Origin of the sequence: Kitasatospora sp. NPDC059747 (assembly GCF_042732955.1) — a bacterium.
Taxonomy (GTDB): Bacteria; Actinomycetota; Actinomycetes; order Streptomycetales; family Streptomycetaceae; genus Kitasatospora.
Window position 1 is genome coordinate 1 of sequence record NZ_JBHWGV010000004.1, and the last position, 50,157, is coordinate 50,157.

Here is a 50,157-nt window from a genome sequence, read left to right on the forward strand (position 1 = left end):
CTCGCGGACGCTCGGGGTGCCGCCCGCGCCGCAGGGCCCCCGCGCCGCCGAGTGGGGGGGGTAGTTCTCGCCCTCCCCGCCGCTGCCCCCCCCGGCGGCGTTTCGGGCCCGGGGCCCGGGCGTCAGATCTGGACGCCGAAGTCCTGGGCGATGCCGGCCAGGCCGGAGGCGTAGCCCTGGCCGACGGCGCGGAACTTCCACTCGCCGTTGTTGCGGTAGAGCTCGCCGAAGATCATCGCGGTCTCGGTCGCGGCGTCTTCGGAGAGGTCGTACCGGGCCAGCTCGGCGCCGCCGGCGGCGTTCACCACGCGGATGTAGGCGTTGCGGACCTGGCCGAAGTTCTGGCTGCGGGCGACGCCGTCGTAGATGGTGACCGGGAAGGTGATCCGGGCGGCCTCGGCGGGCAGGGCGGCCAGGTCGACGTTGATCGACTCGTCGTCGCCCACGCCCTCGCCGGTGCGGTTGTCACCGGTGTGCACGACGGAGCCGTCCGGCGTGCTGGTGTTGTTGAAGAACACGAAATGGCCGTTGGACAGCACCTTGCCGTCCGCGTTCAGGACGATGGCGCTGGCGTCGAGGTCGAATTCGGCGCCGGTCGTGGTGCGGACGTCCCAGCCCAGGCCGACCGAGACCGCGGACAGGCCCGGGGCCTCCTTGGTCAGCGAGACGTTTCCGCCCTTGGAGAGGCTCACTGGCATGGTGATCGCTGTCCCTTCATTCGCTTTTCCCGGGACAACGCAATCGTCCGGTGGATTGGTTCCACCGGGGATCCTCCCTTTCGCGCGGGCGCCAAGTTCTGGCAAAGCGCGGGCAATGTACGGGTCAGATCCGGCGGAACCTGCCCTGGAGCGACCAGATGTTGGGGTTGTCGGCCAGGTCGGGGTGCATGTCGAACAGGTCGGCGAGGGTGTCCTGGAGGAAGTCCCGTGCTTCGCGGCGCAGATCGGCGTGGCGCACCACCGCGGGCGGCTCGTCGGGCAGCCAGGTGGCGCTGACCTCGACCCAGTTGAAGCGGCGGGCGAAGCGCAGCAGCTCGGTGTTCTGGGTGAAGTCGAGGTCGGCGGTCTGGACACGGGCGGCCCGGCCGCCGGCCGGGTCGCGGTCCAGCTCCTCGGCGATGTCGCACAGCGCCCACGCGAAGTCGAGCACCGGGACCCAGCCCCAGGCGGTGGAGAGCTCCGCGCCCTCGGCGTCCAGGTACACGTCGCCGCAGAAGAGGTCGTACCGCAGGGCGTGCACGGAGGCGGTGCGGTAGTCGGTCTGCGGGGGGTCGGGGAAGCGGTTGGAGAGGGAGTAGCCGAGCTCGATCACACCGCCATTGTCGGGGCTCGGGGTGCGTGCCGGATAACCGGGTGACCGGGCGGGCCGGGCGCGGGATGATGGGCGCATGCCCGAGCCCATCCGCGTACGGGGGTCGGTGGTCGTCCCCGACGCCGAGCTCGTCTGGCGCTTCTCCCGTTCCTCCGGCCCCGGTGGCCAGCACGTCAACACTTCCGACAGCAAGGTCGAGCTGCGCTACGACCTGGCCGCCTCGAAGGCGCTGCCCGAGGTGTGGCGCGAGCGCGCCCTGGAGCGGCTGGCGGGCCGGCTGGTGGACGGCCGGGTGCTGGTGGTCCAGGCCTCGGAGTTCCGCTCGCAGTGGCGCAACCGCGAGGCGGCCGCGGTCCGGCTGGCCGCGGTGCTGACCGAGGCCTGCGCGCCGCCGCCGAAGACCCGCCGGGCGACGAGGCCGAGCCGTGGGATGGTCGAGCGGCGGCTGGACAACAAGCGGCACCGCTCCGAGCTGAAGGAGGGGCGGCGCTCGCCGCGCTCCGAGTAGTCGCCCGCCGAGTAGTCGCCCGCCGGTCCGTCGGTGCGGTGGCCCGGTCGAGCGCGCCGTGTGCCGGCGGGGTGGCTCAGCCGAGCGTGCGGTAGCCGCCGCGGAAGTAGAGCAGGGGCCGGCCGCCGGGGTCCGGGACGACGGCCTCCAGGACGCGCCCGAGCAGCAGCGTGTGGTCGCCCGCGGGTATCCGCTGCTCGGTGCGGCACTCGACGGTGGCCAGCGCGCCCTCGATCAGCGGGGCGCCGGTGGCCGGGCCGCGGTGGTGCGGGGTGTCGGCGAACAGCAGCCGGTCGCTGAGCCGGCCCTTCATGGCGAAGCGGGAGCCGGTCGTCTTCTGGGCCTCGGTGAGCACCGAGACCGCCCAGGTGTCCACGCGGGCGAGCACCTCGTCCATCCGGGAGTCCTCGCGGACCGAGATCAGCACCAGCGGCGGCTCCAGCGACACGGAGAGGAAGGACGTGGCGGTCATGCCGATGTCCTCGCCGTCCTCGGGGTCGTGGACGGTCACCAGGCTCACGCCGGCGGCGAGCTGGGAGAGTGCGGCCCGGAACTCGTCGGGCGTGGCGTGGGCGGCAGCTTCGGGCTGCGGGGACGGGTACACGTACCGCACGGTAGCTGGCGGTCGCGGGTCGCGACATCGGGCCGTGGTCGTAGGACCAGCGGCGCAGGGGTGAGGGCCGGGACCGGTGCCCTCACTCACCCCCAGGGGTGAAGCATGGGTGAAGCAGGGGGCCTGCCGGGCGACAGGTGGCTTCAGCGCGCGGGCAATGCGGTCGACCACGAGAAATGTTCCGATAGCGCTTTATGTCCCGCTATGGGACGGATGAGCTGATTAAGGGCGCATTAGTGTCGTGTGATTTAAGTCACAAGTGGTGGCCTATTGCTGACCGAGCGTGCCGAACGCTGTGCTCCCTGTGATTCAGTTCTTCTGGCAATCGGACGATAACCAATCAAGAACTATCCGAAGCAGCCGGGGAGCCCCCGCATGGAAGCCGAGTCGGAGCCGTACGTCCGTCTCGCGACCCTCCGCACCTTGCACCGGGTCGTGGCGGACCTCAACGCTGCCCGCAGCCTGGCGGGCACGCTGCAGGCCGTCGTCGAGGGTGCGGTCCACGGGCTCGGATTCGACGCCGCCGCGGTGAGCCTGGTGCGGCCCGACGGCGACCTCGTCGTGGCGGCCGTCTGGGAGCTGGAGGAGAGCGCCATGGGCGGCCCCTCCGTGCTGCTCGGCCAGGTCGGCTCCCGCGAGTCCTGGGACCGGCTGCTCGGCGTCAGCGACCACTGGGGCACCCTGCGCTTCCTGCCCTACGACCGGGGCTGGGCCGTCGCCAGCGACATCCCGCGCTGGATCGGGGACGGCCCGATGCCCGTCTACGCCAACGACTGGCACCCCGCCGACGGGCTGCTCGCCCCCATGTACAGCGCCGGCGGCGACCTGCTCGGCGTCCTGTCGGTGGACCGTCCGCGCAGCGGCAAGCGGCCCGGCGCCTGGACCCGCGAGGCGCTGGAGATGTTCTCGCTCCAGGCCTCCATCGCGATCGGCAACGCCCGCCTGCGGGCCGAGATGCAGCGCGCCCTGGCCCGCCTGGAGAAGGAGCAGCAGGCGCTGCGGGCGAGCGAGGAGAGCTTCCGCCAGGCCTTCGAGTACGCGCCCAGCGGCATGGCCATCACGGAGCTGTGCGGCCCCGGGCGCGGCCAGCTGACCAGGGTCAACGACGCGCTCTGCCGCCTGCTCGGCCGACCACGCGCGGTGCTGCGCCAGCAGAGCTTCGTCGACCTCGTCCACCCCGACGACCGCGCCCTGCTGGAACGCACCAGCGCGGAGAGCGGGCGGGCCGAGCTCCGGCTCTCCCGGCGGGACGGCGGCTACCAGTGGGTGTGCCTGCGCAACTCCGTCGTGGCGGACGCCGCCGAGGGCCCCAGCTTCCTGCTCACCCACGTCGAGGACATCGAGGACCGCAAGCGCCACGAGCTCCAGCTCGCCCACCGGGCCAGCCACGACGCGCTCACCGGCCTGCCCAACGGCGCCGAGCTGAAGGCCCGGCTGGCCCGCCGGCTCTGCCCCGAGCCGCAGACCGTCGGCGCGGTCGCGGGCCCCGCGGAGGCGGCCTTCCCACAGCCGTACGGCGGCTACCCGGCCGACTCGTACAGCGCGCACGCCGCGTACGACGGCCTGGAGGGCGCCGAACCGTACGCCGGGGCGGTGCACACGTACGGCGCGCCGGACGGGAGCCTGCCGGCGGGGCTCGGGGCGGCGGACGGCGGTCTCCCGGCCGGGTACGAGGTCATGGGCTACGAGGTCACGGGCTACGAGGTGGCGGGCTACGGGGCCGCCGGGTTCGGTCCCGGCTACCCGGAACACGTGCACGCGGTGGTCCCGGCCGAGTACGGCCCGGGCGGCGAGGCGTGGTCCGGAGCGTTCCGCCCCGGCGCGGGCGGCGGCGCGATCGTCGACAAGGGGCTCGCGGTGCTCTTCTGCGACCTCGACGGCTTCAAGTCCATCAACGACCGGTTCGGCCACAACGCGGGCGACGCCGTCCTGGTCGAGGTCGCCCGCCGGCTCAGCCAGGCCGTCCGGGACGGCGACACGGTGGCCCGGCTCGGCGGTGACGAGTTCGTGGTGCTGGCCGACGGCATCGGCCGCGAGGAGGCCAAGGACCTCGCCCACCGGCTGCGCAACGCCATCATCCCGCCGATGCGGATCGACGGACGGGCGATGCGGGTGGGCGTGAGCCTCGGGATCGGCTGGGCCGGCTGCGGGATGAGCATCGAGGAAGTCCTGCACACGGCGGACGAGCGGATGTACGACGAGAAGCGGGCCAGGGGCGGCGCCGTGCGCGGGGCCAGGGGCGAGCGCTCGCACCGCCGGGCGGGCTGAACCCGGGCCCTGGCGGCCCAGGTTACCGGCGGGTTGTCAAGCCCTCGTTCCGGGCGGCCGGGTCGGGCAGGTAGGGTTCCCCGGTAACGAGAGCGTCCATGACCTGCGCCTGGGGCCGCCGGCCCGGCGGCGCGAACGATGGGGGAGTTGACCACCGTGACGACCGCCGGCAACAACGGAGCGCCCGAGGGCCCGGGGGGCGGTGCCCCTCAGGAAGACGACCCCTTCGGTTACCTCTACCGCCCGGCCGACGGGTCCTCCGGGCAGTCGGCCGAGCCGCAGCAGGGTGTGCCGCGTACGCCGTACAGCCGCCCGATGGAGGTCGGCCGTGCCCAGTACGGCCAGCAGCAGTCCTACCCTCCGCGCGCGCAGCAGCAGCCGCAGTACTTCCAGCAAGGGTCCCCGCAGCAGGGCCCCGGCCAGCCGTACCCGCAGCAGTACGGCCAGCAGCAGCCCGACTACGGCAGCGTCCCCACGCAGCAGACCCGCTACGCCGAGCACTCCCGCCCGCAGCCGGGTGACGACCGCCAGGGCAGCAGCGGCCGGAGCAAGGGTGCGGTGATCGGCGCGGTGGCGGTGATCGCGGCGATCGCGATCGGCGCCGGGATCGCGCTGTCCACCGGGGACTCGGGCGACGACAAGAAGGCCGCCAAGGGCGGCCAGCAGACCGCCGCCTCGGTGGCTCCCAGCACGACCGGCTCCGGCACCCCGTCGGGGACCTCCTCCGCCTCGGCCTCGCCGAGCGCCTCCGCCTCCGGCGGGCCGGTGACGGTGGACGCGGGACAGCTCCAGGGCCAGAACGCACCCTCCGGAAACACCGTCAAGGGCGCCAAGTCCGCGGACGGCAGCTACCTGACGCTCCAGCCGGGCGGTTCGCTGAGCTGGACCGGTGAGGTGGCCGCGGCCGGCACCTACAAGCTGACCGTGCACTTCAACAACGCCGGCGGCGACGTGCGGGGTGCGGCGTCGGTCAACGGCAAGGACTGGCCGAGCGGACTGGCCTTCAAGAACTACTCGCCCGGCAAGGACCCGGCGTCCTCGTGGTACTCCACCTGGATACTGCCGCAGCTCCAGGCCGGTTCGAACACCATCACGATGACCGCGCCGTCCGGCGGGCCGATCCTGGTCGACCAGATCACGGTGGAGCCGAGCAGCTGACGGGCTGACGACGGCCCGGTCGGGCCCGGACGCGCCGACGGCCGCCCGTCCCCGGTAAGCGGGGAGGGCGGCCGTCGGCGTTCCGTCAGGCGGCTCCGGTCAGGCCGGCTTGACGGTGGTGAAGCGGTCGCCGCCGACGACCCACTCGCCGCGGCGCATGACGGCGACGAGGTCGTGGGTGGCGGAGTCGAGCACGACCAGGTCGGCGTACTTGCCGGTTTCCAGGGTGCCGACGGAGTCGCCCAGGCCGAGCAGCCGGGCCGGGGTCGTGCAGAGCGACTGGACGGCCTGGTCGAGCGTCAGGCCGTTGACGGTGACCGAGCGCTTGAACGCGACGTCCAGGGTGAGCGTCGAGCCGGCGATCGAGCCGCCCTCGACCAGCCGGGCCACGCCGTCCTTGACCTCGACCTGGAGCGGGCCGAGCGGGTAGAGGCCGTCGCCCATGCCCGCGGCGCCCATGGCGTCGGTGATCAGGGCGACGCGTTCGGCGCCCGCGGTGCCGTAGGCGAGGTCGAGGACGGACGGGTGCAGGTGCACACCGTCGTTGATCAGCTCGACGGTGACCCGCTCGTCCTCCAGCAGCGCCACGATCGGGCCCGGGGCCCGGTGGGCGATCGCCGGCATCGCGTTGAACAGGTGGGTCGCCACGGTCGCGCCCGCGTCGACGGCCTCCAGCGTCGTCGCGTAGTCGGAGTCGGTGTGACCGACGGCCGCGATGACGCCGAGGTCGGCGAGCATCCGGACGGAGTCGAGGCCGCCGGGGAGCTCGGGGGCGAGGGTGACCATCTTCGCGTGGCCGCGGGCCGCGTCGACGAGCTTGCGCACCAGCGCCGGGTCCGGGTCGCGCAGCAGGTCGGGGCGGTGGGCGCCGCAGCGGTTGCGGGAGATGAACGGGCCCTCGAAGTGGATGCCGGCCAGCACGCCGTCCTCGACCAGTTCGGACAGCACGGCGGCCTGGCGGGCGACCTCGTCGATCTCGCCGGTGACGGTCGAGGCGATGGTGGTCGTGGTGCCGTGTTCGAGGTGGGTCCGGGCGGCCCGCAGCGCCTCCTCGGCGATGCCGGAGGCGTAGGACGCGCCGCCGCCGCCGTGGACGTGCAGGTCGACGAAGCCCGGGACGACGGTGTGGCCGGTCAGGTCGAGGTCGCCAGGCTCGGCCCCGCCACCACGCGCCCCACTCGTGATGGCCGCGATCCGGTCGCCCTCGACGGCGATCCGCTCGCCCTCGACGACCCCGCCGGGCAGGACCAGCCGGGCGCCGGCCAGTGCGGTACGGTCACGCTCCGCGGCAGTCACGCGGTCACCTCCATCTGTCGGGACGGGCGTCCCGGGTTCTCGAATGCGCTGGGCGCCGGCAGGCCGCTGTGGTCGGTGACCCGGCTCCGGACGGCGGTCGGCGTCCGGATGCCACGGGGGTGCGGGGGCCGGGCCGGCCGGTGGTGTCGGGTCGGCTCCGGGGGTCGGGACGGCCGGTCGTGTTGGGTCGGCTCCGGATGTCGGGCCGGCTCCGGGGGTCGGGACGGCCGGTGCGTCCGGGTGGGCCCGTGCGGTCCCGGATGCCGAGCATGAGGCCTCGGAGGCCGGGTGGGGAGCCCCCTCACGGGCGCGGGGGGTGGGTTTCGGCGAGCAGGTCCCAGGCGAGGAGACCGGCCCCCAGCGACGCCGCGGTGTCCTTCAGCATCGCCGGTACGACCTTCGGGGGCATCTGGAAGGTCAGACGCTCGGTGATGGCCGCCCGCAGCGGGGTGAAGAGCGTGTCGCCGGCCTCGGCCAGCCCGCCGCCGACGATCACCGTGGACGGGTCGAGCAGGCTCTGGGCGAGCACGATGCCGTCCGCCAGGGCGTCGACGGCGCCCTGCCAGACCGCGAGTGCGCGGTCGTCCCCGGCGTCCACCGCGGCGGCGCAGGATGCCGCGTCGGCGTCGGGGTCGCCGCTGGCCGCGGCCCAGGCCCGGGAGACGGCGGAGGCCGAGGCCAGCGTCTCCAGGCAGCCGCGGGCGCCGCAGCCGCACTGCGGGCCGCCCGGGCGCACCACGACGTGGCCGATCTCGCCGCCGTAGCCGTGGGCCCCGGCCTCGATCCGCCCGTCGATGCCGATGGCGCCGGCGATGCCGGTGCCGAGCGCGATGAACAGGAAGCGGCCGACGCCCCGGCCGGCGCCGATCCGGCCCTCGGCGAGGCCGCCGGAGCGCACGTCGTGGCCGAGGGCGACGGGGATCGGGGCGCTGCTGCTGCCCCCCTTCGCGGGGGCGGGGGTCGCGAGGCGCTCGCCGAGGAGCTTGCGCAGCGGCAGGTCGCGCCAGCCGAGGTTGGCGGAGTAGACCGCGATGCCGTTCCTCTCGTCGATCGTGCCGGGCACGGCCACGCCGGCCGCGAGCGGAGCGACGCCGAAGCGGTCGCGGCCCTCGGCCGCCAGGTCGGCGGCGAAGTCGAGGATGGCGGCGACGACGGCGTCCGTGCCGTGCTCCCGCCCGGTCGGTCGGCGTGCCTCGAACAGCACGGAGCCGTCCTGGGCGAGCAGCGCGGCCTTCATGCCGGTGCCGCCTACATCGAGTGCGATGACGTGCTTCACGGGGGACAGTTTCCCTTGGCCGGGTCGAAGAGGTCTAGTCCAGTTGTCGGATTGGTCTGGTCCATACTGGGTGAGCTTTGTCGCAGAAGCGGGCGGTGTGCGGGGCTTTGGGGTGTGGGGTTTCGGAGGGTTGGGAGGGGTTGGGGCGGTGGTTCGGGCGGTGGTTCGGGCGGGCGTCGACGGTGTTTCGTTGCGCATCGTGCAATGACGTCCGCACTTCGATAACTACTTGCCGGACACGGGGCAGAGGTATGGACCACTGTGGGGTCGGTTTGGCAGTGTTGCGCCTCCCCCCTGCCGGAATCACCCCTCCGGTCGCATTTCTCCCCCCGAAGGCGGTACCCGCGTTGAACAGGCGCGCCCACGTCCCCACCCGTGTGCTCGGCACCGCGCTGGCCGGAGCGCTGGTGCTCTCCGCGGTCAGCGCCTGCAGCGGACAGGGCGACGGGCCCGTCACCATCAGGCTGGTCGCCGCGGACTACGGCGAGAACGCCGACACCAGCTCCAAGCTGTACTGGGACGAGGTCGTGCGCGGCTTCGAGGCGCAGAACCCCGGCATCAAGGTCGACGTCGACGTCGAGAGCTGGACCGACATCGGCAAGAAGGTCGACGACCTGATCGCGGCCGGCAAGTCGCCCGACCTCCTGCAGACCGGCGGCTTCGCCGACCAGGTCGCCGCGGACCGGCTGTACCCGGCGGCGGACGTGCTCTCGCTGGACACCCAGGCCAAGTTCATGGACTCCTTCGCCCACGCCGGGCAGGTGCTCGGCACGCAGTACGGGATTCCCTTCGTCTCTTCCTCCCGCGTGCTCTTCTACAACAAGACGCTCTTCAAGCAGGCGGGAATCAGCCAGCCGCCGGTCACCTGGAGCGAACTGCGGCAGGACGCCGAGAAGATCAAGGCCAAGGCGCCGGGCGTCACCCCGTACGGCCTCCCGCTGGGGCCCGAGGAGGCACCGGCCGAGTCCATGCTGTGGACGCTGAGCGGCGGCGGCCTGCTCTCCGACGACGTCGGCAACTACACGATCGACAGCGCCCAGAACCAGGCCACCTTCACCTGGCTCAAGAGCAACCTGGTGAGCACCGGGCTGACCTATCCCGAGCCGGGCAAGATGAACCGCACCCCGGTGTTCCAGGACTTCGCGTCCGGGAAGGTCGCGATGCTGAACGGGCACCCGACGCTGCTGCGGATGGCCACCGCCGGGAACGTCGACTTCGGGACGGCCCCGATCCCCAGGAAGGACGGCCTCAACAAGACCGGCAGCCTCGGCGTCGCGGACTGGATGATGGCCTTCAAGGCCAACGGGCACAAGGACCAGATCAAGAAGTTCCTGTCCTTCGTCTTCATGCGGGAGAACCAGCTCAAGTTCGACGAGCGGTACAACCTCCTGCCGGTGACCCAGGACGCCTTCGGCCAGATGTCCTCGGACCCCAAGCACGTCGACCTCAAGCAGTTCGCCACCGGTCTGACCAACGCCAGCTTCTACCCGTTCGGCGACCCGGCCTGGGCGGACGTGAGCAACCGGATCAAGGCCGGGATCGGCGAGGCCGTCACCGGGGACCCGAAGCAGGTCCTCACCGGGCTGCAGGACGCCGCCGTCAAGGAGGCGGCCCGGCTTCGGAAGTGAGGCCGGGCCTGGGCGGGGGTGGGGCGGGGCCTGGGCGGGGGTGCGGCCGGGCCTGGGCGGAGGTGGGGCGGGGTGCCTCCTTCCTTCAGGGGAGGGTGATGGCGTAGGCCTTCCTGAGGGTCTCGTGGACGGTCCACGTCGTCCGGTCGCCCTCCCGCAGGACGGCGCAGTCGCCCGGGCCCACGTGCAGCGTCGGGCCGCCGTCGACCTCGATGGTGGCCCGGCCGCTCAGCACCACGAACATCTCGTCGGCCTCGGTGTCGGTGACCACGCCCGGGGTGATCTGCCAGATGCCGCGCAGCTGCCGGCCGTCGGCGGACTCGTGCAGGACCTTCCCGGTGACCTCCGGGGTGCCCTCGACGATCTGCGCGGGATCCAGGGGCTCGGGGGTCAGGTCGGCGTCGGGGACGTGGACGGTGAAGCTCGATTCGATCATGACCGTGACGTTAGCCGGGGCGCTCGGCCGGGGGAGGACGCAGAGTGTGTCCTGGGGGCGTCCGAGAATGACACTTCGTAGGTCGTGGGAGGTGTTCTCGGCAGGAGGTCTTCAGGAGGTGTTCTCGTGGGCGAGCTGAGTGAGCGGGACCGGGCGGTGCTGGAGCTCGAAGGGCGCCAGTGGCGTACGGCGGGGGCCAAGGAGCGGGCCGTCCGGGAGGAGCTGGGGATCTCCAGCACCCGGTACTACCAGGTGTTGAACGCGCTGCTGGACCGGCCGGAGGCGCTGGCGCACGCGCCGGTGCTGGTGAATCGGTTGCGCCGGGTGAGGGATGCGCGGCGCGCGGCTCGGTGACGTGGGGGCCGCTGCGCGGGGCTTGGGTGCGGGGTGGGCTTTCGGGTGGGTGGGTGACGCCGGGGGGGGGTGTGGGGGTGGGGGGGGGGGCGCGGGGGGGGGGGGGGGGGGGGGGGGGGGGGTGGGGGGGGGGGGGGTTTCGCGGGGGGTGGCTGCGGGGGTGGCCGCTCCGGGGGCTGGATGATTTTCCGACTGCCGACTCTGTGGGTGGGGTGTTCTCGCCGTTGGCAGTCTGAAAATCACCCGTCACGCCCCTCTCCGCGGCCACCCCCTCCGCCACCCCCTCCCGCAGCGCTCCCTCTCGCTGGGGAGGGATGAGGGGTGGGTGGGAGGTTGAGGTGAGTGGGTCGGGTGGGTGGGTTTGGGGGTGGGGGGTGGTTTGGGTGGGTGCGTTGGTGCGGGGGGCTATGAGGCCAGGGATTCGTACGCCCTCCTCAGGCGGTGGATGCCCTCGGTCGCTTGTGTGGCGCTCTCGGCTGCCGCGTAGCTGAGGCGGAGGTGCGCTGCTGGGGGTTCTGCCGGGTGGTACGGGCGGCCGGGGGTGACGAGGACGCCGGTTCGCAGGGCCGCTGCGGTGAGGACGGCGTCGTCGGTGCCGTCCGGCAGGCGTAGCCACAGGTGGTAGCCGCCCGGGCGGTAGTCGTCGAGGAAGCCCGGCAGTTCGCGGTGCAGGGCGGCGACGGCGGCGGTGCGGCGGTCCTGGAGTTCGGCCCCCAGGGTGCGCAGGTGGCGGGGCCAGCCGGGGTCGGAGACGAGTTCCAGGGTGGCCTCCTGGAGCGGGCGGGGCACGAAGAAGCTGTCCACGACCTGGGTGGCCCGCAGTCGTGCGAGGGCCGGGCCGTGGGCGGTCAGGGCTCCGACCCGCAGGTTGGGCGAGGCCGCCTTGGTCAGGGAGCGCAGGTGGACCACGACGCCGTCCTGGTCGTCGGCGGCCAGTGGGCGGGGCAGCGCGGGGGCGTCGGTGTGGACGAGCAGCCGGGCGAAGTCGTCTTCGAGGACGAACGCCCCGGCGGCGCGGGCGATCCGCAGGACCTCGGTGCGCCGTTCGGGGGAGAGCACCGCGCCGGTCGGGTTCTGGAACAGCGGCTGGCAGACGAAGAGCCGGGCCCGGCTGGCCGCGAAGGCGTCGGCCAGCAGGTCGGTGCGGACGCCGTCGGCGTCGACCGGGACGGGGACGGGCCGCAGCCCGGCCGCGTGCAGGACCGCGAGGATCCCCGGGTACGTCGGGGACTCCACCAGGACGGGTGTGCCGGGCGCGGCGAGCGCCCGCACCGCGACGGTGAGGCCGCCCTGTCCGCCGGCGGTGATCAGGACGTCTCCGGCGCCGATCGGGCCGCCGGTGCCGCCGATGTCCCGGGCGAACCAGCCGCGCAGTTCGGTGAGGCCGTCGGCGGGCGGGCGGTCCCAGGCGCCGGGGCGGCGTCCGGCCCGGGCGAGGGCGCCGGCCAGCAGGCGTTCGGGGAGCAGGCCGGCGTGCGGGTAGCCGCTGTTGAGGTCGATGACGTCGGGCGGCGGCACGTTGAGGGTGGCCATCACCGGTGCGGCGAGCAGGTCGCGCGGGCCGGAGCCGGCGCTGAGCGCGACCTCCTGCCAGGAGAGGTCGCCCGTGCGGGCGCTCGGCGCGGCGGCGAAGTGGGCGGCCCGGAACACCCCGGCTCCCGGCCGGGAGACGACCAGCCCCTCGGCCGCGAGGACGGCGATCGCCCGGGAGACCGTCACCGGGCTGACCTGGTGGCGCTCGACGAGGGCGCGGCTGGACGACAGCTTTCGTCCTTCGGGGTAGCACTCCACCTCGCGGCGCAGGCTTTCGGCGAGTTCGGCCACACTGCTACGCTCGTTCATGAAGGCACAAGATAGCGCTATTCGAATGTCGGCGATAGCACCGCGGATCGTCGGCCCTGGTTCGGCAGCGGCCGCCGGCACCCTGCCCGCCGCCCTCGGGGTGCTCCTCTTCTCGTTCAGCTTCCCGGCCACCTCCTGGGCCCTCACCGGCTTCGGCCCCTGGACGGCCACCGGGCTGCGCGGGGCCGGGGCGGGCCTGCTCGCCGCCCTCTATCTGGCGGCCGTCCGCGCCCCGCTGCCGACCCGGCGGCAGTGGCCCGGCCTGCTCGTCGTCGCGGTGGGCTGCGTCCTCGGCTTCCCGCTGCTCACCACGCTCGCCCTGCGGATGTCCTCGACGGCGCACTCGGCGGTGGTCATCGGCCTGCTGCCGCTGGCGACGGCGGTGTTCGCGGCGTGGCGCACCGGCCGCCGGCCGTCCCGGGCGTTCTGGGGCGCCGCGCTGGTGGGGGCGGCGGCCGTGATCGCGTTCACCCTGCTGCAGAGCCACGGCCGGCCGAGCGCCGCGGACTGCCTGCTGTTCGCGGCGCTGCTCGTCTGCGCCGCCGGGTACGCGGAGGGCGGGCGCCTGTCGCGGGACCTGCCGGGTGCTCAGGTGATCGCGTGGGCGGTGGTGGCCGCACTGCCCGCGACCGTGCTGACCACCGTGCTCGCGTTGCCCGCCGAGCCCGTCCACCCGGGCGCGAAGGCGCTGGTCGGGCTGGCGTACACGGCGGCGGTGTCGCAGTTCGGCGGGTTCGTGCTCTGGTACCGGGGGATGGCGGCGATCGGCGTGCCGAGGGCGAGCCAACTCCAGCTCGCACAGCCGCTGTTGACGCTCGTGTGGGCGGTTCTGCTGCTGGCCGAGGACCTGCCGGCGGCGGCTCCGGTGACGGCCGTGGTGGTGCTCGTCTGCATCGCCGTCACCCAGCGCGCCCGTGCGTGAGGGCCTGTTCGGGTGATGCGCCGCGCGCGCCCCGGGCTTCGGTGGGCGGCCGCTGGTAGTGGTGGGTCCGACCACCGCCAGCCCGAGCCCGGAAGGCGCGCCGCGTGACTCTCCTGCCGAAGGACGTCGTGGACCGGGCCCGTCTGCGCCGACGCCGGCGCGGGCGGGCCCTGGTGGGCTGGCTGAGCACGACCGACCACAAGCGGATCGGCACCCTCTACATCACGACGTCGTTCCTGTTCTTCCTCGCCGGCGGCGTCATGGCGCTGCTGATGCGGGCCGAACTGGCGCGCCCGGGGCTGCAGTTGATCGACAACGAGCGGTTCAACCAGCTGTTCACCATGCACGGCACGATCATGCTGCTGATGTTCGCGACCCCGCTCTTCGCGGGCTTCGCCAACTGGATCATGCCGCTGCAGATCGGCGCACCGGACGTCGTCTTCCCCCGGTTGAACGCGCTCGCCTACTGGCTCTACCTGTTCGGCTCGCTGATCGTCATGTTCGGCTTCCTGACCCCGGGCGGCGCGGCCGACTTCGGCTGGTTCGCCTACGCGCCGCTCAACAGCCGGATGCACAGCCCGGGCCACGGCGCGGACCTGTGGATCATGGGACTGGCGCTCTCCGGGTTCGGGACCATCCTCGGCTCGGTCAACTTCGTCACGACGATCGTCTGCTTCCGGGCGCCGGGCATGACGCTGTTCCGGATGCCGATCTTCGTCTGGAACGTCCTGCTCACCGCGGTCCTGGTGCTGTTCGCCTTCCCGGTGCTGGCGGCGGCGCTGCTCTGCCTGGAGTCGGACCGGCGGTTCGGCTCGCACGTCTTCGACCCGGCCAACGGCGGGGCGATGCTGTGGCAGCACCTGTTCTGGTTCTTCGGGCACCCCGAGGTGTACATCATCGCCCTGCCGTTCTTCGGCATCGTCACCGAGATCATCCCGGTGTTCAGCCGCAAACCGGTCTTCGGCTACTCCGGCCTGATCGGCGCGACGGTCGCCATCACCGGCCTGTCGATCACGGTCTGGGCGCACCACATGTTCGTCACCGGGCAGGTGCTGCTGCCGTTCTTCTCGATCATGACGATGCTGATCGCGGTGCCCACCGGGGTGAAGTTCTTCAACTGGATCGGCACGATGTGGCGGGGCTCGCTGAGCTTCGAGACGCCGATGCTGTGGACCGTCGGCTTCCTGGTGACCTTCCTGTTCGGCGGGCTCACCGGGGTGCTGCTGGCCGCGCCGCCGATCGACTTCCACGTCTCCGACTCGTACTTCGTCGTCGCGCACTTCCACTACGTGGTGTTCGGGACGGTGGTGTTCGCGATGTTCGCCGGATTCCACTTCTGGTGGCCGAAGTTCACCGGGCGGATGCTGGACGAGCGGCTCGGCCGGATCCACTTCTGGACGCTGTTCACCGGCTTCCACGCCACCTTCCTGGTGCAGCACTGGCTGGGCGCCGAGGGCATGCCGCGCCGGTACGCCGACTACCTCGCCTCGGACGGGTTCACGACGCTGAACACCGTCTCCAGCATCGGCTCGTTCCTGCTCGGGGCCTCGACGCTGCCGTTCCTCTACAACGTGTGGCGGACGGCGAAGTACGGGCAGCCGGTGGAGGAGGACGACCCCTGGGGGTACGGGCGGTCGCTGGAGTGGGCCACGTCGTGCCCGCCGCCGAGGCACAACTTCGTGACGCTGCCGAAGATCCGCTCGGAGTGCCCGGCGTTCGACTTGCACCACCCGGAGATCGCGGAGCTCGACCGGAGGCAGAATGGCCCCCGGGACCGCCCGGAGGGCGGGGTTCGCTCGTTAGGATGAGCGGCGTGCCCCGCCGGCTCCGGGGCGCGGCATCCGGAGGGAGTGGGCCGTCATGGCAGACGAGAGGCACGCCCCGGCCGGGGACGCCCCCGCCCGGCGACGCGGCCAGGGCGAGCTGGAGGCCCAGGTGCTGGCGGTGCTCCAGCGCGCGCCCGGCCCGGTCACCGCGGGGTGGGTGCAGGAACGCCTGGACGGCGGCCTGGCGTACACCACCGTGATGACGATCCTCTCCCGGCTGCACGCGAAGAACGCCGTCTCCCGGACCCGCTCCGGCCGCTCCTACCTCTGGCAGGCGTCCTCCGACGCGGCCGGGCTCGCCGCCCTGAGGATGCGCCGGATGCTCGACGGCGAGGCCGACCGGGACGCCGTCCTGGCGAGCTTCGTGAGCGCCCTGCTCCCGCACGACGAGGAACTGCTGCGCGCGCTCCTCGACTCCGCGTCCGCCGATCCGGCAGCGGCCGACCGTGAGAGCTGACCCGTGGGCTTCTTCGTCTTCCTCCCGCTGATCCTGCCGCTGACGGCGGTGCCGATCGCGCGCCTCACCGGGCAGCACCTGCACCCGCGGGGCGCGGCCCGGCTGATGACCGTGATCAGCGCGGTGATGGCGGTCTGCAGCGTGCTGTGCCTCGGCCTGATCGGCGTGGTCGGCACCGCGCAGATCCCCGGAAACCCGCTGCCGGACAGCTGGTCCGACCCGGAGGTGCGGGCCGCGCTGCCGTACCACGAGACGGTCGGGACGGCCGCGATGTGGCTGCTGGTCCTGGTCGGGGCGGCCTGCCTGCGGACGGCGGCGCGGCACCTGCGGGTGCGGGCCCGGGCCCGGCGGGCGCTGGACGGCCTGCCGGCGGGCTCCGGGCCGGACGCCGACCTCGCGGTGCTGCCGGACGCCAGCCCGTACGCGTACGCGCTGCCGGGTTCGCCGGGGCGGGTCGTGGTGTCCACCGGGATGCTGGAGGGCCTGGCCGAGGACGAGCGCGAGGCGCTGGTCGCCCACGAGCGCGCGCACCTGGTGCACCGGCACCACCGCTACCTGCTGGCCACCCAGCTCGCGGCCAACGTGAACCCGTTCCTGCGCCCGCTCCAGGAGGCGGTGGCCTTCAGCGCGGAGCGCTGGGCGGACGAGGACTCGGCGCAGGCGGTGGGGGACCGGCGGATCACCGCGCGGGCGGTGGCCCGGGCGGCCCTCGTCGCGCGTCCCGTACCGTCCCCGGGCTTCGCGGCCTTCGCCGCCCCGGCACCGGCCCCCGGCCCGGTGCCGCGCCGGGTCGCCGCGCTGCTCGGCCCGGTGCCGTCCGACCGCAACTGGCCGCCGGCGAAGACCCCGGCGGGCCTGGCCGCGATGGTCGCCGCGGTCGGGACGGCGGCGTCGGCGCTGTGCGCGCTCAACGCCGCCGTGGCGCTGCTCGTCGTCCTGAAGGCCGTCACCCCGTTCTAGGCGGCGGCCAGTGCGTCGAGCGTGGCCCCGGCCCATGCGAGCGACTCCGCGGCGATCGGCCGGAGCCCGTTCAGCGCGGGCACGTCGTCGGCGCGGGTGAGCTCGGCGGTGACGACGTGCAGGTTCTCCTCGGCGACGCCGAGGTTGCCGAAGTACGCCCGCAGGTACGGGACCTGGAAGTCCTGGTGCTCGCGCGGGGTGCCCGGCCCGTAGCCGCCGCCGCGGACGGCGACGACCACGACGCGGGTGCCGCCCAGCAGCTTCGCGCCGGTGTCCGGGTCGACGTAGGCGCCGGGGAAGGAGACCCGGTCGATCCACGCCTTGAGGCCGGTGGAGACCGTGAAGTTGTACATCGGGGACCCGACCACCAGGGTGTCCGCGGCCAGCAGCCGGTCGATCAGCGGGCGGGTCAGCGCCCACTCGCGCTCCTCGTCCGGGGTCTCGGCGAGCGCGGCGACGTCGTCCAGGGGGAGCCCGCCCTTGCGCTCGGTGCGGCGGCCGAGGGCGTCGTAGGCGGCGTGCACCGCGGGCACCGGGTCGGCGACGAGGTCGTGGTGGCGGTGGGTGGCGGCGGCGCCGTGCCGGGCGCGCCAGACGGCGGCGAAGCGGGCGGTCAGGGCGCGGCTGACCGAACCCTCCGGGCTGATGCTGGAGTCCAGGTGGAGCAGGGTGGTGGACGTCATGGTGCTCTCCTCGTCACCTCGGGGTCGGGCGGAACGTCATACCGGTGACGGGCCGGGCCGAGGAAAGGTGACCGATGAGCGGGGACGGATTTCCGGACGACGCGCTCGCCGCGCGCTTCGAGGCCGAGCGCGGGCGGCTGCGGGCGGTGGCGCAGCGGATGCTCGGCTCGACGGGCGAGGCGGAGGACGCCGTCCAGGAGGCCTGGCTGCGGCTCGGCCGGACCGACCCGGCGGAGGTGGCGAACCTGCCGGGCTGGCTGACCACCGTCGTCTCCCGGATCTGCCTGGACCTGCTGCGCGCCCGCGCGGTGCGCCGTGAGGAGCCGGTCGACGAGGCGCTGCCGGACGGGCCGGCCGGGGCCGGGGACCCGGAGGAGGAGGCGTTGCTGGTCGAGTCGGTCGGCCGGGCGCTGCTCGTGGTGCTGGACCGGCTGGGCCCGGCCGAGCGGGTCGCCTTCGTGCTGCACGACGGCTTCGCGGTGCCGTTCGAGCAGATCGCGCCGATCGTCGGCCGGACGCCGGTGGCCGCCAAGAAGCTGGCCAGCCGGGCCCGGCAGCGGGTGCGCGGGACGGCCGCCGGCCCGCCGGAGCGCCTGGCCGGGCACCGTCGGGTCGTGGAGGCCTTCCTGTCCGCCGCGCGCGGCGGGGACCTGGACGAGCTGCTGGCGGTGCTCGCGCCGGACGTCGTCCGTCGGGCCGACCCGGCCGCGCTGCCCGCCGGGCGCTCCCTCGTCGCGCGCGGGGCGCTCACCGTCGCGCGGGAGACGACGGTCTTCGGCCGCCGGGCCCGGTTCGGCGCGGTGGCCCTGGTGGACGGTGTGCCCGGGATCCTGATCGCGCCGGGCGGACGGCTGCGGCTGGTGCTGCGGGTGGCGGTCGCGGACGGCCTGGTGGCCGGGTACGAGGTGGTCGCCGACCCGGCCCGGCTGGCCGGACTGGAGCTCGCGGTGCTGCCGTAGGGCGTCAGGACTCGTCGGCGAGCCGGAGGGTCATCTTGCCGGTGCTGCCGATCACGCGGCCGGCGCCGAGCAGCCGGGCGAACCGGCCGGCGGCGGTGCCGACGCCGCCGGCTGCGGCCGAGACGAACACCGTCTCGTCGGGCCGCAGCTTGGCGATCATGCCCAGGACCACGCTGCTCGGCGCCCCGGCCGGCCTCGCCGTCACCGACCTGGGCCGCGCCTGCCCAGCCGGTCCGTCGGGTACGTGACCACGCCCGAGCCGGCCGCGACGGTCGCCGTCCGGGCGCTGATCCGCGAGCTGCGGGCCGGGCCGCTGCCGGAGGGGCTCGTGGCGGCCCGTCCGGTTCAGTCCTCCAGCGACTCCCGCAGCGTGCGGAACTCCGCCGCCAGCGCGTCCAGCGTGTAGTGCGCGTTGAGCCCGCTCGGGTTCGGCAGCACCCACACCTCGGTCCCGCCGATGCCCTCCGGCTGCCGCCCGATCACGGCCTTCCGCGCGCCGAATGCCGTCCGGTAGGCGCCGATCCCGAGGACGGCGAGGACGAAAGCGGCACTTTGGGTGAGAGTGCAGCTACTCAGTGATAGCGTCGGAGTGCCGACTGCGATAGCCAAGCGTCGGCATTGGAATGAACGCCGCAGGGCTTGCGGTGTCAGGGCGTGGAGCCTTAGCCGTTGGGCAGGCCGTGAATCGCCAACCTGGCAACCGGGTAACCGGAAGCCCAGTCCGGACAGTGGGCCGGAGGGAATCCCTGCCCTTGTGACCGGGAGGAAGCCAAGCCGCAGAACAGGACGCGTTCGGCCATCGATAGCACCCGATCACGTGGTGTCCTTCGTGGGTGGAAGCGACCTGGTGGCGGGTGCCACGTGCACCCGCCTCTTTTCAGTTCCCCCGCGCCCGGTCCGGCGGGAGCGCAGCCGCCGGAGGCCGAGGACGACGACGGCCGCGTACGTCCAGCCGGCCAGGATGTCGACGATGAAGTGTTCGGCGCCGTACACCAGCGTGAAGGCCATCGCGAGCGGATAGGCGACGAGCAGCGCGCGCAGCCAGGGGCGGGCGGTCGGCCAGAAGAAGAACAGCAGCATCGCCGGGTAGGCGGAGTGCAGCGAGGGCATCGCGGCGACGTCGTTGGCGAACTGGCTGCCGTTCTCGAAGACGGACTGCGCCTGCGGCAGCCCGATGTCGGTGAGCGTCGAGGACACCACCCGGGTGAGCCCGGGCAGGTGGCCCTCCTGGGCGACCAGCCACGGCGGGTCGGCCGGGTAGAGCAGGTAGGTCGCGAAGCCGGCGAAGGTCAGCACCAGGTAGCAGGTGAGCAGCCGGACGTACCGCGCGTGGTCGCGCCGCCAGAGCACCGCGAGGACCACGAAGACCAGGAAGAAGTGCGAGAGGTAGACCGTGACCGCCGCGTAGTCGTACCAGTGCGGCGAGCCGGGCGTGTAGAGCGCGTCCTGGAGCCGGACGGTCCAGGTCCGGCCGAAGCCGAGCACCTCGTCGGCGTCCAGCTGCGGCAGCCAGTGCGGTGCCCAGGGGGTGTGCGCGCCGTAGCCGCGCAGCAGCGAGTACGTCCACACCGCGGCCATGACCGGGACCCAGTCGCGCAGGACCAGGAGGAAGCCGCGGGGGCCGTGTCCGCTGTGCACGGCGGCGGTCAGCAGGGCGCCGATCAGCCAGCAGAAGACCACGTCGTTGGCGGACGGCAGGCCGTTGCCGCGCACGTACCAGGCGAGGGAGGCCAGGTAGAGCGGCCAGGCGAGCAGCCGCAGCGGCCGGAGTCTGGCCGCCGCGCCCACCGGGCCGGGCCGCCCGGCCCGCACGAGTCGTGGTGGTGGGGCCGGCCGCAGCAGGTTGGTCATGCCCGCTGAAACTAGCGGCGCAAGCTGGGAGGAGCCTTGATGAACGATGACCGGATCTTAAGAAAGTCCTACTCATGCTGGGTGGTGTGGGTCGGTCCGGTGCCGCCTCGCAGCCGGTTCAGGAGACGATGCCGAGCTCGTGCGGGGTGTTGTTGAACCGCCGCCCGCCGTTCGCCGTGACGGTGACGATGTCCTCGATCCGCACCCCGAAGCGGCCGGGCAGGTAGATCCCCGGCTCGATCGAGAAGCACATGCCCGGCACCAGCGGCTGCTCCTCGCCCTCGACCAGGTACGGCGGTTCGTGCGTGGTGATGCCGATGCCGTGGCCGGTGCGGTGGATGAAGTGCTCGCCGTAGCCGGCGTCGGTGATCACCCGGCGGGCGATCCGGTCGATCTCCTGGCAGGTGACGCCGGGGCGGACGGCCTCGAACGCCGTCTGCTGGGCCCGCCGGACCACGTCGTGCACCTTGCGCACCTCGGCCGGGACGTCCGTGCCGACGTGGACCGTCCGCGTGGTGTCCGAGCCGTAGCCGTCCTTGAGGCCGCCGAAGTCGAGCACCACGGTGTCGCCCCGCTCGATCACCCGGTCGCCGGCCTCGTGGTGCGGGTTGGCGCCGTTGGGGCCGGAGCCGACGACGGTGAAGTCGACCTGGCTGTGGCCGTACTGGATGAGCAGCGCGCCCAGGTCGGCGGCGACGTCGGTCTCCCGGCGCCCGGCGAACTCGACCTCCAGGACGCCCCGGTACGCGGCGTCCGCGGCGCCGCCGGCCGCGGCGAGGCGCTCCAGCTCGTCGGCGTCCTTGACCGCGCGCAGCATCGGCAGGCTCGCGGTGAGCGAGGTGAAGCCGGTGCCGGGCAGCGCGCCCTGCAGGCCGAGCAGGTGCATGGCCCACGCGTTGTCGGAGACGCCGTACCGCCCGGCCGGGTCGAGCAGCGGGGCGGCGGTGGCGTACGGGTCCTCGCCGTCGCTCCAGTCGAGCAGCCGGACGGCCGGGGCGCCGGGGGCCTTCTCGGCGTCCGGGCGCTCCAGCCGGGGGACGACCAGCGCGGGCTCGCGGCCGGTGCCGAGCACCAGGGCGGTGAGGCGCTCGGTGATCGCGGTGGGCTGGTAGCCGCACAGGTAGACCAGGTCGGGGCCGGGGGCGACGACCAGGCCGGCCAGTCCGGCGGCGGTCGCGTCGGCGGCGGCGCGGGCCAGCCGGGCGCGGTAGTCCTCGGTGGTGAAGGGTCGGGGCACGGGTCTTCCTCCTCAAGGTCCGGACGGGCTGCTGCCTGGAACTCCATCACGCGTCCGGGGCCCCGTCACCCGTCCGGGGCCGGCGCGGTGGGCCGGAGCTCCGCCGGGCGCGGGCCGCCGGGGACGCCGTCACGCCCGCGCGGCGTCGGCGAAGTGACGCAGGAACAGCGCCTCGACGTGGGCCATGTGCTCGATCTCGCCCGGGTCGACGCTCTCGTTCGGCGCGTGGATCAGGCAGCGCGGCTCCTCGACGCCCATCAGGATGATCTCCGCGTCGGGGTAGGTGGTGGCGAGGACGTTGCAGAGCGGGATCGAGCCGCCCTGGCCCAGGAACGACATCGGCCGCCCGTAGACCTCCCGCATCGCCCGGTCGAGCGCGGCGTACGCGGGACCGCCGGTGTCCGCGCGGAACGGCGAGCCGGAGCCCTCCCGTTCGACGTCCACCACGACGCCCCAGGGCGCCGCGGCCTCCAGGTGCGCGATCAGCGCGTCCTGCGCCGCGCGCGCCCCGGTGCCGGGCGGCACCCGCAGGCTGACCCGGGCCCGGGCGGTGGCCGGGACGGCGGCGGCCGAGCCGACCACGGGCGGGCAGTCGATGCCGAGGACGGTGACGGCGGGGCGGGCCCAGAGCCGGTCGGCGACGGTGCCGGAGCCGGTCAGCCGGACGCCGTCCAGCACGCCGGCGTCGGAGCGGAACCGCTCCTCGTCGTAGCCGGCGCCGCTCCAGGTGCCGGTGCAGTCCAGGCCGTCGATCCGGGTGCCGCCGTCGGCGTCGCGCAGCGAGTCGAGCATCCGGATCAGTGCGGCGAGCGCGTCCGGGGCGGCGCCGCCGAACATGCCGGAGTGCAGGTCGCCGCGCAGGGCCTTGGCGGTGACGACGACGTTGGTGACGCCGCGCAGGGAGGTGGTGGCGGTGGGCACGCCGACGGCGGCGTTGCCGGTGTCGCAGACCAGCAGCGCGTCGGCGTGCAACTCCCCGGCGTGCGGCGGCACGTACTGCTCCAGGCCGCCGGTGCCCTGCTCCTCGGAGCCCTCGACGACGAGCTTGAGGCCGACCGGGACGTCGTCGCCGAGCGCCCGCAGCGCGGTGAGGTGCATGACGATGTTGCCCTTGCAGTCGGCGGCGCCGCGCCCGTACCAGCGGCCGTCGCGCTCGGTGAGCTCGAACGGCTTGGAGGTCCAGGCGGATTCGTCGAGCGGGGGCTGGACGTCGTAGTGGCAGTAGAGCAGGACGGTCGGCGCGCCGGGCGGTGGCGGGCGGTGGCCGATCACGGCGTGGCTGCCGTCCGGGGTCTCCTCCAGGTGGACGTCGCGCAGGCCGGCCGCGGCGAAGGCGGCGGCGACCCACTCGGCGGCGTCCCGGCAGTGCTCCGGCGGGTACTGCCGGGGGTCGGCGACGGAGGGGATCGCCACCAGCTCGGCCAGGTCGGCCTTGGCCTGTGGCATCAACCCGGATACGCGGCTGGCGAGTTCGTCGGTCATGCGGGCTCCCGTGGGCTGGCTGCGGGTGGCGGGTGCCAGGTGTGGACGGTCACGTGGGGACCGAATGCGTCGGATTGGCCGTCATGTCGCACCTCCTTCGGTGTCGCGCGGTTCGGCGGACCGTTGCGCGGCCGCCTCGGCCGCCTCGGCCGCCGCGTCCGCCGCGTCCGGTGAACGCCAGCCGGGCCTGCGCAGCCGCAGGAACAGGTACGGGATCAGCAGTCCGAGGACCAGCAGGCTCCGGGAGGGCTGCCGGGGCGGGCCGTACCCGGCCAGTTCACCCGTCTGCCCGGAGCGCCGCATGCGGCGCGCGCCCGCCCGGGTGACCGCGCATCGGTCCCGTCGGCGCGCCGGTGAACGGCGTCGCCGCCCAAACGCGCGGTCCGGGAGCGGGAGTTCGAGCACCCGTGCGGACTCCGGACGGGCACGGAATCATAAATTCCGGGCCGGTTGTCGGTGCGGTGGGACACGATGTCGGGCATGTCGTATGAACTCCAGGCGCTGATCGGCACGTTGGAGCTGCTGACGGTCGCGGCGGCCGAAGTGCCGGCCGCGCGGGTGGCGCCGCTCGCACAAGGACTGGCGCTGATCCCGGCCACTCCCGCGTTCCTGTCCGCCTTCCGGGCCGACGGTGACGAGCGCAAGTCCGAAGGCGGCGCCGGCTTCGCCTGGCACCCGGACGGCTTCGAACTGCGGCTCGCGGCCTGGTCCAAGGCGGGCCCGGTCGCCTGCGTCGAGGCCGACTTCTTCGGCGGCACCGGCACCCAGCGCGCCGCCGTGTGGACCGACGGCCGGCTCGAACTGGGCCCGCTCAGCAGCGCGTTCGAGCCCTTCGCGCCCGGCGGAAGCCCGATCTCCCGCGTCCTGCGGCAGCTCGGCGCCCGGGTGGAGGAGGGGCGGGTGGACGAGTTCGAGGCGGTCGGCCTCGGCGCCCACCGCAGCACCGAGGGCTGGGCGGCGACGGCGGGTTGAGCCGTGCCGGGCCGAGCCACGCCGGGCGCGGGGGCCGCCGCCGGGGTCGCCGCGCCACCGTTCGGCGTACGTGCGGTGGCTGCGTCCGGGTGGCTGCCCCACGGTGTGAGTCAGGCGATCTCGCCCCACTCGTACCGAGAGGAAGCAGTACCCATGCGTGCCACCTGGATGGCCGCCGCGCTGACCGCAGCCCTCGCGCTGACGCCGGTCGCCTCGGCATCCGCCACCGCCGCGGGCAACGGCTCCGCGGCCCCCCGAACCCCCGTCGTCTCGGCCCCGCTCGCCGACGACCCGCTCCCGAGCGTCCCCGTGCCGAGCGTCCCGGCCCCGGCGGTCCCCGCCCTGCCGTCCGTCCCGGCCCCCGCGGTCCCGGCCCTCCCCGCCACCCCGGACCTGTCCGGCATCATCAAGACGGTCACCGATCTGCTGTCGAGCGTGACCTCCTCCGTCCCCGGCGTCGTGGGTCAGCTGCTGGCGACCGTGACCAACCTCCTGTCGGGCCTGCTCGGCTCGCTGCCGGCACCCCCGTCACTGCCGGTGACCGTGCCCTCGGTGACCCCGCCAGCCCCGCCGAAGCTCCCGTCCACGGCCACCCCGGACGGCCGGGACGGCCGGGATACTCGGGGCGGCCGGGATGCCCGGGACGCTCGGGACGTGAACGAGCGGCTCGCCTCCCTCAAGGCACAGGCCCAGGCCCTGGCCGACGCCACGGCGGCCCGTACCGCCCTCCACCCCCACCCCGCCGCCGGCTGACCCCACCCGCCGCACCCCACGGCCCGACGACAAAGGCCCCGGTCCCGCACCCAGGACCGGGGCCTTGCCGTCGCCGCTTCGGATCGGCCGGGAGGGCGTCAGCGGTAGTTCACGAACTGGAGCGCGAAGTCCAGGTCCTTGCCCTTGAGGAGGGCCTGGACGGTCTGGAGGTCGTCGCGGCTCTTGGAGCTGACGCGCAGTTCGTCGCCCTGGACCTGGGCCTTGACGCCCTTGGGACCCTCGTCCCGGATGATCTTCGCGACCTTCTTGGCATCGTCGGTGGTGATGCCCTCCTTCACGTTCGCGAAGATCTTGTACTCCTTGCCGGACAGCTGCGGCTCGGCGGCGTCCAGGGCCTTCAGCGACAGCCCGCGCTTGACGAACTTCGTCTGCAGCACGTCGAGGATGGCCCGGACGCGCTCCTCGCCGTTGGCCTTCATCTCGATCTTCTCGCCGGAGCGGCTGATCTCGGCGCCGACGTTCTTGAAGTCGAAGCGGGTGGCGATCTCACGGGAGGTCTGGTTGATCGCGTTGTCGACCTCCTGCCACTCGACCTTCGAGACGATGTCGAAACTGGAGTCGGCCATGGGTGTTGGTCTCCTTGATGCTCTGGCTTCACTGGCACGGCACGCCGCACCGGGCGCCCCGCCGCCCCAGCCTATCCAGCGGTGCCCCGTCGCCGCCCCCGACAGCCACGCCGAAGGCCTTGATCATCGCGTGACCAATCGAGTGGCGAACCACCCCCCGGCATCGGGTATCGTTTACGGAGTCGAACGGGGCAAGGCCCCGGGAGGCACCAATCCTGGCTGGTTGCCCGAGCGGCCAAAGGGAGCAGACTGTAAATCTGTCGCGCAAGCTACGCAGGTTCGAACCCTGCACCAGCCACCGGATAGAGAAACGGCCTCTGATCTGCGGAAACGTAGATCAGAGGTCGTTTCTTTTTGCTCGAACACCGGTCACGCCGGATGGTCGTTTTGCGTAGTTTGTCCCACCTGGTTTCGCCCGGATCCCGGCCCTGACCAGCGCGTACGGACCAGCTACGGACCAGGATCCGGCGCCAGCGGCGCCGGACGGTTCCGGTTGAGCCGCTTCGAGATCAGCTCGTTGGCGTACTCGACGGTGCCGTGCAGGCACTTCGCGTAGACCCGGAGCATGACGGCGACGCTGTGCCCCGCCCGCCGGGCGACCTCGGTCGGGTCGACTCCGGAGTTCAGCCCGAGCGAGATCCCGGCGTGCCGCAGGTCGTACGGCCGCTTGCCGAGCTTCGTGGCGCAGTCGGCTGGCGAGAGCACCTCGGCGCGGGCCCGCTGCCAGACCACCCCGTAGCCGCTCTCCTGCACCATCCCGCCCCGGGACGTCCGGAACAGCCGCCCGTCGGGCGCGGTGCCGAAGGCGGCGATGTGCTCCCGCAGGATCGCCACCAGCTCGGGCGGGATCGGAACGCGGCGGGTCGCCTTCTCGGCCCGGTGCTTGAGCCCGCGCTTGTCGTGCGACGTCCCGTCGTCCGTCCAGGACGAGCCGACTCGTGGCCGGGTCTCGTCCAGGACGACGTAGCCCCACCCCTCGACCGGGAGGTAGCAAAGCGGGAGGGTGAGGTACACGGCCTCGGCCGGCCGGAGCCAGCCGTAGTAGAGGCAGGCGAAGAAGGCCCGGAGGTGGGCCCCGCGCTTCCCCTGGCGTCCGACTGCCTCGATCAGCAGCGCGGCCTGGTCCTCGTTGACCACCACACCGGGGTCGACCTCCTCCTCGGTCTCCGGCGGCTGCCACTGGACGGTCGGGAGGGGGTTGGCGGTCAGGTAACCCTCCTCGACGGCGTAGCCGAAGAGGTGACCGAGGATCCGGCGCTTGCGCAGGATGACCGAGGGGGCGGCCTTCTTGCCGTCCAACTTCAACGCGAGGGCGTTCAGCAGGCGGCGCACCATCGGCGGATCCTCGAAGGCGGAGACCGGCACGGACTGCTTCTGCACCCACGCCAGGGCCTTGGCCCACTCCGCCGGCGGCTCCTCGCCCCACGCGTTCACGTTGAAGGCCCAGCTGTAGAGCGCCCGGCGGACGACCCGCTTGTCCGGCATGCCGGCCTTCGACTTCACTAGCTCGAACGTGACCGTGGCCAGGGCGTCGGCCCAAGTTGTACGGGTCTTGGCCGGAGCCCCCTCCCAGCGGGCCTCGACGTACTTCCGGCCGAGTTCGTACCAGGTGATCTGCTTCTCCTTGCGAGCGGGCTGCCGGAGGGCGGCCTCGTCATGGAGCCCGTCGACCAGGACCGGTACGGCCATCGGCGCCGTGGCAGGACGGTGATCGTAGTCGACGTGTGCCGAGCGAGGGGGCGGGCGAGGACAGGGGAGAAGAACAGGCCGAGGGCGAGTGTTCCCCCGACCTGCTGGCGGTTGACTTTGATGTTCAGGTCAAGGTGGCACGGGGCGTCCGGCCTGTTCAAGCTGTACATCCTGAGCCGGTCGGAGGCGTTCTTCGGCTTCTACCCGCTCCGCGAGCGCACCGTGTCGATCGACGACAGCGCCCACACCTTCTACGACGTGACCGGCAAGGACACCACCCTGTTCCATCACGCCGCCAGCCCGGACGACGCCTCGCTCGGATCGCAGTACGTCCAGCAGGCCCAGATGTGGTTCGACAGCGTGTGGAGCACGATTGCCTACGAGCGGCAGCCATGACCACCACCCCTCAGCAACTCGCCGACGTGCTGCGGCCGGTGAAGCACGTGCTCCTCGACTTCGACGGAACGGTGTGCTCGGTCTTCGCCAGCCTCCCTGCCCCGGAGGTCGCGCGCCGACTCCGTGAGGGCCTGCTCGCTGCGGGCGAGCAGGCCCCGGCCCGAGGCCGAGGAGGAGAGCGATCCTCTCGCTCTGCTCCGGCTGGTCTTGGACGCCTGGCCTGAGCGCGGACGCCGCGCTGGCCGCGCTGGAGGCCGAAGCCGTCCGGGCCGCCCGCCCGACCCCGGGCGGAGAATCGGTTCTGCGAGCTGCCGTTCACTCAGGTCGGCTGGTTTCCGTGGTCAGCAACAACGCGGGCGAGGCCATCGAGGCCTACCTCGCCGGGTACGGCCTCAGTGCCTACGTGGCCGGCGTCTTCGGACGTGCCCCGGGCGACCCCTCGTCCATGAAGCCGAGCCCGCGCCTCCTGCTCGAAGCCATGAAAGCTGCAGGCGTCGGGCCGGAGCATTGCATCTTCATCGGCGACGCGGCCCGCGATGTCGAGGCCGGGGAGGCCGCCGGCGCCCCGACGATCGGCTACGCCAACAAGCCGGGGAAGGGCGCCAAGCTAGCTGCCGCTGGTGCCGTGGTGATCGTGGACTCGATGGTGCCCATCGCGGACGCCCTGACCCGATGAACAAGATCACGCAACGGGCTGGCCAGCGGCGGGGCACTCCCCGGACCAGTTGACCAGCCCGTTTGCTGTCGTCGGCTGTCAACGTTGGTTGGCCCTGGTCGACCTCACATGGCCCACAGACAGCCCGAGCGGAGGGGCCGGTCTGGCCTCGCCGAAACACCCATCGAGCAGCTGTTCCGCCATGGTGACCACCTGAGCAGCAGCGACCGTTTCGAGTACCTTCCCCCCGTCCGGATCTCCTGGCGCGAGCCCGACGGACACGAGGAGGACATGGCCAGAGGCGCTCGCCTCACGTCAGCCAAGCGAACCTTCGGCTACGTGTTTGCCCAAGAAGCCACGCAGGTCGTGTCTAGAGCACTAACCTGCTCACCCTGGAGAACAGAGCCCGACAGCCTCAGGGCGAGGCTGATCAGGATCCGGTGAGGAGAGTCTCATGGCGCCAGCCCAGACAAATGCCCGAACGCTGCTTATGAGGATTTTTGGCAGCTGGCATGAAGAGAACATCCCGGATTCGTCACCTGACACCGCCTTTGAGATTTTCGCATCCGAGCTCTCTCTGCGCTCATACGGCCTAGGCCTGGAGAACATTCAGGATGGAATCGTCGGAGCAGGCCAAGATGGTGGAATTGATTCAGTATTTACATTCTGGGACGACAATCTTCTCGATGAGGATTCGGAAATTCTTGCCGACTCACGGAGGCCTGGAGAATTTTCTCAGGAACGCCTCCTTGAGCTCTGGGTAGTTCAGGCAAAGCGGAGTCCGTCATTCGAAGAGGCAGCCCTAGACAAGCTCGAAAACACTCTTCGCCGGATCCTCGACCTGAATCAAGACATGGATGGCCTTCGAGGGCTTTACAACGAGAGTCTGCTTGCCCGCGTGGACTTGTTTCGACGAGCTTGGGAAAAGCTTCTAACTCGCCGACCAAAAATCTCCGTGAAGGTGGTATATGCTACGCCTGGAGATCGTCAGGGCGTAGCACCCCAAGTGCTTGTCAAGCAGACCCTGATTCGTCAAGTGGTCGCCGATTTGCTGCCGCCTGAGTCCAACGCAGAATGCCTGCTGGTCGGGGACCGTGAGCTGCTGTCCCGATACAATGAAAAGCCCACGTATTCGCTTCCCATGAAGTTCCAGGAGAACGCCACAAGCGGAGACTCTCACGTCGCCCTCGTGACTCTCGCTGACTACTTTAACCTCATCGCAGATGAAAATCGGAAGCTCCGGCGCCATCTTTTCGACTGGAACGTTCGAGACTACCAGGGGCCCGTGACGGTCAACCAAGAAATTAGAAGGACCCTTGAGAGCGAGGACAGCCCCGAGTTTTGGTGGCTGAACAATGGCGTGACAATCATTTGCAGTGAGGCAACGACCGCAGGAAAGACCTACTCGATGACGGATATTCAGATCGTTAATGGTCTGCAATCCAGTCACACCATCTATGAGGTCTTGCGGGATAATCCGGAATCTGCGGCCGGCGATCGAATGATCCTTGTTCGGATTATTTCGACAACGGATCGGAAGACGCGGGATCAAGTAATTCGGGCGACCAATAGGCAGACTCCAGTCAATGAGGCGTCACTTCGGGCCACGGATGAGATTCAGCGGAATATCGAAGGCTATTTCCTGGTGAACGGCTGGTATTACGATCGGCGCAAGAACTTCTACAAGAACGAGGGCAAAGACCCTGCCAAGATCATCGGAATTCCATTGCTTGGCCAAGCGCTGACGGCAATGGGACTTTGCCGTCCAGATAAGGCTCGCGGAAAGCCCTCTTCACTGCTCAAGAATGACGATGACTATATCTCCGTATTCAATTCAAGCGTCAACTTGGACGTATTTCTCTGGGCTGCTCGAACGCAACGGCTGGTGGATGTTTTCCTTCATTCTGACCACGCGAATGCCACTCAGGCCGAGCGAAACAATCTGAAATTCCACCTGTCTATGCTTGTGGCCGTAGAGTTGGCCGGAGGCCGTATTCATCGACCTCAGCAACTCGAAAGGGTCCTTGTGGGATCGCAATCGCTTGACGACGATTTCATCGCCGATCGGCTAGTCGTCCTGAAGCGGCTGACAGGGGACTTTCTGGCCGCCGGAACAACAACGCTAGAGAAGGCCGCCAAGAATCAGCAGTTCACCAACTACATTCTTAGCCGTTTGAACGTCTAATTGGCTGTCGGGAAAGCCGTGAACACGCGGATAGTGGGCTGCCTGGCCGACACCCTGCCTGGGGTGGGGTCAAGCATGACCGGGGCACGCACGTAGCGCCGCCAGCGTACCCCGGGTCGAGCGGGTGGTTCCCTCCTCGATCGGGCACTTCGCTGACCCCTGGAGTTTCCGGGTACGCCCTTGGGTGTCTGGCCGAGGGGGCTCCCTGCGACCCGAACACGATCATCACGACGAGGCTGCACCCGTGTACCTGCCCTGAGCCCCTCCGAGAGAGGGCTGGGGTCCGGGCGGAGCCCCGTGTGCTTCGACGTCTGCTTGCCCCGGCGGGTCGCATTCGTTGGCAGGCGTCGCCGGGACCATGATCCGGACCAGGCGCGGACCAGATTCGGTCCGTGATCAGGAGCTGCCTGGTCAGCGGCCTGTAAATCTGTCGCGCAAGCTACGCAGGTTCGAACCCTGCACCAGCCACCGGATGGAGAACAGCCCCTGATCTGCGGAAACGCGGATCAGGGGCTGTTTTCGTTTTTCTCCGCGTTCCGCCCGGCGGGTCGATCGGGTGGCGACTTATTGCACATTGCTTGCAATTACAGGTGGCAGGCAGCAGAGTGGGGCCACGGGGGTGGGAGTCCTTCCCGTCTTCCCAAGCGGCGACCGCCGTGACGTGGCCCGCCCACCCCCGTCCAGACCTTCCCCCGTGCGCCCGCCGCGCTCCCGTCGTGCCTCCGGGCGCGGCGTCAACGACGCGTAAAAGGCGTTCCCGGCCGCGTCAGGATCGCGTAGGGGCCGGAGTCCCGCCGGGGCCGTGACCCGCAGGATCGGAGCAACTACCGACTGCGGAGGTCCCGTCGATGTCCAGCGCCATCTCCACCCCGGCCGTCGAGGCCGACCCCCAGCCCCCGGACGCCGGCGCGGGTGACGAACGGCACCGCCTCTCGGCCCTCGGCGGCCTGGCCGCCCTCTCGCTGGACGCCATGGCCTCGGTGGCGTACGGGCCGGAGTCGATCGTCCTGGTGCTCGCCGCGGCCGGGGCGTACGGGCTGGGCTTCACGCTCCCCGTCACGGTGGCGATAGCCGTCCTGCTGGCCGTGCTGGTGGCGTCCTACCGACAGGTGATCGCGGCCTTCCCGGACGGCGGCGGGTCGTACGCGGTGGCCAAGGAGCACCTGGGCCGCCGGACCGCTCTCACGGCCGCGGCCTCGCTGGTCATCGACTACATCCTGAACGTCGCGGTCTCGGTGACGGCCGGCGTGGCCGCGCTCACCTCGGCCGTGCCGGGCCTGTACGACGACCGGGTCTGGCTCTGCCTCGGCGTGCTGGCCCTGGTGACGGCCGTCAACCTCCGCGGCATCGCCGAGTCGGCCCGCTGGTTCATGGCGCCGACCGCCGTCTTCGTCCTCTCGATCATGGCGATCATCGTGGTCGGCCTGTTCCGGGACGCCCCCGCCAGCACCGCGGCCGCCGCCGGCCACGCGTCCGTGCTGGCCGAGAACGCGACCACCGTCGGCGCACTGCTCCTGCTGAAGGCCTTCGCGGCCGGCTGCTCGGCGCTGACCGGCGTCGAGGCGGTGGCCAACGCCGTCCCCTCCTTCCGTATGCCGCGCGTCAAGCGCGCCCAGCACACCGAGGTCGCGCTGGGCGCGCTGCTCGGCGTGATGCTGATCGGACTGGCCGTGCTGATCGGCCGCTTCCACCTCCAGCCGGTCGAGGGCGTCACCGTGCTCGCCCAGCTGGCCGACGCCTCGCTCGGGCACGGCGCCGCGTTCTACGTCGTCCAGTTCTCCACCGTGGTCCTGCTCGGCCTGGCCGCCAACACCTCCTTCGGCGGCCTGCCCGTCCTGCTCCACCTGCTGGCCCGGGACAACCACCTCCCGCACGTGTTCGCGCTGCGCGCCGACCGGCAGGTGCACCGGCACGGCGTCCTCTTCCTCGCGATCGTCTCGGCGGCGCTGCTGGTCGGCTCCGGCGGTGACGTCAACAGCCTGGTGCCGCTGTTCTCCATCGGCGTTTTCGTCGGCTTCACGATCTGCCAGGTCGGCATGGTCAAGCACTGGTACCTGCACCGGCCGGCCAACTGGCGGTGGAAGGCCGCGCTGAACGGCTTCGGCGCCGTGCTCACCGGTGTCGCGACGCTCGTCGTGACCGGCACCAAGTTCACCGAGGGCGCCTGGGGCATCGTGGTGGCGCTGCCGCTGCTGGTGCTGCTCTTCGAGCTGATCCACCGCGGCTACGAGCGGATCGGCGAACGCCTGGAGCTGGGCCGGGTGCCCGGCGCGGTGGTCCGCCGGCGCAGCCTGGTCGTCGTCCCGGTGACGGCGATCACCCGGCTCACCAGGGACGGCCTGTCGGCGGCGCTGTCGCTCGGCGACGAGGTCATGGCGGTGACCGTCGTGCACGAGCGGGCCGAGGCCGAGGCGCTGCGGCGGGACTGGGAGCTGTGGGACCCGGGCGTGCCGCTGGTGGAGATCCCGGACGGCCACCGCCGGCTGGGCCAGCCGATCGCGGAGTTCGTCAACAGGCTGGGGGAGGAGCACGCGTACGACCGCCTGACGGTGCTGATCCCCGAGGTGGAGCCCGCCCACTGGTACCAGCGGGCGCTGCAGAACCGGCGGGGCGCCGTGATCGACCGCGCCCTGCGCCGGAGCACCGACGCGGTCGTGTGCCGCCTGCGCATGAGGATGTGACCGGCGCCCCCACCGCACCCAGTACGCACCTGACCTGCACATTCGGATACGAACGGTCCCGGACGGCACGCCCCGTCCGGGACCGTTCCGCGTCCTGGCACCCGTCCGCGTCAAGGTCGCGTCAACGTCCACCGTTCACCCGTATGGAGGGCGTCAGGAACCCATAACGCCCCTCTGATGGCTGGTTTGCTGCTTCAGCCGGTCTTCCGCCGGTGCCGCGATCAGCCCCCCGGCCGGTCGCGGCAGTCTCCCGAACCACGCTGGTGGAGCCCATGTCCGACCTCATCTACGTCGGTGTCACGGTCGCCGTGTTCGCCGTCATCGCCCTGATCGCGCGGGGGGTGGAGAAGCTGTGAGCGCTGAGAACCTCGCAGGTCTGATCGTGGCCGTCGCTCTCGTCGGCTACCTCGTCGTCGCGCTGATCTTCCCGGAGAAGTTCTGACATGGGATCCACTCTCGCTGGCTGGTTGCAGGCCATCGCCCTCGTCGGCGCGCTGGCCCTGTGCTACCGCCCCCTCGGCGACTACATCGCCGGGCTCCTCACCTCGGCCAAGCACCTCAGAGTCGAGCGCGGCATCTACAAGGTGATCGGCGTGGACGGCGACGCCGACCAGCGCTGGCCGGTCTACCTCCGCTCGGTGCTGGCCTTCTCGGCGGTCTCCGTCCTCTTCCTCTACGCCCTGATCCGGCTGCAGACCTTCCTCCTGCTGAACCTGGGTGTTCCGCAGATGGAGGGCCACCAGGCCTGGAACACCGCGATCTCGTTCGTCACCAACACCAACTGGCAGTCCTACAGCGGCGAGTCCGCGATGGGCCACCTGGTGCAGATGATGGGCCTGGCGGTGCAGAACTTCGTCTCCGCGGCCGTCGGCATCGCCGTCGTCGCCGCGCTGATCCGGGGCTTCACGCGCAACCGCACCGACCGCGTCGGCAACTTCTGGGTGGACCTCACCCGGATCTCGCTGCGGCTGCTGCTGCCGCTGTCGATCGTCTTCGCCCTGGTGCTGGCCGCCAGCGGCGTGATCCAGAACTTCCACGGCTTCACCGACGTGCACACCCTGTCGGGCGAGGTCCAGAAGATCCCGGGCGGCCCGGTGGCCTCCCAGGAGGTCATCAAGCTCCTGGGCACCAACGGCGGCGGCTTCTTCAACGCCAACTCGGCGCACCCGTTCGAGAACCCGACCGGTTTCTCGAACCTGGTCGAGATCTTCCTGCTCCTGGTGATCGCCTTCGCCCTGCCGCGCACCTTCGGCCGGATGGTCGGCGACAACCGCCAGGGCTACGCGATCGTCGCCGTGATGGGTCTGTTCTGGGTCGCCTCGGCCGCCCTGCTCACCTTCGCCGAGTCGCAGCACGGGGGCACCGCCCTGCAGGCCGCGGGCGCCGCGATGGAGGGCAAGGAGCAGCGCTTCGGCATCGCGGCCAGCTCGCTGTTCGCCGCTTCGACGACGCTGACGTCGACGGGTGCGGTCAACTCCTTCCACGACTCGTTCACGCCGTTCGGCGGCGGTCTGACGATCTTCAACATGATGCTGGGTGAGATCGCGCCCGGCGGTACCGGATCCGGCCTGTACGGCATGCTGGTGCTGGCCATCGTCGCGGTCTTCGTGGCCGGCCTGATGGTCGGGCGCACCCCCGAGTACCTGGGCAAGAAGCTCGGCGGCCGCGAGATGAAGTTCGCCTCGCTGTACATCCTCACCACCCCGACCATCGTGCTGGTCGGCACCGGTGTGGCGATGGCCCTGCCGGGCGAGCGGGCCGGGATGCTCAACTCGGGCGCCCACGGCTTCTCCGAGGTGCTGTACGCGTTCACCTCGGCCGCCAACAACAACGGCTCGGCCTTCGGTGGCATCACCGTCAACACCGACTGGTACGACACCGCGCTCGGTCTGGCGATGGTCTTCGGCCGCTTCCTGCCGATCGTCTTCGTCATGGCGCTGGCCGGATCGCTCGCCCAGCAGCAGCCGGTCCCGGCCACTCCGGGCACCCTGCCCACTCACAAGCCGCTGTTCGTGGGTCTGCTGTCCGGCGTGATCCTGATCGTCGTCGGCCTCACCTACTTCCCGGCCCTGGCTCTCGGGCCGATCGCGGAAGGTCTCTCCTGATGTCCACCCCTACGCTCACCCCCGCACCGGCCGACAAGGCCGAGGCCGCCGCCGGCTCGCACAGAGTGTCCAGCGGGCTGCTCGACCCGAAGCTGCTGCTCACCTCGCTGCCGGACGCGGTGAAGAAGCTCGACCCCCGGGTGATGGTCAAGAACCCGGTCATGTTCGTGGTCGAGGTCGGCTCGGTCGTCACCACCGTTTCCGCGATCGCCCACCCGTCGGTCTTCGCCTGGTCGATCACCGTCTGGCTGTGGCTCACCACGATCTTCGCCAACCTGGCGGAGGCCGTCGCCGAGGGCCGCGGCAAGGCCCAGGCCGACACCCTGCGCAAGACCAAGACCGAGTCGGTCGCCCGCCGCCTGCTGGACTGGCCGAAGAGCCAGGCCGAGGAGGAGGTCCCCGGGACCGCGCTCCAGCTGGGCGACCACGTGGTGGTCGAGGCCGGGCAGATCATCCCGGGCGACGGTGACGTCGTCGAGGGTGTCGCCTCGGTCGACGAGTCGGCGATCACCGGCGAGTCCGCGCCGGTGATCCGCGAGTCCGGCGGCGACCGCAGTGCCGTCACCGGCGGTACGAAGGTGCTGTCGGACCGGATCGTGGTGAAGATCGCCTCGGAGCCCGGCAAGTCGTTCATCGACCGGATGATCGCCCTCGTCGAGGGCGCCGCCCGGCAGAAGACGCCGAACGAGATCGCGCTCAACATCCTGCTGGCCTCGCTGACCATCGTCTTCCTGGTCGCGGTCGTCACGCTCCAGCCGATGGCGACCTTCGCGGGCGCCCCGCAGTCGATGATCGTCCTGGTCGCCCTGATCGTGGCGCTCATTCCGACCACCATCGGCGCGCTGCTGTCCGCGATCGGCATCGCCGGCATGGACCGCCTGGTGCAGCGCAACGTGCTGGCGATGTCCGGCCGCGCCGTCGAGGCCGCCGGCGACGTCAACACCCTGCTGCTCGACAAGACCGGCACCATCACCCTGGGCAACCGCCAGGCCGCCGAGTTCCTGCCCGCCCCGGGCGTGGAGACCGGCGAGCTGGCCAGTGCCGCGCAGCTGTCCTCGCTCGCGGACGAGACCCCCGAGGGCCGCTCGATCGTGGTCCTGGCGAAGACCGAGTACGGCCTGCGGGCCCGCGCCCAGGGCGAGCTGACGCACGCCACCTGGGTCCCGTTCACCGCCCAGACCCGCATGTCGGGCGTGGACCTGGACGAGCCCGAGGGTGTTCACCAGGTCCGCAAGGGTGCGGCCGGCGCCGTCACCAACTGGGTGAACGAGAACGGCGGTTCGGTCGGCGGCGAGGTCGCCACCCTGGTCGACGGCATCTCCGCGGCCGGCGGCACCCCGCTGGTGGTCGCCACGAAGATCGCCGACGCTCCGGCCAAGGTCCTCGGGGTCATCCACCTCAAGGACGTGGTCAAGGAGGGCATGCGCGAGCGCTTCGACGAGCTGCGCCGGATGGGCATCAAGACCATCATGATCACGGGCGACAACCCGCTGACCGCCAAGGCGATCGCGGAGGAGGCCGGCGTGGACGACTTCCTCGCCGAGGCCACGCCCGAGGACAAGATGGCCCTGATCAAGAAGGAGCAGGAGGGCGGCAAGCTGGTCGCGATGACCGGCGACGGCACCAACGACGCCCCCGCGCTCGCCCAGGCCGACGTCGGCGTCGCGATGAACACCGGGACCATGGCGGCCAAGGAGGCCGGCAACATGGTCGACCTCGACTCCAACCCGACCAAGCTGATCGAGATCGTCGAGATCGGCAAGCAGCTGCTCATCACCCGCGGCGCGCTGACCACGTTCTCGATCTCGAACGACGTGGCCAAGTACTTCGCGATCATCCCCGCGATGTTCGCCGGCGTGTACCCGGGCCTGCGGCACCTCAACATCATGGGCCTGCACAGCCCGCAGTCCGCGATCACCTCGGCGATCATCTTCAACGCCCTGGTCATCATCGGCCTCATCCCGCTCGCCCTGCGCGGCGTCCGTTACCGTCCTTCCGACGCGAGCTCCCTGCTGAGCCGCAACATCGGGATCTACGGCATCGGCGGACTGATCGTGCCGTTCGTCGGAATCAAGCTGATCGACCTCGTCGTCCAGTTCATCCCCGGCCTCAGCTGACGCAGGGAAAGGAAAGAAGCATCATGTCCAAGCCCCTGCCGACGACCGTCCGCACCCACTTCACCGCGCTGCGGATGCTGCTGGTCCTGACGGTGATCCTCGGGATCGCGTACCCGCTGCTGGTCACCGGCATCTCGCAGGTCGCCTTCAGCGACAAGGCCAACGGCTCGATCGTGAAGTCCGACGGCAACCAGGTCGGTTCGAGCCTGCTCGGCCAGAACTACAACCTGCCGAAGAAGAACCCGGACGACCCGAAGGAGGAGCCGGTGCCGGACCCGAAGTGGTTCCAGCCCCGCCCCTCCGCGAACAACTACGCCGGCGACAACTCGGGCGCCTCCAACCTCGGCCCGAACAGCGACGACCTGCTGAAGGCCGTCAACGACCGCCGCGCCGCGGCCGCCGAGTTCGACGGCGTCGACCCGGCGAGCGTCCCGGCGGACGCGCTGGAGGCCTCCGGCTCCGGCCTCGACCCGCACATCTCGGTGGCCTACGCCAAGGAGCAGGTCAACCGGGTCGCCAGGGAGCGCAAGCTCCCGGTGGAGACGGTCGCCAAGCTGGTCGACACGTACACCGAAGGCCGTTCCCTCGGTTTCCTCGGCCAGGAGGGCGTCAACGTCGTCCTCCTCAACAAGGCGCTGGCGGAACAGAAGTGACAGCCCTACCGCTGGAGCTGTGAAACGGGCCGACCCGGGCGGGGCACCAACCCCCGCCCGGGTCGGCCGCCGTACACCCCGACCCCGGTGCGGGGCCGCCCTGGCAGGCCGCCCCGCAGGACACGAAAGAGCAGCGCCCATGGCCCGCGACCTCACGCCCGGCACCGGCACCCGCAGCGGCCGGCTGCGGGTGTACCTGGGTTCCGCCCCCGGGGTCGGCAAGACCTACCGGATGCTGGACGAGGCGCGGCGCAGACAGGAGCGCGGCGCCGACGTCGTGGTCGGGTACATCGAGTGCCACGGCCGCCGGCACACCGAGGGCATGCTGGCCGGCCTGGAGGTCCTGCCGCGGGTCCACCGCTCCTACCGGGAAGCCGAGTTCGAGGAGATGGACCTCGACGGCGTGCTCGCCCGCCGCCCGTCCGTCGTCCTCGTCGACGAGCTCGCGCACACCAACATCCCCGGCGGCCGCAACGCCAAGCGCTGGCAGGACGTCGAGGACCTGCTCGCCGCCGGCATCGACGTCATCAGCACCGTCAACATCCAGCACCTGGAATCGCTGAACGACGTCGTCCAGAAGATCACCGGGATCCCGCAGCGGGAGACCGTCCCGGACGAGGTGGTCCGCCGGGCCGACCAGATCGAACTCGTCGACATGGCCCCGCAGGCGCTGCGCCGCCGCATGGCCCACGGCAACGTCTACAAGGCGGAGAAGGTGGACGCCGCGCTCTCCAACTACTTCCGGGTCGGCAACCTCACCGCCCTGCGCGAACTCGCCCTGCTGTGGGTCGCCGGGCGGGTCGACGAGGGCCTGCGCGACTACCGGGCCAACCACAACATCGACCGCGTCTGGGAGACCCGCGAACGCGTCGTGGTCGCCCTCACCGGCGGCCCCGAGGGCGAGACGATCATCCGCCGCGCCGCCCGGATCGCCGACCGCACCGCCGGGGGCGACCTCCTCGCCGTCCACGTGACCAGGAGCGACGGCCTGGCCGGCGCCTCCTCCGGCGCGCTCGCCCAGCAGCGGCAGCTGGTCGAGACCCTCGGCGGCAGCTACCACGTGGTGGTCGGCGACGACATCCCCACCGCGCTGCTGGCCTTCGCCCGCGCCCACGACGCCACCCAGCTGGTCCTCGGCACCAGCCGCCGCGGCCGGATCAGCCGCTTCCTCACCGGCCCCGGCATCGGCGAGACCACCGTGGACGCGTCCGAGGACATCGACGTCCACATGGTCACCCACGAGTTCACCCGCCGCGGCCGGCTGCCCTCGCTCGGCCGGCGCCACTCCAAGCGCCGCACCATCGCCGGCTACGCGGCCGGCTTCGTGGTGCCCTGGATCCTGACCGGGATCCTCTCCCAGGCGCACCACAGCGTGAACCTCACCACCGACGCGCTGATCTTCCAACTCGGCGTGGTCATCGTCGCCCTGCTCGGCGGCGCCACCTCGGCGCTGCTGGCCGCCGTCATCGCCTCGGTGCTGCTCAACTACTTCTTCATCCCGCCCGTCCACACCCTGACCATCACCGAGACGAACAACATCGTCGCCCTGGTGGTCTTCGCCGCCGTCGCGCTGGCCGTCTCCACCGTCGTCGACCACGCCGGCCGGCTCACCAGCCGGGCCGCCCGCGCCACCGCCGAGGCCGAGACCCTCTCCACCCTGGCGGGCAGCGTGCTGCGCGGCGCCGACGCGCTGCCCGCGCTGCTGGAGAAGTCCCGGACGGCCTTCGGCATGGACGCCGTCGCCCTGCTCTCCCGCACCGGCGGCGAGGTGCTGGCCCACTCCGAGGCCGAACACCCGGGCGAGCCGGGCGGGGAGACCACCGAGGTGCCGGTCGGCACCGACGCCGTCCTGGTCCTCACCGGCCGCCGGCTGCCCGCCGCCGACCAGCGCGTCCTCACCGCCTTCGCCGCCCACGTCGCCGCCGCCCTGGAGCGCGACCGGCTGGCCGTCGTCGCCGCCGAGGTCGAGCCGATCAAGGCCGCCGACCGGATGCGCACCGCCCTGCTCGCCGCCGTCAGCCACGACCTGCGCACCCCGCTGGCCGCCGCGCTCGCCTCGGTCGGCTCGCTGCGCAGCCCCGACGTCGAGTTCTCGCCCGAGGACCAGGCCGAACTCCTCGCCACCGCCGACGAGTCGCTGGTCAAGCTCACCCGCCTGGTCGACAACCTGCTCGACATGAGCCGCCTCCAGGCCGGCGCCCTCACCCTGCACCTCACCGAGACCCACCTCGACGAGATCCTGCCCCGGGCGCTGGACAGCCTCCCCGACCCGTACGCGCCGGTCCAGCCGCTCGACCTCGACACCGCCCCGCCGGTGCTCGCCGACCCGCCGCTGCTGGAGCGCGTCCTCGCCAACGTGATCACCAACGCGCTGCGCCACAACGCGCCCGGCGCGCCCGTCCTGGTCACCGCCAGCCACCACGCCGACCAGGTCGAGATCCGGGTGATCGACCGCGGGCCCGGCATCGCCCCCGAGGACCGGGACCGGGTCTTCCTGCCGTTCCAGCGCCTCGGCGACACCGACAACACGACCGGCGTCGGCCTCGGCCTCGCCCTCTCGCGCGGCCTCGCCGAAGCCATGGGCGGCAGCCTGGAGGTCGAGGACACCCCCGGGGGCGGCACCACCATGCTGCTCACCCTGCCCGCAGCCGCCACTCGGGAGGAGCCTGAACATGAGTGAGCGAAGCGAACGAATCATCGAGAGGTGCGTGTTTCGCGAAGCGACCGCCGAGCGAAGCGAGGTGGCCGCATGAGTGAAATTCTGATCGTCGACGACGAACCCGCTCTACTGCGGACGTTGCGGATCAACCTCAGCGCCCGGCACTACGCCGTCCGGACGGCCGCCAGCGGCGGTGAGGCGCTCGACCGCGCCGCCCGCACCAGCCCGGACGCCGTCCTGCTCGACCTCGGCCTGCCGGACGTCGACGGCATGGACGTCCTGCGCGGCCTGCGCAGCCACAGCGCGATGCCGATCATCGTGCTGTCCGGCCGCTCCGGCGCCGCCGACAAGGTGGGCGCCCTCGACGCCGGCGCCGACGACTACCTCACCAAGCCCTTCCAGATGGAGGAGCTGCTGGCCCGGCTGCGCGCGGTGCTGCGCCGGCCCTTAGGCGGCCTCCCGCTGCTCCAGCCGGTCATCGGCGACCACACCGTGGACCTCGCCGCCACCACCGTCACCGGCCCGTCCGGCCCGGTGCGGCTCACCCCGACGGAGTGGCGCATCCTCGCCCTGCTGCTCGCCAACCCGGGCCGGCTCGTGCCCGGACGGCAGATCCTGCGCGAGGTGTGGGGGCCGGCCCAGGAGGAGCGCGGCAACTACCTGCGGGTCTACCTGGCCGGGCTGCGCCGCAAGCTGGAGCGGGACCCGGCCCGGCCGCGGCACCTGATCACCGAACCGGGCATCGGGTACCGCTACGAGCCCTGACGGGACGGCCGCGTCGTCAAAGGACCGTCAAGCCGTCAAAGGCCCGTCAAGAGGCGCCGGTTCACCGACAGGAGGGCGTCAAGGCCGGTCGGGAGCGGTCGTCCGCGGGCGTAGCGTCAGTGCTGTCCGAGCGGGCGCCGGCTCCAATGTGGGGGAGGCCGGGGCCCGCTCCCGCCGCCGCAAGGCGGCCAGCAGGTGGGGGAGGGGCGCGCAACTGTCCATTGCGCGCCCCTACGCCTTTTCCGGCCCTGCGCCTATCGGGGAACGGGACTCAGCCCCCGCCGCTGCTCCCCGACTGCCGCGGCAGCGCCAGCGCCACGGTGTCCGCGAACTCCCGTACGGCGCTGGTCCGGCTGACCACCCGCCCGCTGTGCACCACCAGCCGGCTGTGCCCGCCCGCGAGCGCCCCGGCCAGGCTGTCCCCGCGCACCGCCAGGAGCTCCGCCGGGAACCCGGCGTCCACCCGCACCGGCGGCAGTCCGAGCGCCGCCCGGGCCCGGTTCGCCACCGCGTCGTACGCCTCGTCCGGGCCCAGCGCCCCGCTCGCCGCCAGCAGGTACGCGGCCTCCAGCGGATCCGCCCGGCCGACCGGGTTCGACTGGTCCCGCAGCGTGCCGCTGCCCGCCGACAGCTCGACCCGGGCCTCCGTCAACTCCCTGAGCAGGCCGGGACGCAGGCCCGTCGGCGGGCCTTCGAGACCGGAGCAGCCGCCGTTCTGCGGCAGGCACACCACCCGCACCCCCGCGGTGGCCAGCACCGTCGCCGCGCCGCGGGCCAGCGACCCGCACGGGCCGAGCGTCACGCGCGGCTGCAGCGGAGCCAACGCGCCGACCAGGCGGGCGAGTTGGGCCGGATCGGCGGCGGTGGTGTGGAGGTCCACCGGGCAGTCCGCCTCGCGGGCGGCCTCCAGCAGCACCTGCACGTACCCGGCCGGATCCGGGTCCAGCTCCGGGCAGCCGCCGGCCGCGGTGGCGCCCAGCTTGAGCGCGTCGCGCAGCTGCGCCCGGCCGTCCGCCCCGGCCCGGCCGGTCAGCAGCCGGGGCATCGCCACCGCCTGGAGCTCGGCCAGCCCGCGCAGCGCCTGCCGGGCGGTGAGCACCGCCTCCAGCCGGCCCAGCCCGTGCACGTCGCCGATCCGGACGTGGGTGCGCTGGGCGGTGGCGCCGTAGCCGAGCGAGGTGAGCGCGGCCTCGGTGATCCGCCGGGTGAGGTCGGCGGGCGTCTCGGGCGGCGGGGTGGGCAGTGCGGCGGAGAAGGCGACGTCGTAGTGGGCGTGCGCCTCGACGGGGGCGGGCAGCAGCAGGTAGCCCTTGAGGTCGATCTTGGCGCCGGTGGTGACGGTGGGCGTGCCCGGCATGGCGGGCAATGGGCCGAGGCTGCCCACGGTGCCGACGGCCTGGATCCGGTCGCCGCTGATCCGGACGTCCACCACCCGCCCGTCGGCCAGCCGGGCGCCGGTGAGCAGGAGGACCGGGCCGTGCCCGAGCGGGTTGGCCGCCGGGCCGGGCCCCTGGTGCGGCCCGTCGGCGGCTGCGCTGTCCATCGCCGGCTCCTTCTCGCGCTGGGGCCCGTCGGGTGGCAGGCCGTCCCGATCAATGAGGGTCGAGCCTATGGGGCCGGGGGGCGGGGCGCCGGGAGGCGGGCATTAGTCGTATCGGGTCGGGCCGCGTGGCTCGCAGGCCGCTCGAACGCGGTGCCTTGGATCGCTCGTCCGTGCACCGCGCCCACCTGCGGTCTTCGCGGCCGGATACGGATTTCACCTCTGGGCGCGGAACGTGTAATCTCTTCCTCGTTCGCCCCTATAGCTCAGTCGGTAGAGCGTCTCCATGGTAAGGAGAAGGTCTGCGGTTCGATTCCGCATGGGGGCTCTGGTGAAAAGCAGTCAGCTTCGGCTGTGCTGCGGATCACTGTGGCGGTGTAGCTCAGTTGGTAGAGCAAGCGGCTCATAATCGCTGTGTCACCGGTTCAAGTCCGGTCACCGCTACCCCGCGTAGTCGGTCGGGAGATCGCACTCCCGGTCGGCTACTCTTGTTGTGTTCTTATTCGTTGTCCAAGGAAGGCACTCCCGTGGCTGCCACCGATGTCCGCCCGAAGATCACGCTGGCCTGCGTGGAGTGCAAGGAGCGGAACTACATCACCAAGAAGAACCGGCGTAACGACCCGGACCGTCTTGAGATGAAGAAGCACTGCCCCCGCTGCAACTCGCACACCGCGCACCGCGAGACCCGCTGACCCTCCCGTAGGGCATCGGGCCTGTGTGAATCCAGGTCTCATACTCCGGGCCGCATCCCTCACTGGGTTGCGGCCCGGAGTTTTTTTCGTACCCACCGCTTCGTATCCACCGCGTCCTCGAGGAGTTGCCGCCATGGCGCTCGATCCCTCCTTCATCGGGCGGACCTATCCGCCGACCGAGCCCTACGAGGTCGGTCGCGAGAAGATCCGTGAGTTCGCCGTCGCCGTCGGTGACCACAACCCGGCCTACACCGACCCCGAGGCGGCCAAGGCGCTCGGCCACCCCGACGTGATCGCCCCGCCGACGTTCCCCTTCCTGATCACCTACCGGGCCGCGGCCCAGGTGGTCGAGGACCCGGAGCTGGGCCTGGACTTCACCCGGGTGGTCCACGGCGACCAGAAGTTCGCCTACACCCGCCCGGTGCGGGCCGGCGACCGGCTGTCGGTCGACGTGACCATCGACAACATCAAGTCGCTGGCGGGCAACGACGTGCTCACCGTCCGCGGCGAGGTGACGGACGCGACCGGCGAGCACGTGGTGACGTCGGTCATGACCCTGGTGGCCCGGGCCGCCGACGAGGCGGGGGAGTGAGCCCGATGGCGATCAGCTACGACGAGGTCGAGGTCGGCACCGAGCTGCCGGCGCAGTCCTTCCCCGTGACGCGCGACACCCTGGTGCGCTACGCGGGCGCCTCCGGCGACTTCAACCCGATCCACTGGAACGAGAAGTTCGCGCTGGAGGTCGGCCTGCCCGACGTCATCGCCCACGGCATGTTCACCATGGCCGAGGCGATCCGGGTGGTCACCGACTGGGTCGGCGACCCGGCGGCCGTGGTCGAGTACGGCGTCCGCTTCACCCGCCCGGTCCCCGTCCCGAACGACGGCGTCGGCTCGGTGATCGAGGTCTCCGGCAAGGTCGCCAAGCTCCTCGACGACCGCAGGGTCCAGGTCGACCTCGTCGCCACCTTCGGCGGCCAGAAGGTCCTCGGCATGTCCCGGGCCGTCGTCCGCCTCGGCTAGGACCCGTACCGGGTGGAAGGGGTGCCGGGCGGTGCTCCTTCCACCCGTACGCTGGGGGGCGTGCTGGTAGAAAACGACGCCCCCCTTGCCCCGCTGACCACGCTCCGGCTCGGCGGGCCGGCCCGCAGGCTGGTCACCGCGCACACCGACGACGAGGTCGTCGCCGCCGTCCGCGAGGCCGACGCGGCGGGCGAGCCGCTGCTGGTGATCGGCGGCGGCTCGAACCTGGTGATCGGCGACGCCGGCTTCCCCGGCACGGTGCTGCGGATCACCACCACCGGCTTCGCGCTGGACGGGACGGTCCTGGAGCTGGCGGCCGGCGAGGTCTGGTCGGCGGCGGTCGAGCGGACCGTCCTCGACCACGGCCTGGCGGGCATCGAGTTCCTGGCCGGCATCCCCGGCTCGGCCGGTGCCACGCCGGTGCAGAACGTCGGCGCGTACGGCCAGGAGGTCGCGCAGACGATCACCGAGGTCGTCGCGTACGACCGCACCGCCGACGAGGTCGTCACGCTGGCGAACGACGCGTGCGGGTTCTCCTACCGGCACAGCCGCTTCAAGGCGGAGCCGGACCGCTACGTCGTGCTGCGGGTGCGCTTCGCCCTCGCGGACCACGACGGCCTCTCCAGCCCGGTGAAGTACGCCGAGGTGGCGAAGCACTTCGGCGTCGAGCAGGGCGAGCGGGTGCCGCTGGAGAAGGCCCACGACGCGGTGCTCGGGCTGCGCGCCGGCAAGGGCATGGTCCTGGACCCGGCGGACCACGACACCTGGTCGGCCGGTTCCTTCTTCACCAACCCGGTGCTCACGGCCGCGCAGTACGAGTCCTTCCGCACCCGTCCGGGCACCGGGAACGCCCCCGCCTACCCGGCGCCGGAGGGCTGCACCAAGACCTCGGCCGCGTGGCTGATCGACAAGGCCGGCTTCGGCAAGGGCTACGGCAGCGGTCCGGCCACGCTCTCCACCAAGCACACCCTGGCCCTGACCAACCGCGGCTCCGCCACCGCCGAGGACCTGCTCGCACTCGCCCGGGAGATCCGGGACGGCGTGCGGGCGGCCTTCGGGGTGGAGCTCGTCAACGAGCCGGTGATGGTGGGCGTGCGGCTCTAGGACCCGTCCACGGGGCCGTGCCCGTCGGCCAGCCAGGCGTCGATGTCCGCCAGGAGCTCCTTGCGGACGGCCTCCGGCGCGCACGAGCCGCGGACGGACTGGCGGGCCAGCTCGGCGAGTTCGGCGTCGGTGAAGCCCAGCACGTCGCGGGCCAGGTCGTACTGGGCGGCCAGCCGGCTGCCGAACAGCAGCGGGTCGTCCGCGCCGAGCGCGAGCGGCACCCCGGCGTCGAACAGCTTGCGCAGCGGGACCTCGTCCGGGTGCTCGTAGACGCCCAGCGAGACGTTGGACGACGGGCAGACCTCGCAGGTGACCTGCCGGGCGGCCAGCCGCTCCATCAGCCGCGGGTCCTCGGCGGCCCGGACGCCGTGGCCGATCCGGCCCGCGCCCAGGTCGTCCAGGCAGTCCCGGACGGACTCCGGGCCGGCCAGCTCGCCGCCGTGCGGGGCGGCCAGCAGCCCGCCCCGGCGGGCGATCGCGAAGGCCCGGTCGAAGTCCCGGGCCAGGCCGCGGCGCTCGTCGTTGGAGAGGCCGAAGCCGACCACGCCGTGGTCGGCGTAGCGGACGGCGAGCCGGGCCAGGGTCCGGGCGTCCATGGGGGACTTCATCCGGTTCGCCGCGACCAGCACCCGGATGCCCACGCCGGTGGCCGCGGCGGCCTGCTCGACGGCGTCGAGGATGAGTTCCAGCGCGGGGATCAGCCCGCCCAGCCGGGGGGCGTACGAGGTCGGGTCGACCTGGATCTCCAGCCAGCGGGAGCCGTCCCGCCGCTCGTCCTGCGCGGTCTCCAGGACCAGCCGGCGGATGTCGGCCTCGTCCCGGAGCACCGAGCGCGCGGTGTCGTAGAGGCGCTGGAAGCGGAACCAGCCGCGTTCGTCGGTCGCCCGCAGCCTGGGCGGCTCGCCGGAGCTGAGCGCCTCCGGCAGCCGGACGCCGTGTTTGTCGGCCAGTTCCAGCAGGGTGGCCGGACGCATCGAGCCGGTGAAGTGCAGGTGCAGGTGGGCCTTCGGGAGGCCCCTGACGTCTCGCGGATTCAACAGGCGTTCCATTTGCCGATCCTGCCCTATCGGGCCCCCGAACGGGAACCGCCCTCCCTTCATCCCCCGATGGGGTGAAAGGAGGGCGGTCCGCCGGTGAACCCGGCGCGTCGGGTCGACGACGGCCGTCGGCCGGGCGTCGGCCGGTCGTCAGTCGCGGGCCTCGCCGAGCAGCTGCTGGATCCGGCCGATGCCCTCGACCAGGTCGGCGTCGCCGAGCGCGTAGGAGAAGCGCAGGTAGCCGGGGGTGCCGAAGGCCTCGCCCGGGACGGCGGCGACCTCGACCTCGTCCAGGATCAGGCTCGCCAGCTCGCCGGAGGTCTGCGGGCGCTTGCCGCGGATCTCCTTGCCGAGCAGGCCCTTGACGGACGGGTAGGCGTAGAACGCGCCCTCGGGCTCGGGGCAGACGACGCCCTCGATCTCGTTGAGCATCTTCACGATGGTCTTGCGCCGGCGGTCGAACGCGGTGCGCATCTCGTGCACGGCCGAGAGATCGCCGCTGACGGCGGCGATCGCGGCGCGCTGGGCGACGTTGGAGACGTTCGAGGTGGCGTGCGACTGCAGGTTGGTCGCGGCCTTGATGACGTCCTTCGGGCCGATCACCCAGCCCACCCGCCAGCCGGTCATCGCGTAGGTCTTGGCGACGCCGTTGACGACGATGCACTTGTCGGCCAGGCCGGGCAGCAGGGCCGGCAGCGAGGTGAAGGCCGCGTCGCCGTAGACGAGGTGCTCGTAGATCTCGTCGGTGAGCACCCACAGGCCGTGCTCCAGCGCCCAGCGGCCGATCTCCTCGGCCTCGGCCCGGGTGTACACCGCGCCGGTCGGGTTGGACGGCGAGACGAAGAGCACCACCTTGGTGTTCTCGGTGCGGGCGGCCTCCAGCTGCTCGACCGAGACCTTGTAGCCCGTGGTCTCGTCGGCGATCACCTCGACCGGGACACCGCCGGCCAGCTGGATCGACTCCGGGTAGGTGGTCCAGTACGGGGCCGGGACGATGACCTCGTCGCCCGGGTCCAGGATCGCCGCGAACGCCTCGTAGATCGCCTGCTTGCCGCCGTTGGTCACGAGCACCTGCGAGGCGTCCACCGCGTAGCCCGAGTCGCGCAGGGTCTTGGCGACGATCGCTTCCTTCAGCTCGGGCAGGCCGCCGGCCGGGGTGTAGCGGTGGTTCTTCGGGTCGCGGCAGGCCTCGACGGCCGCCTCGACGATGTAGTCCGGGGTGGGGAAGTCGGGCTCGCCGGCGCCGAAGCCGATCACCGGGCGGCCGGCCGCCTTGAGGGCCTTGGCCTTGGCGTCCACGGCGAGGGTCGCGGACTCGGCGATCGCGCCGATCCGGGCGGAGACCCGGCGGTCGGCGGGGCGGATGGAGGGGTCGGGCTGCGGGGTGGAAGCGCTCATGCCTGCATCGTCGCAGAACCGGGACGGACCGGGCAGCGCGGTTTCACCATCCGTACGGGCCCGTCCGAATCGCGGCCGCGGATGATCGGACGGTGATCATGCGGGCATGCCGGACATAAGCCGGGCGACCGGTGCTCCGGCGAGAAGAGGTTCGACCAAACAGCCCCGGACCACGTACACTCACTGCTCGACGGCCACCGAAAACAACCGGAGCTTTCACCGCATGTGCAGACAGCGGCGGGAGATGCGGTAGGTTGGTCGCTACCGGAGCCGCGAGGCACCGTAGGGCAATAGCTCAATTGGTAGAGCACCGGTCTCCAAAACCGGCGGTTGGGGGTTCAAGTCCCTCTTGCCCTGCTGCTTGACCCGTATTCAGCCCGTTCGCTCCACAGAGCGAGCGGGCTTGATGCGGAGAGGGCACCGATCAGCACCGCTTTAGCCGGCTAGCACGTGCCCGACCGGGTGCGCAGGTGATGCTCGGCAGGACCCGGATTCAGGTGAGGACGAGTGACGGAGACCACGGGCTCCACCGCAACGCCTGAGAGCGGCAACCCCGAGGGTGCCGACGGCGCTGCCGAGAACGCGCCCGCCGAGGGCGAGGAGAAGGCGCTCTCGCGCCGCGACCGCAAGCGCGCCAAGCGTTCGGGCGACAAGTCCGGCAAGCGGGCCAAGAAGGGCCTGTTCGCCCGGATCGGCCTGTTCTACCGCCAGATCATCGCCGAGCTGCGCAAGGTCGTCTGGCCCACCCGCGGCGAGCTCACCAGCTACACCACCGTCGTGGTCACCTTCGTCGTGGTCATGATGGCCCTGGTGGCCGGTCTGGACTACGGCTTCTCCAAGCTCAGCCTGCTGGTCTTCGGCTGACCGAGCCGACCGCCTTCGAAAAGCTTCCCGACCCGGGCCGATACTTCGGCCCGGGTCGAGCTGTCTGCGCCGCACGTACACGGCCGCTACCGTTGACTCGGTACTGTTGAAGTCTCCGGACATCCACCTGGCGCCCGCGCGAGCGGGGCGCGCGGGCGGCCGTAGCGGAGCGCGCCACCTTCACCATCTCCAGGAAAGAAGCAGCCACCGTGTCTGAGTCCCCCCTGTACGACGCCGACGAGACCGTCCGCGAGGCGGATGTCGCCGCCGAGCTGGACGCGGCCGAGCAGGCTGACGACGCAGCGTCCGCCGAGCAGATCGTGGACGCCGTGGACGGCGACGAGGACGAGGTCGAGGCGTTCGACGAGGCCGAGGCCGGCGAGCCCGCCGAGGAGGCCGCGCTGCACGTGGAGACCGTCGAGGAGCCCGCCGCCGAGGTCGAGGAGGCCGAGGAGGCCGAGGAGGCCGAGGAGGAGGCCGCCGAGGCCGAGGAGGCCGTCGAGGTCGACCCGGTCGCCAAGTTCCGCGAGGACCTGCGCTTCATGCCCGGCGAGTGGTACGTGATCCACACCTACGCCGGCTACGAGAACCGGGTGAAGCAGAACCTGGAGCAGCGCGCCGTCTCGCTGAACGTCGAGGAGTACATCTTCCAGGCCGAGGTGCCGCAGGAGGAGGTCGTCCAGATCAAGAACGGCGACCGCAAGACCATCCGCCAGAACAAGCTCCCCGGCTACGTCCTGGTGCGCATGGACCTCACCCCCGAGTCCTGGGGCGTCGTGCGCAACACCCCCGGTGTCACCGGCTTCGTGGGCAACGCCTACGACCCGTACCCGCTGACCCTGGACGAGGTCGTCAAGATGCTCGCCCCGGACGTCGAGCGCCAGGCGGCCAAGGAGGCCGGCAAGCCCTCGCCGGTCAAGCCCAGCGAGATCCAGGTCCTGGACTTCGAGGTCGGCGACTCGGTCACCGTCACCGACGGCCCGTTCGCGACCCTCCAGGCGACCATCAACGAGATCAACCCCGACTCGAAGAAGGTCAAGGGCCTGGTCGAGATCTTCGGCCGGGAGACCCCGGTCGAGCTGTCCTTCGACCAGATCCAGAAGAACTAGTCGTACGGTCTTGGGGTTTGGGGGGGGGGGGGGGGGCCCCCCCCCCGCACCCGATGGTGGGGGGGGGCGGGGGGGGGTGGGGGGGTGGTGGTGTGGGTTGGGGGGGGCG

Annotated in this window: 47 protein-coding genes and 4 tRNA genes; 32 read left to right on the top strand and 19 right to left on the bottom strand. The window is 71.8% G+C overall.

Annotated elements, in window-relative coordinates:
* Positions 1-122 precede the first annotated feature (122 nt).
* Positions 123-698, bottom strand: a complete 576-nt coding sequence (locus ACFV4G_RS02715; protein ID WP_380435771.1) for a TerD family protein — start codon at positions 696-698, stop codon at positions 123-125.
* Between the two features lie 124 nt (positions 699-822).
* Entirely contained in the window at positions 823-1,311 is a 489-nt protein-coding gene (locus ACFV4G_RS02720) for a hypothetical protein (RefSeq protein ID WP_380435773.1), read from the bottom strand.
* A 76-nt stretch (positions 1,312-1,387) separates the two neighbouring features.
* Between ACFV4G_RS02720 and arfB the strand changes: the two genes are divergently transcribed.
* Positions 1,388-1,819, top strand: coding sequence for an alternative ribosome rescue aminoacyl-tRNA hydrolase ArfB (arfB, locus tag ACFV4G_RS02725; RefSeq protein WP_380435775.1), 432 nt, complete (start codon positions 1,388-1,390; stop codon positions 1,817-1,819).
* 76 nt (positions 1,820-1,895) lie between these two features.
* Here the strand turns inward: arfB and ACFV4G_RS02730 are convergent, their stop codons facing one another.
* A complete protein-coding gene (locus tag ACFV4G_RS02730; RefSeq protein ID WP_380435777.1) occupies positions 1,896-2,423 on the bottom strand; it encodes a flavin reductase family protein in 528 nt (175 codons plus the stop codon).
* Between the two features lie 384 nt (positions 2,424-2,807).
* On the opposite strand from ACFV4G_RS02730, the gene ACFV4G_RS02735 reads away from it, so the two are divergent.
* Together ACFV4G_RS02735 and ACFV4G_RS02740 are read left to right on the top strand one after the other, a co-directional pair.
* Complete coding sequence (locus ACFV4G_RS02735) at positions 2,808-4,700, top strand: diguanylate cyclase domain-containing protein (RefSeq protein WP_380435779.1); 1,893 nt, start codon at positions 2,808-2,810, stop codon at positions 4,698-4,700.
* A gap of 147 nt (positions 4,701-4,847) precedes the next feature.
* Positions 4,848-5,858, top strand: a complete 1,011-nt coding sequence (locus ACFV4G_RS02740; RefSeq protein WP_380435781.1) for a hypothetical protein — start codon at positions 4,848-4,850, stop codon at positions 5,856-5,858.
* 99 nt (positions 5,859-5,957) lie between these two features.
* Here the strand turns inward: ACFV4G_RS02740 and nagA are convergent, their stop codons facing one another.
* Complete coding sequence (gene nagA / locus ACFV4G_RS02745; RefSeq protein WP_380435783.1) at positions 5,958-7,154, bottom strand: N-acetylglucosamine-6-phosphate deacetylase; 1,197 nt, start codon at positions 7,152-7,154, stop codon at positions 5,958-5,960.
* Between the two features lie 301 nt (positions 7,155-7,455).
* Complete coding sequence (locus ACFV4G_RS02750) at positions 7,456-8,430, bottom strand: ROK family protein (protein WP_380435785.1); 975 nt, start codon at positions 8,428-8,430, stop codon at positions 7,456-7,458.
* Between the two features lie 347 nt (positions 8,431-8,777).
* On the opposite strand from ACFV4G_RS02750, the gene ACFV4G_RS02755 reads away from it, so the two are divergent.
* A complete protein-coding gene (locus ACFV4G_RS02755; protein WP_380435787.1) occupies positions 8,778-10,058 on the top strand; it encodes an extracellular solute-binding protein in 1,281 nt (426 codons plus the stop codon).
* An 85-nt stretch (positions 10,059-10,143) separates the two neighbouring features.
* On the opposite strand, the gene ACFV4G_RS02760 is transcribed toward ACFV4G_RS02755, so the two are convergent.
* Positions 10,144-10,494 carry a cupin domain-containing protein gene (locus ACFV4G_RS02760; protein WP_380435789.1) on the bottom strand — a complete coding sequence of 117 codons (351 nt, stop codon included), beginning with the start codon at positions 10,492-10,494 and terminating at the stop codon, positions 10,144-10,146.
* A gap of 126 nt (positions 10,495-10,620) precedes the next feature.
* On the opposite strand from ACFV4G_RS02760, the gene ACFV4G_RS02765 reads away from it, so the two are divergent.
* A complete protein-coding gene (locus ACFV4G_RS02765; RefSeq protein WP_380435791.1) occupies positions 10,621-10,848 on the top strand; it encodes a DUF3263 domain-containing protein in 228 nt (75 codons plus the stop codon).
* Between the two features lie 405 nt (positions 10,849-11,253).
* Here ACFV4G_RS02765 and ACFV4G_RS02770 read toward each other — a convergent pair whose 3' ends face one another.
* Entirely contained in the window at positions 11,254-12,690 is a 1,437-nt protein-coding gene (locus tag ACFV4G_RS02770; protein ID WP_380435793.1) for a PLP-dependent aminotransferase family protein, read from the bottom strand.
* On the opposite strand from ACFV4G_RS02770, the gene ACFV4G_RS02775 reads away from it, so the two are divergent.
* The 4 genes from ACFV4G_RS02775 to ACFV4G_RS02790 all read left to right on the top strand — a co-directional run bounded on the left by ACFV4G_RS02775 (position 12,689) and on the right by ACFV4G_RS02790 (position 16,855).
* Positions 12,689-13,612 (top strand): DMT family transporter, encoded by a 924-nt coding sequence (locus ACFV4G_RS02775; protein ID WP_380435795.1) that lies wholly within the window; start codon positions 12,689-12,691, stop codon positions 13,610-13,612. The genes ACFV4G_RS02770 and ACFV4G_RS02775 overlap by 2 nt on opposite strands.
* Before the next feature lie 113 nt (positions 13,613-13,725).
* Positions 13,726-15,420: a cytochrome c oxidase subunit I gene (ctaD, locus tag ACFV4G_RS02780; protein ID WP_380435980.1), complete on the top strand. Its 1,695-nt coding sequence runs from the start codon at positions 13,726-13,728 to the stop codon at positions 15,418-15,420.
* 52 nt (positions 15,421-15,472) lie between these two features.
* Entirely contained in the window at positions 15,473-15,895 is a 423-nt protein-coding gene (locus ACFV4G_RS02785; RefSeq protein WP_380435797.1) for a BlaI/MecI/CopY family transcriptional regulator, read from the top strand.
* Positions 15,896-15,898: 3 nt separating this feature from the next.
* A complete protein-coding gene (locus ACFV4G_RS02790; RefSeq protein WP_380435799.1) occupies positions 15,899-16,855 on the top strand; it encodes a M56 family metallopeptidase in 957 nt (318 codons plus the stop codon).
* Here ACFV4G_RS02790 and ACFV4G_RS02795 read toward each other — a convergent pair.
* Positions 16,852-17,538, bottom strand: coding sequence for an FMN-dependent NADH-azoreductase (locus ACFV4G_RS02795; protein ID WP_380435801.1), 687 nt, complete (start codon positions 17,536-17,538; stop codon positions 16,852-16,854). The two genes, ACFV4G_RS02790 and ACFV4G_RS02795, sit on opposite strands and share 4 nt — an antisense overlap.
* A gap of 74 nt (positions 17,539-17,612) precedes the next feature.
* Between ACFV4G_RS02795 and ACFV4G_RS02800 the strand changes: the two genes are divergently transcribed.
* On the top strand, positions 17,613-18,497 hold the full coding sequence (locus ACFV4G_RS02800) for a sigma-70 family RNA polymerase sigma factor (protein WP_380435803.1): 885 nt from the start codon (positions 17,613-17,615) through the stop codon (positions 18,495-18,497).
* Positions 18,498-18,501: 4 nt separating this feature from the next.
* Here ACFV4G_RS02800 and ACFV4G_RS02805 read toward each other — a convergent pair whose 3' ends face one another.
* The 6 genes from ACFV4G_RS02805 to ACFV4G_RS02830 all read right to left on the bottom strand — a co-directional run bounded on the left by ACFV4G_RS02805 (position 18,502) and on the right by ACFV4G_RS02830 (position 23,370).
* Complete coding sequence (locus ACFV4G_RS02805) at positions 18,502-18,657, bottom strand: hypothetical protein (protein WP_380435805.1); 156 nt, start codon at positions 18,655-18,657, stop codon at positions 18,502-18,504.
* Between the two features lie 185 nt (positions 18,658-18,842).
* The gene (locus tag ACFV4G_RS02810; RefSeq protein WP_380435807.1) at positions 18,843-19,106 is read right to left on the bottom strand and encodes a hypothetical protein; all 264 of its coding nucleotides are present in this window, start codon (positions 19,104-19,106) and stop codon (positions 18,843-18,845) included.
* A gap of 204 nt (positions 19,107-19,310) precedes the next feature.
* Positions 19,311-20,348, bottom strand: coding sequence for a phosphatase PAP2 family protein (locus tag ACFV4G_RS02815; protein WP_380435809.1), 1,038 nt, complete (start codon positions 20,346-20,348; stop codon positions 19,311-19,313).
* Positions 20,349-20,466: 118 nt separating this feature from the next.
* A complete protein-coding gene (locus tag ACFV4G_RS02820; protein WP_380435811.1) occupies positions 20,467-21,585 on the bottom strand; it encodes a M24 family metallopeptidase in 1,119 nt (372 codons plus the stop codon).
* Positions 21,586-21,714: 129 nt separating this feature from the next.
* Positions 21,715-23,067 carry a dipeptidase gene (locus ACFV4G_RS02825; protein WP_380435813.1) on the bottom strand — a complete coding sequence of 451 codons (1,353 nt, stop codon included), beginning with the start codon at positions 23,065-23,067 and terminating at the stop codon, positions 21,715-21,717.
* An 81-nt stretch (positions 23,068-23,148) separates the two neighbouring features.
* Positions 23,149-23,370 (bottom strand): hypothetical protein, encoded by a 222-nt coding sequence (locus ACFV4G_RS02830; RefSeq protein WP_380435815.1) that lies wholly within the window; start codon positions 23,368-23,370, stop codon positions 23,149-23,151.
* A gap of 177 nt (positions 23,371-23,547) precedes the next feature.
* On the opposite strand from ACFV4G_RS02830, the gene ACFV4G_RS02835 reads away from it, so the two are divergent.
* Positions 23,548-24,039 (top strand): hypothetical protein, encoded by a 492-nt coding sequence (locus ACFV4G_RS02835; protein WP_380435817.1) that lies wholly within the window; start codon positions 23,548-23,550, stop codon positions 24,037-24,039.
* Between the two features lie 153 nt (positions 24,040-24,192).
* Entirely contained in the window at positions 24,193-24,792 is a 600-nt protein-coding gene (locus ACFV4G_RS02840) for a hypothetical protein (RefSeq protein WP_380435819.1), read from the top strand.
* 98 nt (positions 24,793-24,890) lie between these two features.
* Here the strand turns inward: ACFV4G_RS02840 and ACFV4G_RS02845 are convergent, their stop codons facing one another.
* Complete coding sequence (locus tag ACFV4G_RS02845; protein WP_380435820.1) at positions 24,891-25,379, bottom strand: YajQ family cyclic di-GMP-binding protein; 489 nt, start codon at positions 25,377-25,379, stop codon at positions 24,891-24,893.
* Positions 25,380-25,596: 217 nt separating this feature from the next.
* On the opposite strand from ACFV4G_RS02845, the gene ACFV4G_RS02850 reads away from it, so the two are divergent.
* A tRNA-Tyr gene (locus ACFV4G_RS02850) sits at positions 25,597-25,677 on the top strand.
* A 152-nt stretch (positions 25,678-25,829) separates the two neighbouring features.
* Here the strand turns inward: ACFV4G_RS02850 and ACFV4G_RS02855 are convergent.
* Positions 25,830-27,068 carry a tyrosine-type recombinase/integrase gene (locus ACFV4G_RS02855; RefSeq protein WP_380435823.1) on the bottom strand — a complete coding sequence of 413 codons (1,239 nt, stop codon included), beginning with the start codon at positions 27,066-27,068 and terminating at the stop codon, positions 25,830-25,832.
* A gap of 120 nt (positions 27,069-27,188) precedes the next feature.
* On the opposite strand from ACFV4G_RS02855, the gene ACFV4G_RS02860 reads away from it, so the two are divergent.
* From ACFV4G_RS02860 to ACFV4G_RS02905, 10 genes are all read left to right on the top strand, one after another.
* A complete protein-coding gene (locus ACFV4G_RS02860) occupies positions 27,189-27,464 on the top strand; it encodes a hypothetical protein (RefSeq protein ID WP_380435825.1) in 276 nt (91 codons plus the stop codon).
* A 247-nt stretch (positions 27,465-27,711) separates the two neighbouring features.
* A complete protein-coding gene (locus tag ACFV4G_RS02865) occupies positions 27,712-28,140 on the top strand; it encodes an HAD family hydrolase (RefSeq protein ID WP_380435982.1) in 429 nt (142 codons plus the stop codon).
* A 433-nt stretch (positions 28,141-28,573) separates the two neighbouring features.
* Positions 28,574-30,304, top strand: a complete 1,731-nt coding sequence (locus ACFV4G_RS02870) for an AIPR family protein (protein ID WP_380435826.1) — start codon at positions 28,574-28,576, stop codon at positions 30,302-30,304.
* Positions 30,305-31,152: 848 nt separating this feature from the next.
* Positions 31,153-32,985 carry an APC family permease gene (locus ACFV4G_RS02875; protein WP_380435827.1) on the top strand — a complete coding sequence of 611 codons (1,833 nt, stop codon included), beginning with the start codon at positions 31,153-31,155 and terminating at the stop codon, positions 32,983-32,985.
* 352 nt (positions 32,986-33,337) lie between these two features.
* Positions 33,338-33,427 carry a K(+)-transporting ATPase subunit F gene (gene kdpF, locus ACFV4G_RS02880; RefSeq protein WP_037830997.1) on the top strand — a complete coding sequence of 30 codons (90 nt, stop codon included), beginning with the start codon at positions 33,338-33,340 and terminating at the stop codon, positions 33,425-33,427.
* Position 33,428: 1 nt separating this feature from the next.
* Positions 33,429-35,090, top strand: coding sequence for a potassium-transporting ATPase subunit KdpA (kdpA, locus tag ACFV4G_RS02885; protein WP_380435828.1), 1,662 nt, complete (start codon positions 33,429-33,431; stop codon positions 35,088-35,090).
* Positions 35,090-37,207 (top strand): potassium-transporting ATPase subunit KdpB, encoded by a 2,118-nt coding sequence (kdpB, locus tag ACFV4G_RS02890; RefSeq protein WP_380435830.1) that lies wholly within the window; start codon positions 35,090-35,092, stop codon positions 37,205-37,207. The genes kdpA and kdpB overlap by 1 nt, the downstream gene beginning before the upstream one ends.
* A 23-nt stretch (positions 37,208-37,230) precedes the next feature.
* Complete coding sequence (kdpC, locus tag ACFV4G_RS02895) at positions 37,231-37,860, top strand: K(+)-transporting ATPase subunit C (RefSeq protein ID WP_380435832.1); 630 nt, start codon at positions 37,231-37,233, stop codon at positions 37,858-37,860.
* Positions 37,861-37,999: 139 nt separating this feature from the next.
* Positions 38,000-40,540, top strand: a complete 2,541-nt coding sequence (locus ACFV4G_RS02900) for an ATP-binding protein (protein WP_380435834.1) — start codon at positions 38,000-38,002, stop codon at positions 40,538-40,540.
* Positions 40,541-40,609: 69 nt separating this feature from the next.
* Positions 40,610-41,284 carry a response regulator gene (locus ACFV4G_RS02905; RefSeq protein ID WP_380435836.1) on the top strand — a complete coding sequence of 225 codons (675 nt, stop codon included), beginning with the start codon at positions 40,610-40,612 and terminating at the stop codon, positions 41,282-41,284.
* A gap of 271 nt (positions 41,285-41,555) precedes the next feature.
* On the opposite strand, the gene ACFV4G_RS02910 is transcribed toward ACFV4G_RS02905, so the two are convergent.
* A complete protein-coding gene (locus tag ACFV4G_RS02910) occupies positions 41,556-42,827 on the bottom strand; it encodes a hydrolase (protein ID WP_380435838.1) in 1,272 nt (423 codons plus the stop codon).
* A 252-nt stretch (positions 42,828-43,079) separates the two neighbouring features.
* On the opposite strand from ACFV4G_RS02910, the gene ACFV4G_RS02915 reads away from it, so the two are divergent.
* The 6 genes from ACFV4G_RS02915 (at position 43,080) to ACFV4G_RS02940 (ending at position 45,640) form a co-directional block, all read left to right on the top strand.
* Positions 43,080-43,152, top strand: a tRNA-Thr gene (locus ACFV4G_RS02915).
* Between the two features lie 43 nt (positions 43,153-43,195).
* Positions 43,196-43,268: transfer RNA gene (locus ACFV4G_RS02920), tRNA-Met, on the top strand.
* 83 nt (positions 43,269-43,351) lie between these two features.
* Positions 43,352-43,516 (top strand): 50S ribosomal protein L33, encoded by a 165-nt coding sequence (gene rpmG, locus ACFV4G_RS02925; RefSeq protein ID WP_006604855.1) that lies wholly within the window; start codon positions 43,352-43,354, stop codon positions 43,514-43,516.
* A 133-nt stretch (positions 43,517-43,649) separates the two neighbouring features.
* Positions 43,650-44,108 carry a MaoC family dehydratase N-terminal domain-containing protein gene (locus ACFV4G_RS02930; RefSeq protein ID WP_359962150.1) on the top strand — a complete coding sequence of 153 codons (459 nt, stop codon included), beginning with the start codon at positions 43,650-43,652 and terminating at the stop codon, positions 44,106-44,108.
* 5 nt (positions 44,109-44,113) lie between these two features.
* Complete coding sequence (locus ACFV4G_RS02935) at positions 44,114-44,536, top strand: MaoC family dehydratase (RefSeq protein WP_380435840.1); 423 nt, start codon at positions 44,114-44,116, stop codon at positions 44,534-44,536.
* A gap of 60 nt (positions 44,537-44,596) precedes the next feature.
* On the top strand, positions 44,597-45,640 hold the full coding sequence (locus tag ACFV4G_RS02940) for a UDP-N-acetylmuramate dehydrogenase (protein ID WP_380435842.1): 1,044 nt from the start codon (positions 44,597-44,599) through the stop codon (positions 45,638-45,640).
* Here ACFV4G_RS02940 and ACFV4G_RS02945 read toward each other — a convergent pair.
* Positions 45,637-46,689 (bottom strand): adenosine deaminase, encoded by a 1,053-nt coding sequence (locus tag ACFV4G_RS02945; RefSeq protein ID WP_380435844.1) that lies wholly within the window; start codon positions 46,687-46,689, stop codon positions 45,637-45,639. The genes ACFV4G_RS02940 and ACFV4G_RS02945 overlap by 4 nt on opposite strands.
* A 138-nt stretch (positions 46,690-46,827) precedes the next feature.
* Positions 46,828-48,075: a pyridoxal phosphate-dependent aminotransferase gene (locus ACFV4G_RS02950; protein WP_380435846.1), complete on the bottom strand. Its 1,248-nt coding sequence runs from the start codon at positions 48,073-48,075 to the stop codon at positions 46,828-46,830.
* A gap of 284 nt (positions 48,076-48,359) precedes the next feature.
* On the opposite strand from ACFV4G_RS02950, the gene ACFV4G_RS02955 reads away from it, so the two are divergent.
* The 3 genes from ACFV4G_RS02955 to nusG all read left to right on the top strand — a co-directional run bounded on the left by ACFV4G_RS02955 (position 48,360) and on the right by nusG (position 50,048).
* A tRNA-Trp gene (locus ACFV4G_RS02955) sits at positions 48,360-48,432 on the top strand.
* A gap of 150 nt (positions 48,433-48,582) precedes the next feature.
* Positions 48,583-48,939 carry a preprotein translocase subunit SecE gene (gene secE / locus ACFV4G_RS02960; protein ID WP_359962165.1) on the top strand — a complete coding sequence of 119 codons (357 nt, stop codon included), beginning with the start codon at positions 48,583-48,585 and terminating at the stop codon, positions 48,937-48,939.
* A gap of 209 nt (positions 48,940-49,148) precedes the next feature.
* A complete protein-coding gene (gene nusG, locus ACFV4G_RS02965) occupies positions 49,149-50,048 on the top strand; it encodes a transcription termination/antitermination protein NusG (protein WP_380435848.1) in 900 nt (299 codons plus the stop codon).
* Positions 50,049-50,157: the final 109 nt, after the last annotated feature.

Excerpts from the sequence above, each read along its gene's own strand:
- ACFV4G_RS02715 (WP_380435771.1), bottom strand. The coding sequence starts at position 698 with ATGCCAGTGAGCCTCTCCAAGGGCGGAAACGTCTCGCTGACCAAGGAG.
- arfB (WP_380435775.1), top strand. The coding sequence starts at position 1,388 with ATGCCCGAGCCCATCCGCGTACGGGGGTCGGTGGTCGTCCCCGACGCC.
- ACFV4G_RS02735 (WP_380435779.1), top strand. The coding sequence starts at position 2,808 with ATGGAAGCCGAGTCGGAGCCGTACGTCCGTCTCGCGACCCTCCGCACC.
- ACFV4G_RS02760 (WP_380435789.1), bottom strand. The coding sequence starts at position 10,494 with ATGATCGAATCGAGCTTCACCGTCCACGTCCCCGACGCCGACCTGACC.
- ACFV4G_RS02775 (WP_380435795.1), top strand. The coding sequence starts at position 12,689 with ATGAAGGCACAAGATAGCGCTATTCGAATGTCGGCGATAGCACCGCGG.
- ACFV4G_RS02770 (WP_380435793.1), bottom strand. The coding sequence starts at position 12,690 with ATGAACGAGCGTAGCAGTGTGGCCGAACTCGCCGAAAGCCTGCGCCGC.
- ACFV4G_RS02785 (WP_380435797.1), top strand. The coding sequence starts at position 15,473 with ATGGCAGACGAGAGGCACGCCCCGGCCGGGGACGCCCCCGCCCGGCGA.
- ACFV4G_RS02795 (WP_380435801.1), bottom strand. The coding sequence starts at position 17,538 with ATGACGTCCACCACCCTGCTCCACCTGGACTCCAGCATCAGCCCGGAG.
- ACFV4G_RS02800 (WP_380435803.1), top strand. The coding sequence starts at position 17,613 with ATGAGCGGGGACGGATTTCCGGACGACGCGCTCGCCGCGCGCTTCGAG.
- ACFV4G_RS02805 (WP_380435805.1), bottom strand. The coding sequence starts at position 18,657 with ATGATCGCCAAGCTGCGGCCCGACGAGACGGTGTTCGTCTCGGCCGCA.
- ACFV4G_RS02815 (WP_380435809.1), bottom strand. The coding sequence starts at position 20,348 with ATGACCAACCTGCTGCGGCCGGCCCCACCACCACGACTCGTGCGGGCC.
- ACFV4G_RS02825 (WP_380435813.1), bottom strand. The coding sequence starts at position 23,067 with ATGACCGACGAACTCGCCAGCCGCGTATCCGGGTTGATGCCACAGGCC.
- ACFV4G_RS02830 (WP_380435815.1), bottom strand. The coding sequence starts at position 23,370 with ATGCGGCGCTCCGGGCAGACGGGTGAACTGGCCGGGTACGGCCCGCCC.
- ACFV4G_RS02835 (WP_380435817.1), top strand. The coding sequence starts at position 23,548 with ATGTCGTATGAACTCCAGGCGCTGATCGGCACGTTGGAGCTGCTGACG.
- ACFV4G_RS02840 (WP_380435819.1), top strand. The coding sequence starts at position 24,193 with ATGCGTGCCACCTGGATGGCCGCCGCGCTGACCGCAGCCCTCGCGCTG.
- ACFV4G_RS02845 (WP_380435820.1), bottom strand. The coding sequence starts at position 25,379 with ATGGCCGACTCCAGTTTCGACATCGTCTCGAAGGTCGAGTGGCAGGAG.
- ACFV4G_RS02855 (WP_380435823.1), bottom strand. The coding sequence starts at position 27,068 with ATGGCCGTACCGGTCCTGGTCGACGGGCTCCATGACGAGGCCGCCCTC.
- ACFV4G_RS02860 (WP_380435825.1), top strand. The coding sequence starts at position 27,189 with ATGTTCAGGTCAAGGTGGCACGGGGCGTCCGGCCTGTTCAAGCTGTAC.
- ACFV4G_RS02870 (WP_380435826.1), top strand. The coding sequence starts at position 28,574 with ATGGCGCCAGCCCAGACAAATGCCCGAACGCTGCTTATGAGGATTTTT.
- ACFV4G_RS02875 (WP_380435827.1), top strand. The coding sequence starts at position 31,153 with ATGTCCAGCGCCATCTCCACCCCGGCCGTCGAGGCCGACCCCCAGCCC.
- kdpA (WP_380435828.1), top strand. The coding sequence starts at position 33,429 with ATGGGATCCACTCTCGCTGGCTGGTTGCAGGCCATCGCCCTCGTCGGC.
- kdpB (WP_380435830.1), top strand. The coding sequence starts at position 35,090 with ATGTCCACCCCTACGCTCACCCCCGCACCGGCCGACAAGGCCGAGGCC.
- kdpC (WP_380435832.1), top strand. The coding sequence starts at position 37,231 with ATGTCCAAGCCCCTGCCGACGACCGTCCGCACCCACTTCACCGCGCTG.
- ACFV4G_RS02900 (WP_380435834.1), top strand. The coding sequence starts at position 38,000 with ATGGCCCGCGACCTCACGCCCGGCACCGGCACCCGCAGCGGCCGGCTG.
- ACFV4G_RS02905 (WP_380435836.1), top strand. The coding sequence starts at position 40,610 with ATGAGTGAAATTCTGATCGTCGACGACGAACCCGCTCTACTGCGGACG.
- ACFV4G_RS02910 (WP_380435838.1), bottom strand. The coding sequence starts at position 42,827 with ATGGACAGCGCAGCCGCCGACGGGCCGCACCAGGGGCCCGGCCCGGCG.
- ACFV4G_RS02930 (WP_359962150.1), top strand. The coding sequence starts at position 43,650 with ATGGCGCTCGATCCCTCCTTCATCGGGCGGACCTATCCGCCGACCGAG.
- ACFV4G_RS02935 (WP_380435840.1), top strand. The coding sequence starts at position 44,114 with ATGGCGATCAGCTACGACGAGGTCGAGGTCGGCACCGAGCTGCCGGCG.
- ACFV4G_RS02945 (WP_380435844.1), bottom strand. The coding sequence starts at position 46,689 with ATGGAACGCCTGTTGAATCCGCGAGACGTCAGGGGCCTCCCGAAGGCC.
- ACFV4G_RS02950 (WP_380435846.1), bottom strand. The coding sequence starts at position 48,075 with ATGAGCGCTTCCACCCCGCAGCCCGACCCCTCCATCCGCCCCGCCGAC.